A 57,671-nucleotide genomic window follows, 5' to 3' on the forward strand; every position below is an offset into this window, starting at 1 on the left:
CCGGTCAAGGCGACGGAAAGACGGTCCGGATCATCCCGATACGCACCCCCGCATGTGTATGCGGAACGCACAATGCCTGCACGCACTGCGCACGTTTCCCGACCTTCCGGTGACGGCGGGGCTCCGCAGTAGCGCCCCGAAGGGGCGCGGGGCCGTATCGATGTGCGGCTCCGCCGCGTGGGCGCGAGCAACCCCCGACAGCCCGCAGTCGAAGGCACACCGGAGAACTAGCGCATGCGCGTGGCCCACTCCTGGACCTTGGCGATGCGCTGCCGCAGCTGCCCGGCGGTGGCCTCCGCGGACGGCGGCCCCCCGCACACGCGCCGCAGCTCCGTGTGGACCACACCGTGCGGCTTCCCGCTCTGGTGGACGTACGCGCCGACCATCGTGTTCAGCTGCTTGCGGAGTTCGAGGAGCTCCTTGTGGGAGACCACGGGCCGCCGCTCCGCGGGCAGCTCCAGGAGGTCGGCCTCCTCGGCGGGCTTCTTCTTGCTGTGGGCGATCTGGCGGGCCTGCCGCTTCTGGAGCAGGAGCTGCACCTGGTCGGGCTCCAGGAGGCCCGGGATGCCGAGGTAGTCCTGCTCCTCCTCGCTGCCGGGGTGGGCCTGCATGCCGAACTCGGCGCCGTCGTAGAGCACCCGGTCGAAGACGGCCTCGGACTCCAGGGCCTCGAAGGAGAACTGCTCCTGTTCGCCGGTGTCCTCGTCCTGCTGCTTGTTCGCCTCGTCCATCTCCTTCTCGGACTCGGCGTACGGGTCCTCGTCCTCGCCCTGTTTCTTCGGCTTGTCGAGGGCGTGGTCGCGCTCGACCTCCATCTCGTTGGCGAAGCCGAGCAGGTCGGGAACGGTGGGCAGGAAGACGGACGCGGTCTCGCCGCGCCGCCGGGAGCGCACGAAGCGGCCCACGGCCTGGGCGAAGAACAGCGGGGTCGAGATCGTCGTCGCGTACACGCCGACGGCGAGCCGGGGCACGTCGACGCCCTCGGACACCATGCGGACGGCGACCATCCAGCGGTCGTCGCTGCCGCTGAAGTCGTCGATGCGCTGCGAGGCCCCGGTGTCGTCGGAGAGCACGAGGGTGGCCTTCGTCCCGGTGATCTCCCGGATGAGCTTGGCGTACGCGCGCGCCGACTCCTGGTCGGAGGCGATCACCAGGGCGCCCGCGTCGGGGATGGCCTTGCGGACCTCGGTGAGGCGGCGGTCGGCGGCCCGGAGCACGTTCGGCATCCAGTCGCCGCGCGGGTCGAGGGCGGTGCGCCAGGCCTGCGAGACCGCGTCCTTGGTCATCGGCTCGCCGAGCCGGGCGGCGATCTCGTCACCGGCCTTGGTGCGCCAGCGCATGTTGCCGCTGTAGGAGAGGAAGATGACGGGCCGCACGACGCCGTCGCCGAGCGCGCTGCCGTATCCGTACGTGTAGTCGGCGGAGGACCGGCGGATGCCGTCGTTCCCCTCCTCGTACGTGACGAAGGGGATGGGGTTGGTGTCGGAGCGGAAGGGCGTGCCGGTGAGCGCCAGGCGCCGGGTCGCGGGCTCGAAGGCCTCCAGGCAGGCCTCGCCCCAGGACTTGGAGTCACCCGCGTGGTGGATCTCGTCGAGGATGACGAGGGTCTTGCGCTGCTCCGAGCGGTTGCGGTGCAGCATGGGCCGGACGCCGACGCCCGCGTACGTCACGGCGACGCCGTGGTACTCCCTGCTGAGCGGGCCCGCGCTGTACTCCGGGTCCAGCTTGATGCCTATGCGGGCCGCGGCCTCGGCCCACTGCTTCTTCAGGTGCTCGGTGGGGGCGACCACGGTGACCTGCTGCACCACGTGGTGGTGCAGCAGCCAGGACGCGAGCGTCAGCGCGAACGTGGTCTTGCCGGCGCCGGGCGTCGCCACCGCGAGGAAGTCGCGCGGCTGCTCCTGGATGTACTTCTCCATCGCCCCCTGCTGCCAGGCGCGCAGCTTGCTGGCAGTGCCCCAGGGAGCGCGCCCCGGGAAGGCGGGCGAGAGGTGGTGGTTGGAGGCGGCGGTGGTAGTCACGGTCTCCGTTTTTGACGCTGGGGGTACGTACGACAACCGGGCCACCCTACCGGTGGGATGACCGCACTCCGGGGCTGACGCTCGGGTCAGCCCCGGGGTGCGACGCGGTTCACACCGGCCCGCCGGGCGCGTCAGGCCTTCGCTGCGGGCGCCCGCAGCCGGGTGCCGAGCCACGCTCCGGCGAGGGCCACGGCCGCCATCGGCAGGAACACCGCGGTGAAGGCGCCCGGGTGCGAGCCCGCGGCCCCGGTGCCCGAGCCGTGGGCGCCGATCATGCCGCCGCCGAGCGCGGCGAAGGCGGCGCCGCCCGCGGCGAGGAGGAGGGCGTTGGAGAGGCCGTCGGATATCTGGAGCGAGGCGGAGTTCGTCCCCGCGTCCTCCGGGGGCGACAGGCGGAGCAGCAGCACGCTGGTCGAGGCGATGACCATGCCCATGCCGAGGCAGCCGACGCCCCAGGCGATCGCGACGGTCCACACCGGGACGGCGTCGATCAGCACGCTGGGCGCGGTGGCGATGGCCGCGGCGACGAGCACCATGCCGACGACCACCAGCTTCTCCCGGTGGGCCTCCATGCGCGGCCGCGACTGCGCGTACGAGCCGAGGGCCCAGGTCGCGCCGCCCGCCGCGAGCGAGAGGCCCGCGAGCGTGGGCGACAGGCCGCGCTCGCTGACCAGCATCAGCGGCACGAACGACTCGGCGGCGACGAAGGACCCGGCGGCCACGCCCCGCAGCAGCACCACGGAGGGAAGCCCGCGCGCGGCCCGGTAAGTGCCGCGCGGTAGCAGGCCGAGCACGGACGGGACCAGGACGGCCGCGCCGAGCACCGCCGGGAGCAGGGACAGCCAGCGCAGGTCCTGTCCCGCGTACTGGAGCAGGCCCGCGCCGAGCGAGATGCCGAGGGCGAGGCGGACGCGGCGGCGGTCCAGGGGCTCGGCTGGGGCGTCCGGGTCGAGCGGGCCCGAGGCGTCGCGGCGTATCGCGGGCAGCGCGAGCGCGAGGGGCGCGGCGACCAGGACCGGGACGCCGATGAACACCCACCGCCAGCCCAGGTGCTCCGTGACCGTGCCCGACACCAGCGGGCCGACCACGGACGGCACCACCCAGGCCGCCGCGAACGACGCCAGGATCGCCGGGCGCAGCCGCTCCGGGTAGGCCCTGCTCACCACCACGTACAGGGACACGATGACGAGGCCGCCGCCGAGGCCCTGCACGGCGCGGCCCAGGATGAACTGCCACATCGCGCCCGCCGTGCCGGACAGGAGCAGGCCCGCCGCGAACGCGGACATGCCCGCGGTCAGCGGGCCGAGCGGCCCGCGCCGGTCTCCCCACTGCCCGGCGAGGACCATCCCGAACAGGCTGGTCGTGAAGTACGCCGAGAACCCGAACGCGTACAGCGACACCCCGTCGAGCTCGCGGGCCGCCACCGGCATCGCCGTGCCGACGGCGGTCGCCTCGAAGGCGATGAGCAGCACGACGGAGACCATCCCGATGCTCAGCGCCCGATGCGGTTTCGCGAGCACACCGCCCTCGGGCACCTCGTGGGGCGCCGCCTGCGGGGCGGCCGGCGCGGCGGCGACACCGGGGTCGCGGGAGGTCTCGCGGGAGTCGTGGGTGGTCATGCCCGCCAGCGTAGAAGCGACCACTGACACGTGACGCCTGCCTTGAGACGGGCCCCGCCTGGTCCCTTGGTCTTACGCCCCCGGCCTCTTCCACGGAGGTCGCGGGGCTGCTCTCTCGGCCCCCGGAACGAGGCCCGGCGGGTCAGCGAACCCGGCTCACAGCACCTTCGCGCTCTTCAGGACCGCGTCCGCCGCCTCCTGCTCGGCGCCCGTGCCCGGCTTCGCCATGCCCATCAGGAACACCGACCGCGCGGCGTCCGCGCTGATCACCGTCAGGCGCAGCCGGGTCTCGCCGCCCTCGCCGCCCTTCATCACGAGGACGACGGTGTGGGCGGGGTGCCCGCCGACCGTGGTCGCCTCGGACTCGGTCTGCTCCGCCGACCCGTCCGGGTTGAAGAACTCCGCGTTGGACCGGGCGGCGCGCTCCGTCTGCGCCTTCAGGTCCGGCTCCGCGACGGCGCCCCCGCGCCCGGTGACCACCATGCCGAACCGCTCGCCGTCGCCGCCCTCCCGCTGGCCCTCCGCCTCGCTCTCCGTCCGGATCGAGCTGGTGAAGGCGTCGACGAGGTCCCCCTTGTCCCGCTTCCAGCCCTCGGGCAGCCGGTACGAGACCCCGGCCTTCAGGTCCGTCTCCCAGGGCCGCCCCGCCAGCGGCTCTTCGTCCCCGCCCCTGCTCCACCACCAGGCCCCGAGCCCGGCGCCCACCAGCGCCACGACGACCACCGCGACGGTCCCCCGCCGCCGCGACCGCCCCGGCTGCGACGCCTGCGGCGACCGCGGCGCATAGGGAGGCGGAGGGGGAACCGGGGCCTGCGAGGGCGGTGTCGTCATGCGCACCAGTGTCACCAACAGCCCGGAAACGGCCTTGAGTACGGGTACTCAGGGGCTACTCACGCGGCACGGCTTTTCGGACACGTTTTCCTTGTGACGCCGCGCACGGGCCGTGGTGCGACTGTGAAGATCTTTCACGGTATCGTCACTTTCACCGCAGGATCTGCGGTCCGCACCCCGCGCGGGTGAACGCGCCGCAGGATCGGCGTCGTTCAAGAATGCACTATTTGTGCGCAAGTGTCCGTAAGCACGGGCAACCCTTCGCGCCGATTACGGCCGCAGATCTCCCTCCCTGTACGCATGGTCACGGCGGTTCCGGCCCGACCACCGGAACCGCCTTTCCACCACGCACACTTGGGGGTTTTACGCATGTCCGGAATCACCCGTCGCCAGGCCATCGGCGCCGCGAGCGCCGTCGCCGGGGCCGCCGTCGTCGGTGTCGGCGCCGCCCAGGGTCCCGCCGTCGCCGCCGGCCACGGCGCCGAGCCCGGCTCCTTCGACGAGGTCTACCTCGGCCGCCGCATCCAGGGCGGGCCCGCCACAGGCCACGGCGGCCACCACGCCGACCACGGCGGCGGCTACTCCGTCCGCATCGACGGCGACGAGCTCCACATCATGCGCAACGCCGACGGCACCTGGATCAGCGTCATCAACCACTACGACCCGCAGGCCACGCCCCGCGCCCTCGCCCGCGCCGCCGTCGACGACCTCCAGGGCGCCGCCCTGGTCCCGCTCGCCCCCGCCACCCGCTGATCCGGAGCCCCGCCGCCATGACCGTACGCAAGAACCAGGCCCAGCTCACCGCCGACGAGAAGCGCCGCTTCGTGAACGCGCTGCTCGCGTTGAAGCGCGACGGGCGCTACGACTCCTTCGTCTCCACCCACAACGACTTCATCATGAGCGACCGCGACGACAGCGACCGCGTCGGCCACCGCTCCCCGTCGTTCCTGCCCTGGCACCGCCGCTTCCTCATACAGTTCGAGCAGGCCCTCCAGTCCGTCGACGCCTCCGTCGCCCTCCCCTACTGGGACTGGACCACCGACCGCACCCCCGCCGCCTCCCTCTGGGCCCCCGACTTCCTCGGCGGCACCGGGCGCCCCCGCGACGGCCAGGTCACCGACGGCGCCTTCGCCTCCGCCGGCAACGGCTGGCGCATCAACGTCCGCGTCGACGGCCGCGACTTCCTCCGCCGCAGCCTCGGCTCCAGCGGCCTCCAGCTCCCCACGAAGGCCGAGGTCGACTCCGTCCTCGCCATGCCCGTCTACGACGCCCCGCCGTGGAACAGCGCCTCCGACGGCTTCCGCAACCACCTCGAAGGCTGGCGCGGCGTGAACCTCCACAACCGCGTCCACGTCTGGGTCGGCGGCCACATGGCCACCGGGGCCTCACCCAACGACCCCGTCTTCTGGCTCCACCACGCCTACGTCGACAAGCTGTGGACCCAGTGGCAGTCCCGCCACCCCAACGCGCCCTACCTGCCCGCAGCGGGCACCCGCGACGTCGTCGACCTCCACGACACGATGCGCCCGTGGGGCAACGTGACTCCTGCGGAGATGCTGGACCACACGCGGTACTACACCTACGACGTAGCCGCCTGAACGAAGTCCCGCCAGGCCCCTGCCGTGAACGCAAGGCGGGGGCCTTGCTTGTTCTTGGAGTCCCGTATGTGGATGATGCTGGGGGTCGCGGCGACCTCGACGCAGTCGCTGGGGTTACTGCTGTCGCTGTAGCTGCTCTTGGTCCACTCCAGCGCGACCTCGACACAGCTGTCGCCCTCGCTGCCGCTGCTGTAGCTGCTCTTGGTCCACTCCAGCGCGACTTCGACGCAGTCGTTGCCATCGCCACTGCTGCTGTAGCTGCTCTTGAACCACTCCAGATTGGAAGCTTCCCTGACGGAGAGCACGTGGATCATGTTTCTCCCAGCATGTGCTTGATGAAGGCGCGCGACTTGCGTGGCGATAGAGCCTGGGCCCGAATCATGCCGAAGCGCAACTCCAAGACGCGGAGTTGCTTCGGGTCGGAGACCGGTCGGCTGCCGAACGCCCCTTCAGAGCGTCCCAACGCCGTCCCATCAGGGAACTTCAGCACTTCAATCATGCCCCCAGTTCCGGGGTGTTCCTCACTTGCAGTTGGCAGAACTTGGAGCGAGACGTTGCGCAACTTGCCTACCTCCAAGAGGCGTTCCAGTTGCTGGCGCCATACCATTGTGCCTCCGACTGGGCGGCGTAGCGTCACCTCCTCCTGCACGAAGCTGAGGGCCGGTGCGGGCCCCCTCTGAAAGATCGATCGCCGCACCAAGCGGGCAGCCACTGCGCGTTCCAGTTCTTCCTCCGTGTAGGCGGGGAGCCAACCTTCGAACAGCGCCCGCATGTGATCCTCCGTCTGGAGCAGCCCATGAATGTTGTGGTTGCTGTAGAGGCACAGCTCAACCGCCCGCTCCTCCAGCTTCGCCAGTTCTCGAACCTTCTTCGGGTACCTCGCCTTCGCCATCTCCTCCTTCATCGCCGAGATGAAGCCGTTCGCCCCGAGCACCCGGTCCACCGCGTCCAGGTACTCGGGGCGCGGGATCCTCGCCCCGCGTTCCACCTTGCGCACCTGGTCCTCGCCGTAGCCGATCGCCTCGCCCAGTTCCGCCGCGCTCAGGCCCGCGGCCTCGCGCCAGCGCTTCTGCTGGTGGCCGAGGGCCTCCACGACCGACGCGATCTCGTCCTCGGGCTCGACGTCCCAGCCCGCCCCGTCCACACCCTCGCTGTCCGCGCTCATCAACGCCCACCTCCGAAGTGCCGCCCCGCTCCAACGCGCAGCCGTACCCGTACGACACCCCGGACAGCCGGGACAGGACCGGACAGCGACGGGACAGTCACCGTACGTGCGCGTCGCACCACGGTGCAGGCTAGGCGGCCTGCGCCACGCTGAGGCGCATGAACACACAGACCCCACAATCCCTGACCCCCGTACGGCAGTTCACCGCGCTGATGCCGTCGAGCCCGCGAGGGGCGCGCCTGGCCCGGCGTGCCGTCGTACGCCAACTCACCGCGTGGGAGCGGCCGTTCGAGCGGGCGGAGCATGTCGTGGCCGAGCTGGCGAGCAACGCGGTGCGGCACGGGCACGTGCCGGGGCGGAACTTCCGTCTGACGCTGCGGCTCGCGGCGAGCGGGGTGCTGCGGGTGGAGGTGAGCGACACGTGCGCCGAGCGGCTGCCCCGCGCCCCGGGGGCGGCGGGGCCGGACGACGAGTCGGGCCGGGGCCTCGCCCTGGTGGCGGCGTTCGCGGACCGGTGGGGCACGGAGGTGGGGCCGGAGCCGCGCAAGACGGTGTGGGCGGAGCTCGGCCACGGCCGGTAGGGCCGGGGGATTCTCCTGGGCCGCGAGCTGTTGATCGGGCGTTGATCAGCCCCGATTACCTTCCGGCACTATGAGACATCCATATCGCCCACGCGGGGCCCCGGCCCGGCAGGGCTTGGCGGGAGCCGTGGCACTGGCCGTGCTCACGACACTGCTACAGGTCCTCGCAGTCGCCCAAGGGACGCCTGCCGCCGCCGCCATGCACACCTACAAGGCGGCTACGTTCAACATGGCGAACGGAAACCGTTGGGACGAGGGCTCGAAGTTCGACAAGGGGAAGGGAAACCTGGAAACCGACGTCCTGCTCGCCGAGGAACCGGACATCGTGGCCCTTCAGGAGATGGGGAGCAACGCACCGTGCAAACCGAACGAACACGAGACACGTCAGGTAACGAGCGAAAGGCTTGACGACACCGAGGAGCCGACGGACTGGACGGTGACCAAATGCGACTCACCGTTCGACGTGGCGAAATACGACCTGTTCTTCCTCGTCATCGGGAACGGCAACCTGACGAGAAACCTCGGCTTCCTAGTCAAGGAGGACGAGGGCGTGCCGTTCGACGACAAAAACGTCCACGTCATCGGCCGTGCCGATGACGGGAACCGGTACGACAGCCCCAAGCCCATGCTCGGCATCAAGCTCGGCAACACGTGGTTCTACACCATGCACGGGGCGAACAACGACCACAACAGGCCCAGGGACCAGGGCGACACCGTCAACCGCATCCGCGCCGCCAGGGAGGACGCGGGCACCAACAGCTGGACGGTGCTCGGGGACTTCAACAAGAAGGCGGAGGCGTGGACCGATCCCGAACTCGACGGGGCGCGCGTCGTGGACTCCGAAGCGGCCACGTACGCGGCCCCGGTCAAGCAGGGGGACCCGCTTCCCACGCTCGCCACCGGAAAGAACCTGGACTACGCGATCAGCAGCACCAAGCCGCCGGCCAACTACGGCGGCGTGCGCCTGGACGACGTCTACTCCGATCACCACGCGGTGTTGTTCGAGACGTTCTGTCCCGCTGGAAATGTCGTGCCGCGCTCCACCGCACGCGCCACGGACTGCAGGAAGCAGACGGCCACCGTCTCCATGGGCGACAGCTACATCTCCGGCGAAGGCGGCCGCTGGCAGGGCAACGCCAACACCCGGGACAAGGGCTCCTGGGGCACCGACCGTGCCGACGACGGGACCGTGGTCTACGAGAAGGGCACGGACGGCAAGGACGACTGTCACCGCTCCGACGTCGCCGAGATCAAGGGCGCCGAGATCTCCGGCATCCCCAAGGAGCGACGCTTCAACATCGCCTGTTCCGGCGCGGAGACCAAGCACGTCATCGACACGGAGCAGAACGGTGAGAAGCCGCAGGTCCAGCAGCTCGCCGACATCGCGGGGCAGTATGACGTCGACACCGTCGCGCTCTCCATCGGCGGCAACGACCTCGGGTTCTCCGGCATCGTCAAAGGCTGCGCGGCCTCCTTCGAGCTGAACCTGGGCGCCTGCGCCAAGAAGGCGGGTGAGCAGATCCGGCGTGACCTGGAGCGCGTACGCAAGAACGTCGTCAGGTCGGTCGACGCCATCCGCGCCACCATGTCCAAGGCAGGACAGCCGCCGGGCAGCTACCGCCTGGTGCTCCAGTCCTACCCGGCCCCGCTGCCCGCGTCCGCCGACATGAAGTACGGCGAGGAGAACAACGACCGGTACAACAAGGGCGGGTGTCCCTTCTACGACGCCGACGCGGACTGGACCCGCGACTACGCCATCACCGCCATCAGCACCATGCTGCGCGGCGCCGCCGATGAGTCGGGGGTGTCCTTCCTCGATCTGCGTGACGCCCTCGCGGGGCACGAGCTGTGCGCCAAGTCGACGCGGCAGGCGTCGTCCGACCACACCCTCGCCAAGCCCCTTCCGGCCGAGGACGCGGAGTGGGTGCGCTTCGTCCCCGGGTTCACCACGCCGGGCGAAACGCAGGAGGCGATCCACCCCAACGCCTACGGCCAGAAGGCCCTGAGCGCCTGTCTGACCAAGTTCGCGGCGGCGACGGGCGGCGACACAAGCCCGTGGACGTACACCTGCCGGGGCGAGAAGGGCAGCAAGCCCGGTGACATCGGCGTGTCCGGCGACCCGGCGATCGAAGCCGCCGTCCGCACCGCCGACAGCGGCCCCCCGTACCAGTACCTCTTCCGCGGCCACCAGTACGCCCGCTTCGAAGAGGGCACCGACAAACCGCTCGGCGAGGTGAAGGACATCGCGGCGGGGTGGTCCAGCCTGCGCGGCACCTCGTTCGCCAGCGGCTTCGACGCGGCCCTCGAAGCGGAGAAGTACGGCAAGCGCCAGCTGATCCTCTTCCGTGGCGACCAGTACGTCCGCGTCGAGATCCCGATGAACAGCGCCGACGACACCCTCGTCAAGGGGCCGATGTCCATCACCACCGGCTTCAAGATCTTCGAGGGCACGCCCTTCGCCAACGGCGTGGACGCCGCCGTGGAGATCGGCGACGACCGGATCATGCTGTTCAGGGGCGGCCGGATGGCCATCTTCAAGCTGGACATCGACGGCACCGGTGACAAGTGGGTGATGGAGCCCCGGGCCATCTCCGAGGGCCTGCCCGCCCTCAAGGGCACCGGCTTCGAGAGCGGCATCGGCACCGCCATGCAGCGGACCGTGTACGACCCGGAGCCGAACGGCTCCGACGTCTACCTGATCAACGGAGCCCAGGCCCTGCGCCTGTTCCTCGACGAGGACCTGACGAAGAGCAAGATCGAGAAGGGGCCGATGCCCGTCACGGAGATGTGGCCGTCCCTGAAGGGCTCCATCTTCTCCGGCGAGGGCCCGCAGTCTCCCCGCAGCGTGCGCATCTCCTCCTGGACTCGCAACCTTGGGACGGTCAAGCGCGACAGCGTGCTGCAGCGCCACGGACCCAGATCCGAGTGGGTGTCCACAGGCCCGGACAACGCCAGCACAGGACGGTGGTACATCACCGGTGACCTGAAGCAGGACGGGGAGCTGGAGACGACCATCAGGAACCAGACGGGACGGTACCTCCAGGGAGACGGCGGAAAGTCATCGCAGTGGGCGTCCGTCACCGACACACCCCGTGCCTGGAAGATAAAGGGATCGTCCAAGGGCAATCTGTATCGCATCACCACGGATGACGAGAAGTGGTGCTTGGCCGCCGAGAGCTTCTCTGACGACTGGGGTTTTCTGGAGCCGTGCGCGGGCGACACCAGGGCGAACCACTTGTGGTACATCGAGAACGCGGACATCACCATCACTCCCCGCCCCCAGCCCATCCACCGCACCGGCCACCTCAAGTCCGCCAAGGACGACCTCGTCGCGGACGTCGACAACGCGTGGTCGGAGCCGGGCACCCGCGTGAAGGCGCTCGCGTCCAAGGACCACCCCGCGCAGAAGTGGCGGGGGCGGGCCACGCCGGAGGGGTGGCAGATCATCAGCGCCCTGGACGGCGCCCCCGTACTGGCCCATGACACCGGCAAGCACGAGGCGCGGCTCGCCAAGGACGACGACGGGGACAAGGACCAGCTGTGGCAGGCCGAGGACGCGGGTGACGGGTGGACGCGGCTGCGCAACGGCGGCCGGTGTCTGACAGCGGGCGGCGAGGACGAGACGCTGGCCCTCAAGGACTGCGCGTCCGACGACGCGGGGCAGCGGTGGAAGGCCCTCGGAGTCACTCCGGAGCCGGACGACAACGACAAGGGCGGCGACGCCGGTGACCCGTACGACGACGGGGAACCCGTGCGCGACGACAAGCCCGCCGCCTCCGGCGACTGCCGTCCCGACGGGATGGCGAAGACGGCCGGGGTGGACACGCCGTACTGCGACGTGTACGACGAGCAGGGCCGCGAATGGCTCGGCAACGGCCGCTCGCGGCGGGTGGTCGGCTACTTCACGGGCTGGCGGACCGGCGCGAAGGGCGACCCGAAGTACCTGGTCGGCAACATCCCGTGGACCAAGGTCACACACATCAACTACGCGTTCGCGCACGTCAAGGACGACAAGATCTCGGTCGGGGACACCTCGGACCCGAAGAACCCGGCCACCGGCATGACCTGGCCCGGCAACCCGCGTGCCGAGATGGACGACTCGCTGCCGTACAAGGGGCACTTCAACCTGCTGACCAAGTACAAGAAGCGGCACCCGGCGGTGAAGACGCTGATCTCGGTCGGCGGCTGGGCCGAGACCCGCGAGTTCTACTCGATGGCCACGCACGCGGACGGGTCCGTGAACCAGGGCGGCATCGACACCTTCGCCGACTCGGTGGTCGACTTCCTCCAGCGGTACGGGTTCGACGGGGTGGACATCGACTACGAGTACCCCACCGCGCTGCCCAAGACCGGCAACCCCAAGGACTGGGACGTCGCCGACCCGCGCCGCAAGGGCCTGACCAAGGGCTACAACGCGCTGATGAAGACCCTGCGGGAGAAGCTCGACCGGGCCGGGGCCGACCGGGGCCGGTACTTCCAGCTGACCTCCGCGGGCTCCTCCTCCGGCTACCTGGTGCGCGGCCTCGACTCCGGCCAGGCGCTTCAGTACCAGGACTTCGTCAACGTCATGTCGTACGACCTGCACGGCTCCTGGAACAAGTACGTCGGCCCGCAGGCGCCGCTGTACGACGACGGCAAGGACAACGAGCTGGCCGCCGCGGGCATCTACGACGACCAGAAGGCGGACACCAAGGACTTCCAGAAGCACGGCTACTTCAACACGGACTGGGCCTACCACTACTACCGCGGCGCGCTGCCCGCGGGCCGCGTCAACCTCGGCCTGCCGTACTACACGCGCGGCTGGCGCGACGTGCAGGGCGGCCAGGACGGCCTGTGGGGCACCGCGTCCCTGCCCCGGCAGGGCGACTGCCCGCTGGGCACCGGCGGCCGGGGCGGCGACTCGGACTGCGGCGCGGGCGCCGTGGGCATCGACAACGTCTGGCACGACGTCGAGGACGGCAAGGAGGTCGCCGCGGGCTCCAACCCGCTGTGGCACGCCAAGAACCTCCAGCGCGGCACCACCCCCGGCTACTTGAAGTCGTACGGGCTCGACACGGCGAAGCAGGAGAACAGGCTGAGCGGGCGCTACGAGGAGAAGTACAGCTCCGAGCTTGAGGCCCCGTGGCTGTGGAACGCGGACAAGAAGGTGTTCCTGTCCACCGAGAACGAGCGGTCGATCGACGCCAAGGCCCAGTACGTGAAGGACAACGGCATCGGCGGCGTCATGCTGTGGGAACTGGCGGGTGACTACGCCGAGCGCCCCGGCGGCGAGTACGGCATGGGCTACGACCTGACGACCCGCCTGGACAAGGCCCTGCGCGCCGCGGGCCCCTACGGGGCGACCAAAGCGGGCGAGGGCCGCACCCTGCCCCGGCAGGTCATCGACGCCGACGTCGACCTGGTCGACTTCCCCACCTCCGAGAAGGACTTCTACCCCCTCCAGCCCAAGCTGCGCATCACCAACAACAGCGGCGAGACCCTCGGCCGGGGCACCGAGATCTCCTTCGACATCCCCACCTCCGCCCCACCGGTCATCAAGGACGGCGCCTACAAGGAGATGCCGATCGTCAAGCCCGGCCGCAGCGGCCCCAACAAGGGCGGATTGAAGGCCGACTTCCACCGCGTGACCATCGAACTCGGCTACTGCGAGGACATACCGCCGGGCAAGTCCATGGACATCGACGTCAAGTACTACCTGCCGATCACCGGCCCCGCGAACACCACGGTCAAGATCGGCGACGAGGAGTACGGCATCACCGGTGACAAGCGCCGGGGCACCGACACCGTGGAGCCCCCAGCCCCGTCCTCGGGCACCTGCCCCGCCGTCGACTGGAAGCCCGGCAAGACCTACACGCCCGCGGCGGGCCGCCTCTGGGGCGCGTTCGACAAGGGGGACAAGGGCTGGCAGTTCGAGTACCAGCAGATGAACATGGATCACTACCCCGACCAGTCACGGGTCCACCTCGTCTCCCCCTCCACGACCAACCCCAACCAGTTCTGGCAGGTCAAGGACGTGGGCGACGGCTGGTACAGCATCGGCAACGGCGACAAGTGCCTCACCGCCACCGACTCGGGCCAGGACCTCGCCACCCGGGACTGCGGTGACGGCGAGCAGCAGCGCTGGCGGTTCGTCCCCGTCAACGACGACGGCACCGAGGGGCAGCCCGGCGGACCCCGCCACGGCAAGCTCTTCAAGCTCCGCGCCGCCACCGGACAGGAGGCCGAGGCCGCCAACGGCGACAACGACCACGCCACCCACATCCTGACCGGCGACCCCGAGCGCGCCACCGGCGCCTACGTCAAGCACGACGGCTTCTACTGGTACGCCCAGTGGTACACCACCACCGAACCGGGCAGGACCGAAGCCGACGGAAGCAGCCCCTGGAAGCGGCTCGGCCCCACGCCGTAGCTCCTCCCGGGGTTCATGAACGCCGTATGGCAGTCCCGTTGCGGCCGTGGCCGTGGCCTTGAGCAAGGTCACGGCCACGGCCTACGGTCGACGACAAGAGAGCACAGCTTGGCCGTGTGCCCGAGTGGTTTAGGGATTCGCCTGCAAAGCGAAGCACACCGGTTCGATTCCGGTCACGGCCTCCAGGACGGAGCGGGCGGCGCCTACAGGGCGCTGCCCGCCTTCCATTGGTCCCACGGCACGTTCCAGTCGCCGTACCCGTTCCCCGCGGCCACCGTCTCCGTGGAGCCGGTGACACGGACGACGTCCCCGGGGATCACCTCTTCGTAGAAGCGCCGCGCCGTGCCGTCCGTGGCGAGGCCTATGCAGCCGTGCGTCACGTTGCTGTTCCCCGCGAACGTGTTGGCCTTCGGGTTCTGGTGCAGATACGTGCCCGACGTCGTCAGGTGCACCGCGTAGTCGTAGTAGCCCTTGTACGCGTCTCCGTAGCCGACGGTCCGGGAGTCCATGAGGACGCGGCGCTGCTTGTCGGAGACGACCATCGTGCCGTTCCAGGTGTCCATCCCCGGAGCGCCCGCCGTGATCGGCACGCGGCGCGTCGCCCCGGCCTTCACGACGGTCATGGTGTGGCTGCGCACGTCGACGGTGGCCACCAGGGAGCGGCCCACGGTGACCGTCGTGTCGATGGCCCTGCCCGCCCGGACGGTGATCTTCGTACCGGGCTTCCAGTACGACCGGGGGCGGTAGTCGATCCGCTGCCCTTCGTGCAGGTTGCGGTCCTTGACCCAGCTCCAGGAGCCGGTCGTGCCGTTGTCCGTGGTGACCTTCAGACGCTTCTCGACCGCGGCGCGCTCCGACGCCGGGACCGGCCGGGCGAACGTCACCGACACCGGCATGCCGACGCCGACCGTCTGGCCGTCGAAGAGGTTGACCTTGGCGCCCTCGCGCAGCGCCTCCGGCAGCGGCTTCGCGCGCGGGGACGGCTTGGCGGCCGGGGCCGCCGCGGCGGGCTTGTCGCCCTCGGCGCCGCCCGTGCCGCCCGCGCCGCCCTCTCCGCCGCCGCCCCCGCAGCCCGCGAGCAGCAGCGCGCCGAGCGCCGCCGCGGCTCCCCTGCGGCCCCAGATCCGGGCGTTGCCCCTGGTCCCGCGCTGTCCCCTGGTTCCCGTGCTCGCCCCGCTCAACAGAGCCCCCCTGTGTGGTGTGCTTCGATGTACGCGACCTGTACGCACGCCGGGGGCCACCGGGTTGCATGCCGTGCGGGAAAGTTTTCGGGACCTCGGGGGCGGCATGACGGAGGACGAGTTCGACGTGTTCTACGCGTCGGCGTTCCCGCGCGTCGTCGGCCAGGTGTACGCGTTCACCGGGGACCACGGGCAGGCCCAGGACGTCGTCCAGGAGGCCTTCGTCCGCGCCTGGGACCGGCGGCGCGACTTCCTCGCCACCGAGGCCCCGGAGGCGTGGATCCGCACGGTCGCCATGCGCCTCGCCGTCAGCCACTGGCGGCGGGCCCGGCGCTGGCTCGACCTCGTGCGCCGCACCCCGCCGCCCGAGCACGCGCCGGGCCCGGACCCCGAACACCTCGCCCTGGTGGCGGCCCTGCGGCAGCTGCCCGACGCCCAGCGCCTCGCGATCGTGCTGCACCACCTGTGCGACCTCAGCGTGGACCAGGTGGCCGCGGAGACCGGTGCCCCCACGGGGACGGTCAAGGCCCGCCTCGCGCGCGGGCGCGCGGCGCTCGCGAAGCTGCTCACCGTGAGCGAGGCCGACGCCGTCGGCGGGCCCGCCACCGCGCTCGGCGGACCCGGCGCCGCGCTCGGCGGGCCCCGTGCCGCCCTCGGCGGGCCGCCCAGCGAGAAGGAGACCGGCCGTGTCCGATGACCTGTCCCGCGAGCCGTCCTTTTCCGACTCCGCCGTCCCGCAGCCCGCCGCCCCTGGGCAGTCCGCCCCGGAGCAGTCCGCCCCGGAGCAGTCCGCCCCGGACCTTTCCGCCGCCCTCCGCGCGCTCGCCGGGAGCGGTGCGGCGCCCGCGCCCATGGCCGGCGCCCAGGTCCGCCGCCGCGCCGCGGCCCGGCGGCGGCGCCGGCGGGCCGCCCTCGCGGGGGGCGCCGCCGTCGCCGTGGCCGCCCTCGCGCTCGGCCTCACCAGCGCCCTCGGGGACGGCTCCGACGCACGGCCCGCGCCGCCCGCCGCGCCCGCCACGCGCTCCGCCGCCGCGCCCGCCGCGACCGTCGACCTCGGCTCGCGCACGCTGGCCCTGGGCGGGCGGAGCGTGCCCGTCTCCTCCGGCAAGGAGTCCCACCCGACGCGCACGGGCCGGATGACGGTCGTCGCCAAGTACCGCATGAAGCGGCTCACCAGCGAGTCGGTGGGTCTGGGGCAGGAGTACGACGTGTCCTTGCCGTGGGTGGTGGAGCTGCGCGGGCCGGACGGCCGGAGCAACTTCATCCTCGCGATGACGTACGCGGAGAACGCGCCCGGCGTGCGGGACGCCACCCGGGGCTCCATCGGGCTCCGGTCGGCCGACGCTCGGTGGGTGTACGAGCGGCTGGAACCGGGCGCGGTCGTGACGGTGCGGCGCTAGCGCAGGCCCTAGTGGTGGAAGGCCGTGGTCGACTCGACCGGAGCCCGCCCGGTCCGCACCCGGTTCACCGGCGCGGCCTCGTCGGCGTGGCCGAAGGAGACGCCGACGAGCAGCTTCCCTCCGGTGACGCCGAGTTCGGCGCGGACCGTGTCGGCGTAGAAGCTCAGCAGCCCCTGCGGGCAGCTGTCCACGCCGTACGCGGTCATCGCCAGGAGCAGCGTCTGCAGATAGGCGCCGACGTCCGCGGCGAGGCGCGCCTCGCCGTCGCCGTGGACGAAGAGGAACGCCACGTGGGGCGCGCCGTAGAAGGCCAGGCTCTCCGCGTCGTAGGCCGCGCGGCCCGCGTGGTCGTCGGGGCCGATGCCCAGCGCTCCGTACAGCTCGGCGCCGAACGCGGCCCGGCGCGCCCGGTGCACCGGCGCGTACATCTCCTCGGCGTACGGGAAGTCCGCCGAGGTGCGCCCCTCGGCGTGGGCCGTCCGCAAGGCGGCGGCCAGGCGCTGACGTGCCGCGCCGCTCACCACCTCCACCTGCCACGGCTGCGCGTTGGAGTTGGACGGCGCGGCGGCGGCCAGCGCGAAGATCCGGCGCAGCGTGTCCTCGGGCACGGGGTCCGGACGGAACGCGCGGGTCGCGCGGCGGCCGCGTATCACCTTCTCCGCCCAGCCGCTCGGCTCGGTGGCGACGAACGTGCTCATGGGACTCCTTGACGAGAGGGAGCAGATGTAAACGGGACCGTTTACATGCAGGCGCCACCCTAACGCGATCCTCCGGCCGAAGTAAACGCGCGCGTATACTTCCCCCATGAGCGCACCCGGGAGCACGACCGCCGACACGACCGCCACGCCGCCCCCGCGGCGCGGACGCGGCGGGCGCGAGCGCGTCCTGGCCGCCGCCGCCCGGCTGTTCGCGGCGCAGGGCATCAACGCGACCGGCATGGAACAGATCGCGGAGGAGGCGCCGGTGTCCAAGCGGACGCTCTACGCGCACTTCCGCACCAAGAACGATCTGGTCATGGCCCACTTGCAGGGCCTCGTCCTGTCGGGCGCCACCCTGGAGGGCGTGCTGACCCGCGAGGACATCCCTCCGCGCGAGCGGATCCGCAAGCTGTTCGACCCGCCGGTGACGGACGCGGACCCGACGGTGACGGGCCCGGACACGGACACGGATCCGTCGGCGGCGGACGCGGGCGCGGCCCCCGTGCGCGGATGCCCGTTCATCGACGCCGCCGCGGAGTTCCCCGACCCGGCGAGCGCGGTGCACTCCTACGCCCGGGAGCAGAAGCTGCGCATGGTCCACCTGATCACCGCCCTGGTGACGGAGCTGGGCTGCCGCGATCCCCTCGCGCTCGCCGAACAGCTGGCCACCCTCGCGGACGGCGCGGCCAGCCGCGCCATGGTCCTCGACGACGCGGACTACGGCCGGCACGCACGGGCGGCGGCGGACGTCCTCCTCGACCACGCCCTGGCGGGAGCGGGCTGACCACGGGCCCGAGCACGAGTGAGGGCGGCTCCAACCGGAGCCGCCCCTTGCGCGTCTTCAGAGTGCGGGACCGTCAGCCCCAGCCCGTGTCGTTGTCATCCCCCATGACGTATCTCCCCCGTAGCGAGTCGGATCGTGCGTTGAGTGGTTCGGGACTCTTCCGATGGTGCCCTGCAACTCGCCCGAATTAAAAGGGATTTATGCGGTCATGGAGAGCCTGGAACGTCCTCGCTACCGTACGGGCGCCGGTACGAGACATTCCGCGCTCAGGCCACCGCGGCCTCGTCCAGGCGCGCGAGGAGCTCCGTCACCGTCTGATCCGCCGTCAACTCCGAGCTGTCCAGCCACAGTCCGATGCGCGGGGTCTCGGCGCGCAGACCGGCGTCGAGGGCCTCGACGGTCCACTCGCCGTAGCCGGTCTTGCCGCGGGCGGCCTCGCGGGCGGCGACCGCGTCGGGGCGCGGGGCGAGGACGACGACGTACAGGGGGCGGGTCCGCACCAGGTCGACGTAGCGCTGCAGCTCCGCGCCCAGGACGACGTCCTGGACGACCGCGGTGAAGCCCGCCGCGGCGTACGCGTCGGCCGTGGCCGCCGACAGGCCGTAGCGCAGCCGGAGTTGGGCCTCGGCCGCGCCGCCCGCGCCGGGCTCGTACTCCTCGCGGCCGGAGACGATCATGCGGCGGAACACGTCACCCCGTACGTGCGCCGCGCGCGGCAGGCGCTCCGCGAGGGCCTGCGCGACCGTGGACTTGCCCGCTGCCATGATGCCGGTGATGAGGATGACGCCGTCCGTACCCGTGTGTGCGTTCACGCGCGCGAACGTATCGCAGGGCCGGCCGGAGCTCCTCTTCTTTTCCGGTGAGCGGAACGTCTTCCGGTGGACGGAACGCGTTCCCTTCCGGTGGGCGGAACGCGGCTCAGGCCAGCTCCGCCCCCACCGCGGCCTGCGGCCGGATCGGCAGCCGGTTCACGGGGCGGCCCGTCGCCGCCCGCACCGCCGACGCGATCGCGGCCGGGGAGGTGACCACCGGCACCGCGCTGGCCGCCTTCGCGCCGAAGGGGGCGACGACGTCGCGCTCCTCGACGAGCTTGACGATGCGGATGTCCGGCGCGTCCAGGGCGGTCGGCAGGGCGTAGCCCGTCAGGTCGGGGTGGCGGACGATGCCGCGCGGGGTGCGGAGGTTCTCCGTGAGCGCCGCGCCCAGGCCCTGGGTGACGCCCGCCTCGATGCGGACCCGCAGCTGCGCGGGGTTGAGGACCCGGCCGACGTCCTGGGCGACCGCCAGCTCCACGACCCGTACCGAGCCGATCTCGATGTCCACGTCCACGACCGCGCGGATCGCGCAGAAGGCCATGCCCACGAAGGCGTCGCCCTGCCCGTCGGCGTCGAGCGGCTCGGTGGGGTGCGGACGGCACTGGGCCGTGGCCCACAGCTCCTTGCCCTCCATCGCCTCCTCCACGGTCGTGGAGAGGACGCCGTCGTACGAGGTGATCTTGCCGTCGGCGATCTGGAGCAGCTCGGTGGACATGCCGAACTTGTGCGCCAGGGGCTGGAGGAGCTGGGTGCGGACCATCTTCGCGGCCCGCTCCACCGCGCCGCCCGACACCCAGGTGTGGCGGCCGTGGCAGCTCGGGCCCGACGGGGGCTGGTCGGTGTCCACGGGGGCCACGCGCACGTCGTCGATGCCCAGGGTCTCCTGGACGATCTGGCGGGCGAGCGTCGCGAAGCCCTGGCCGGTCTCGACGGCCGCGCAGATGACCGTCGCCACGCCGTCGTGGACCTTCACCGTGGCCGTGGAGACCTCGTCGGCGCCCTCGGCGCCGAGGAGCTGGACCATGCCGAGGCCGTAGCCGACGCCGCGCCGCACGGCGGCCGGTTCGCCCGCGCCCTCGGGGCCGCCGGGCAGCAGCCACTCCTCCTGCGGGGTGTCCTTCGGCAGCTCCGGCAGCGGGAAGTCCCGTACGGCCGTGAGCAGTTCGGCCGTCGGGGCCGGGCAGGTCACGGTCTGTCCCGTGGGCAGGACGTCGCCGGTCGCCATCGCGTTGCGCAGCCGCACCTCGGCCGGGTCGACGCCCAGCTTCTTGGCGAGCTTGTCCATCTGCGCCTCGTACGCCGCGCAGACCTGGAAGGCGCCCTCGCCGCGCACGTGTCCGGAGGGCGGGTTGTTCGTCCGCACCACCCAGCCCTCGATGAAGGCGTTCGGGACGACGTACGGGCCGCAGGCGAAGGAGACGGCGGCGGCGAGCACCTGCGCCGAGGTGTCCGCGTACGCGCCCCCGTCGAGCAGGATCTGCGCCTCCACCTTCACCAACTTGCCCTCCGCGTCCGCGTGGTGGCGGTAGCGCAGCAGCGTGGGGTGGCGGTGGGCGTGGCCGAGGAAGGACTCCTCGCGCGTCGCGGTGAGCTTGACGGGGCAGCCCGTCTTCAGGGCGAGCAGGCCGAGCGGCAGCTGGAAGCCCGGGTCCTCGCGGTCGGCGGTGGCGCCGGGCACGCCCGTGACGACGACCTTCACCAGGTCCGGCGCCAGGCCGTAGACGGCGGCCGCGCGGTCGCGGTCGCCGTGCGGGTCCGTCGAGGCGACGTACAGCTCGACACCGCCGTCCGGGCGCGGCACCGCGAGCCCCGCCTCCGCGCCGATCGGCGCGGGGTCCTGGCGGCCGATGCGGTACAGGCCCTCGACGACGACCTCGCCGGTCGCCTCCGGGTCGCCGTGGCGCAGCGGGATGTGCCGGATCAGATTGCCGTCCGGGTGCAGCGGCGGCGCCTCGAAGGCCTGCTCGGGGTCGGTGACCGGGTCGAGGGCCTCGTACTCGACGATGATCGCGGCGGCGGCCATGCGGGCGGTGTCCGGGTGGTCGGCGGCGACGGCGGCGATGGGCTCGCCGTGGTGGCGCACGACGTCGGCGGCGAAGACCGGGCGGTCGGCGCTCCACCGGCCGTGCAGGGCCGCGCCCGGCACGTCCTCGTGCGTGACGACCGCGCGGACGCCCGGCAGCTCGCGCGCGTGGGTGGTGTCGATGGACACCACGCGCGCGTGGGCGTGCGGGGAGCGCAGGACGGCCGCCCACAGCAGGCCCTCGGCCCACAGGTCGGAGGCGTAGGGGAAGGTGCCCTCCGTCTTGGCCCTGATGTCCGCCGACGGCAGCGAGGAGCCGATGCCGCGCGGCAGTTGCTCGGCCCCTCCGGGGGTGGTGACGGCTTCGTCGGTCACGCCGGTCACGCCTGCTCTCCGTCCTGCCCGTACGGGCCCGCCTGGTGCGGGATGCGCGTCTGCCCGGCGGCCTGCCCGTCCTGCTCCTGCTCGGCGGCGCCCTTGGCCGCGCGCTCGGCGACGACGTCGCGCACCGCGTCGAGCACGCCGCGGTAGCCCGAGCAGCGGCACAGGTTGCCGCACAGGGCGCGGCGGGCCTCCAGGTCGCTGGGCGCGGGGTTGCCCTCCAGGAGGTCGTGCAGCGTCATGGCCATGCCCGGGACGCAGAAGCCGCACTGCACGGCGCCGCAGTTGGCGAGGGCCCGCTGGACGTCGGAGGGCTGCCCGTCGGCGGCGAGGCCCTCGACGGTGCGCACCTCGCTGCTCGCCGTGGTGGCGGCGGGCACCAGGCAGGAGGCCACGAGGCGGCCGTCCACCTGGACGTTGCAGGCCCCGCACTCGCCCTGCGAGCAGCCGTCCTTGGCGCCCGCGAGGCCGAGCCGCTCGCGCAGCACGTACAGGAGCGACTCGCCGATCCAGGCGTCGGTGACGGGCCGGTCGGCGCCGTTGACGCGCAGGACGTAGGAGACGAGGGGGTGTTCGTCGTGGTGGGGCCGCGGCTCGGCCGGGGCTTCCGGCCGCACGGGCGCCGCCTCGGCCGCCGCCTCCTGTACGTCGGCCACCGCGTCGGGCCCGGCCTCGGCCGGTGGGGCCGCGTCCGCCTCGATCGCGGGGGCGGGCTCCGGGGCGGTTTCCGAGGCGGGCTCCGGGTGGGGCACCGGGGCGGGTTCGCCCGCGAGCCCGGCTTCCGGCGCGGGCGCGGGCCCTTGCTCCGGCGCGGGCGCGGACGCCTCCGGCGCGGGCTCCTCCGACACGGGGGCCGGCTCGGGCGCGGGCGCCAGCTCGGGCTCCGGCTCCGGCGCGGCTTCCGGCGCGGGGGCCGGGGCCTCGGCCTCGGGCTCCTCCGGAGCGGCGACCGGCTCCTCCGGAACGGCGGGCTCCACCAGGGCCGGGGCTTCCGGGAGTTCGACCGGGGCCGGGACCTCGGCCGCCACGGGGGCGGGCTCGGGCTCGGGTTCCTGGGCGACCGGCGGCTCCGGCTCGGCGGTGACGGGCTCCGGCGCGCTCACGAGCTGCGGCTCCGGCGCCACGAAGGGCTCCGGCTCCGGCGCGACCAGCGGCTGGGGCTCCGCCGCCTCCTCCGGTACGCCGCCCCTGGGGCCGAGCGAGCCATCGGGACGCCGCTCGACGACGAACAGCTTGGCGGTCCGCTCGAAGGGGGTCTCCTCGACGGCGGGCGGCTCCACGGGGGGCTGCTCGCCCTGAGGCTGCTCGACCGGGGGCGACCCCAGCGGGGGCTGCCCCACCGGTGGCTGCTCCAGCGGTGGCTGCTCCAGCGGTGGCTGCTCCAGCGGTGGCTGCTCCAGCGGTGGCTGCTCGGCGAAGGGCTGCTCGGCGAAGGCCTCCGGCGCTTGCGGAACCATCGGCTCCGGCATCGCCGCGAGCGCCGACGCCCAGGGCGCGGGCGCACCCCCGGGCAGCGTCGCGGGCGGCGTACCACCCCACTGCTGCGCGAGGGACGAGGTGGTGAACTCGCCCGATTCGTCCGGAAGATCACCATCCGCTACGGGGATGGACCACTGCCCGGTCACGTCGTGCGCGGCGGGCGCGGGCGCGTGCGGATGCCCCGGAGCGGGCTGCTCCTGCGGCACCGCGTCCGGGAAGGTCCACTGGCCGGTGGCACGCGGGTCGTAGGCGTCCTGGACGTGCTGCTCGTACGAACCGTGCGGACCGTGCGGCTCATGCGCACCGTGCGGCTCGTGGCCCGGCCCGTCGTACGCCTCGTGGACCGGAAGGCCGGGCTGCCCGGCGGGGTCAGGCCAGTTCGCGACCGGGGCGTCGACGGGCGCGGGCGCGACCCCGGTGATCTCCGGGGGCAGCACCCACACGCCCGTGGCGGCGGGGTCGGTGGCGTCGGCGGCGGTCGGCGCGACCGTTATCTGCGGCGGCACATAGCCGTGCCCGGGGGCGGCGAGCGGCGTGCTCACCGCGTCGACAGCGCCCTCCGGGAGCTGGACGAACGCCGTGGCGTCGGCGTCGTACTCGCCCTGCGGGTGCGGCTGCCAGCCGCCGCCCGCCCCGTTCCTCTGAGCGTCGGTCACGACAGCGCCCTCCCCAGTGCTCGTCGGGCCAGCGCGGCGACGGTGCGCCGCAGATGCAGTACGGCGGGCGGGTGCGGCCGCTCGCTGCCGTCCTCGGCGGGCGGCTGGTCCGGGATGCACGCCGCGGCCACGTAGTCACCGAACGCCGCGAGGGCCTCCGGCACGAGCCCGCGCTCGCCGTCCCAGTCGATGAGCCCGGCCACCCACTGCTCCGCCTCCAGGGGGCGTAGGGGCATGGGCGCGATCGCCCCCACCGCGCATCGCACGCCCCGGCGCGCGGGGTCGAGGACCAGCGCGACGGACGCGATGGCGCGGCCGGGTCCGGTGCGCCCCGTGGCCTTCAGGAAGACCTGGGGGGCGTGCAGGAGCGGTACGCGGACAAATCCGATGAGTTCGCCGGGCTGGAGCATCTCCATGCCCGCGAGCAGGTGCGAGACCGGGACCTCGCGGCGGGAGCCGCCGGGGCCCACGATGATCAACACGGCTTCGAGCGCGGCGAGTACGGGCAGCGAGTCGCCGGTCGGCGCGGCGGAGGCGATGTTGCCGCCGAGGGTGCCCGCGTTGCGGATCGGCGGGGGTCCGGCGGCGCGCGCGGCCGCGGCGAGCGCCGGGATGAGCGCCGCGAAGTCCGGGCGTCCCATGCGCGCGTGCGTGAGCCCGGCGCCGAGCAGGGCGTGCCCGTCCTGGTACTGCCAGCCGCGGATCTCGCTGATGCGGCCGAGGCCGACGAGCGCGGCGGGGCGCAGCAGGCCGGCGTTGACCGACGACATCAGGTCCGTGCCGCCCGCGACGGGCACGGCTGCGGGCACGGCGGCGAGCGCCGCGACGGCCTCGTCGAGCGTGGCGGGCAGCGACACAGACTGCGCCCCCTGCGCCGCCCGCGGTGCGTGCGTGGTCAAAACCGGCTGCCCCTTCCCGATGGCCCGGCCACTTGCGTGCCGCGCTCACCGTTACGCCTGTTCCGCCGTACGGTACGTGCTCACAACCCGGACGTGGCAACTCTGGCACATCTTCACCGGGCCCCGGCGCGGGGGTCCGCTAGGAGACGTTCGTCCGCAGACCTGGGGGATATGCCGTTTTCGCACTCCCTCGCCGGTCGGCGGGAATTGCCACTCTTCGGTGAGCCTTGTACGGCTTTCTCCTGGCGGCCCACAGTCGCAGGGCGGGCCGCCAGGAGCACGTGCGCGGGGCGGACCTCACACGATTGGGGGCGCCCCCTCGATCGGGCGTCCGAACACGCCGGGACGCTGCTGCCAGGGCAGCGGGCCGCCCGGCGGGCGGTAGGACACCCCGAGGGCGTCAAGTCGCGCGTAGTGGGCCGTCATTCGCTCCTCGAAGGCCGCGAAGTCGCGCTCGGCGGGCGCGGGCAGCTCGCTCCAGGCGACCTCGGAGAGCGCCGCGAGCCTGGGGAAGACCTGGTAGTCCACGCGGTCTTCGTTCTCCATGACCTCGGTCCACACGTTGGCCTGGGTGCCGAGCACGTGCCGGGCCTCCTCGGCGGTGAGCTTGTCCGGCACCGGCTCGAAGCGGTAGACGTCCTCCAGGGTGCGCACCCAGCCGATGGGCACCGGCTCGTCCGCGCCGCCGTGCTGACGGTGGTCCAGATACACGTGCTGCTCGGGACACATGACGACGTCGTGGCCCGCCTTGGCCGCCGCGATGCCGCCGCTGTACCCGCGCCAGGAGGACACGGCCGCGCCCTCCGCGAGCCCGCCCTCCAGGATCTCGTCCCAGCCGATGAGCCGACGCCCGCGCGCGGCCAGCCACTTGTCGAAGTGCTGGATGAACCAGCTCTGCAGCTCGTCCTCGTTGCTGACCCCCAGCCGCTCGATCTGCTCCTGCGCGACCTGGGAGTCCTTCCACTGCTCCTTGGGGCACTCGTCGCCGCCGACGTGGATGAACGTCGACGGGAACAGCTCCAGGACCTCCTCGAAGACCCCTTCGTAGAAGCGGAGGGTGTCCTCGGTGGGCGCGAGCACGTTCGGCGTGACGCCCCAGTTGTCCCAGACGGACAGCGCGTTCGTGTCGATGACGTCGGCGTTGCCGAGTTCCGGATAGGCGGCGATGGCGGCCTGCGAGTGGCCCGGAACCTCGATCTCCGGTACGACGGTGATGTGCCGGGCCGTGGCGTACGCGACGATCTCGCGGATGTCCTCCTGGCTGTAGAAGCCGCCGTGCGGGGTCTCGTTCCACAAGTCCGACTGGCGGTGGCCCCACTTGGTGCGCGAGCGCCACGCGCCCACCTCGGTGAGCCGGGGGTAGCGCTTGATCTCCAGGCGCCAGCCCTGGTCGTCGGTGAGGTGGAAGTGGAAGACGTTCAGCTTGTGCGCGGCGAGGAGGTCCAGATAGCGCAGGACCCCTTCCTTGGACATGAAGTGCCGCGACACGTCGAGCATCATGCCGCGCCAGCCGAACCGGGGGGCGTCCTCGACGACGCCCTCGGGGACGGTGAGCGTGCCCTGCGTGGCGACCGGGGCCCGGCGGAACGCCTCCGGGCCGAGCAGTTGGCGCAGCGTCTGGGCGCCCCAGAAGACACCGGCCGAGCCGCCGCCGACGATCTCGACGCGGTCGGAGGTGACGGTGAGGCGGTACGCCTCGGGCGCCCGCGCCCCGCCCTCGTCGTCGACGCGCAGCACGATGGTGCCGGGCGCCGTCTCCGCGCCCGGCGCGAGCGGGAGGTGGAACGTGCCGCCCAGCGTCGCGCGCAGCCAGCGTTCGGTGGTCTCGGTGCCCGGGCCCGCCCAGAGCGCGGTCGACCCGTCGACGGTGAAGCCGGTGCCGCCCGGTGTGCCCTCGGCGCGTGCGGGCGCGGGGATCAGTTGCTCGAAGCTCATGGGGAGGAGGCTGCCACGGCATTGCGCGGGGCAAAAGAGCCTTTGCGGCATATGCAACGGAGTCTGGCCCCTGGGCCTTGAACAGCCATCGGCGCTGCGCGCCTCGTCCTCAAACGCCGGACGGGCTCGAGCGTCTCACCGGACGTGCCGCTGCCCGGATCCGGACATGCGCGGGCCCCCGCCGCGCCGTCGGACGCTGCGGGGGCCCGCGGTGGTCGGCCGGGTCGGCGGGTGGCTACTTCTTGCCGCCGTCCTTGCCGCCCTTGTCCTTGTCGCCGCCGGCGCCCATGGACTCGTAGATCTCCTTGCACATGGGACAGACGGGGTACTTCTTCGGGTCGCGGCCGGGGACCCACACCTTGCCGCAGAGCGCCACGACGGGGGTCCCGTCGAGCGCGCTCGCCATGATCTTGTCCTTCTGGACGTAGTGCGCATAGCGCTCGTGGTCGCCGTCACCGTGCGACACCTGGGGCGTCGGCTCTACGAGGGTCCCCGTACCTGCCCCGCGCTCGGGCTCGGGCTCAAGAGTGCTCATAGGTGCCAAGGGTACTCACGCCCGGCGCGTCCTGGCAGCGGCTGTCGGCTCCGCGGGCGCGACGCCCCGTCACCAGGTGCAGGGCGAGGCCGAGGGCCGCGACCCCGGCCGCCGCCCACGGCAGCGCGCCCGCGTCCAGGCCCGCCGACAGGGCGAGTCCCGCGACGCCGGAGCCCACCGCGCTGCCCAGGTAGAGGGCGGAGTTGTTGAGGGCGAGGGCCACCGTGCCGCGCTCGGCGCTCAGCGCCAACAGGCGGTGCTGCTGCGGCACCTGGAAGGCCCAGCCCGCCGCGCCCCAGACCACGAGGGCGGGGAAGGCCGCCGCCCCGAGGAGCGGAAGCGAGGCTTCCGAGACGACCAGGAGCGCGGTCACGCCCGTCACGAGGGCGAGCACCCGGCCCGTGCGGTCCACGAGCGGCCCCGCGAGCACGCTGCCGAGCACGCCGCCGATCCCCCACGCCCACAGGTACGGGGCCACCTCGCCCTCGCCGACGCCGCCCACCGCGTCCAGGACCGGGGCGAGGTACGTGTACAGGCCGAGGCTCGACACGGCCCCCAGGAAGGACACGCCCACGACGGGAAGGACGGCCCGGTCGGCGAGCGCCCCGAGCCGCGCCCGCACCGGCACGGCGGGCGGCGCGGGGATCTCGGGCAGGCCCAGCGCGAGGCCCGCGAGGGCGACCGCGCCGAGCCCCGTCACCAGCCACATGGTCGAGCGCCACGAGGTGTGGTCGGCGAGCAGCACCCCCAGCGGCACGCCGAGCACGGTGCCCGAGCTCATCCCGCCCATCACCAGGGCGAGCGCCCGGCCCCGCCGCTCCGGTCCGGCGAGCGCGGCGGCGGCCGCCGTGGACAGCGCCGAGTACACCCCGGCGCCCACGCCCGCCACGGCACGGGCGACGAGCAGCACCGCGAGGCCGGGCGCGAGCGCGGTCAGGGCGTTGCCCACCGTGAACACGGCGAGCGCCGCGATGAGCAGCACGCGCGGCCGGGCGCCCGCGAACAGGCCCGCGACGAGCGGCGCGCTCACCGCGTACGCCAGTGTGAAGACGGTGACCATCTGCCCGGCGAGGGACACGGTCGTGTCCAGGTCGTCCGCGACCACGGGCAGGAGGCCCGCCATCACATACGCGTCGAGCCCCAATGTGAAGGCCCCCAGCATCAACAGCCAGATCTTCCGCACGGGTCACCAGCTCCCTTCGTTCCCGCTCACGTCGTCGTCGACGGAAACGTAGGCAGTCTCCGGTTCGGCGGGGAAATGCCCGCCGGGGTGCGTTTATGCTCAGGAAGCATGGATCCCAAGGCGCCCGAGGACCCCCTGGACACCGTGGAGCTGCGGCATCTGCGCGGCTTCCTCGCCGTCGCCGACGAGCTGAGCTTCACGCACGCCGCGGCGGCGCTCGGCATCGGACAGCCCGCGCTCACCCGGACCGTGCGGGCCCTCGAAGAGGCCGTCGGCACCCGGCTGCTCGACCGCACCACCCGGCACGTGGAGCTCACCGAGGCCGGGCGGTGCCTGCGCGACGAGCTCGCGCCGCTGCTCACGCGCCTCGACGGGGCCCTGCGCGCCCCGGGTGCCGCGCGGCCGGCCCTCCGGCTCGGCTTCACCTCGATGCTCCCGGAGGCCTGCGGGCCGCTCACCACCGCGTTCAAGGCGGCGACCGGGGCGGTAGTGCGCCTGGTGCGGCGCGACGAGCCCCTGGCGGGGCTCACCTCGGGCGCCTGCGACGTGGCGGTCGTCCGCGGGGACCTGCCGCCCGGGGCCGAGGTCCGCGGCCGGGTGCTGCTGCGCGAGCCGCGCGTCGCCGCCGTGGCCCGCGGCTCCGGGGCCCTCGCGGGCCGCCGCGTCCTCGACTGGGCGGAGCTCGCCGCGCACCCGCTCGTCGTGAACACCGTCACCGGCACCACGCGCCCCGAGCTGTGGCCCGCGGACCGCCGCCCCCGGCTCGCCTGCACCGCCGACAACTTCGACGAGTGGCTGGAGGCCGTCGCCGCGGGCCACGGCATCGGGGTCGCCCCGGAGCCGGTCGCCCGCCGCCACTCCCACCCGGGCCTGCGCTATCTGCGCCTGAAGAACGCGCCCCCGGTCACCGTCCACCTGGCCGTGCCGGCCCGCGACCCGCATCCGCTCGCCGAGCGGTACCTGCGCACGGCGACCGGCTGACCGCACCCCGGCCCCGCGCCTTCGCGCCTTCGGGGCGTTGCGCCTTCGGGGCGTCGCGCCTTCGGACCGCCGCGTCAGTTCAGCGACGGGTCGTCCGGATACGTCGCCACCATCGCGAGCTCGCTGCGCTGGCGCCGCAGCACGGAGCGCCACAGCCGCTCCGGGTCGGGCGAGGAGACGTCGCCCGGCTCGGACTCGACCACGTACCACGCGCCCTCGACCAGCTCGTCCTCCAGCTGGCCCGGACCCCAGCCCGCGTACCCCGCGAAGATCCGCAGGGAGCCGAGCGCGGCGGCCAGGAGCTCCGGCGGGGCCTCCAGGTCGACCAGGCCGATCGCGCCGTGCACCCGCCGGAAGCCGATGGGGTCGTCGCGGGACGGGCGGCGCCGGGAGCGCACGGCCCCCTCGTCGCCGGGGATCACCGCGACGCCGAGCGCCGAGTCCAGGGAGACCGGGCCGCCCTGGAAGACGACGCCGGGCGCGCCCGCGAGCTCGCCCCAGCCCTCCAGGATGTCGCCGACGCCCACCGGGGTCGGGCGGTTGAGGACCACGCCCAGCGAGCCCTCCTCGTCGTGGTCGAGGAGCAGCACCACCGCACGGTCGAAATTGGGGTCCGACAGGGCCGGCGTGGCCACGAGCAGCCGCCCTGTGAGCGAGGACACCTCGGTCATGCCAGACATGATCCCGCATCCGGGGCTCGTCCGGGGAGGCAATGGCCTGACGGAAGTGCACCCAGTTCAGGGCGTACGCGGGCGGTTCGGACGGCGCGCGGGGAAGGTGACCCTGAGCGTCCGGTTCCGTACGGTTCGTGTTGTAGCCGACTCATGACGTGCCTGGGCCCCCTCGGGCCTACGGACGGGGGGCGGGCGGCCATTACGCTTTCCCTTTGATCCCCCCGTCCACCTCTTCGGAACGCGAGATTCATGACCGTCACCGGCACCCAAGACGTACTGCTTGTCCACGGCGGAACCCCGCTGGAGGGTGAGATCCGTGTCCGCGGCGCGAAGAACCTCGTGCCCAAGGCCATGGTCGCCGCGCTGCTCGGCAGCGCTCCGAGCCGTCTGCGCAACGTTCCCGACATCCGCGACGTCCGTGTCGTACGCGGTCTGCTGCAACTGCACGGCGTGACGGTCCGCCCCGGTGAGGAGCCGGGCGAGCTGGTGCTCGACCCCTCGCATGTGGAAAGTGCGAACGTCGCCGACATCGACGCGCACGCGGGTTCCTCGCGGATTCCGATCCTGTTCTGCGGCCCGCTCCTGCACCGCCTCGGTCACGCGTTCATCCCGGGCCTCGGCGGCTGCGACATCGGCGGCCGCCCCATCGACTTCCACTTCGAGGTGCTCCGCCAGTTCGGCGCGACCATCGAGAAGCGCGAGGGCGGCCAGTACCTGGAAGCGCCGCAGCGCCTGCGCGGCACCAAGATCCGGCTGCCGTACCCCTCCGTGGGCGCCACCGAGCAGGTGCTGCTCACGGCCGTGCTCGCCGAGGGTGTGACGGAGCTCTCCAACGCCGCGGTGGAGCCGGAGATCGAGGACCTGATCTGCGTCCTGCAGAAAATGGGCGCGATCATCGCCATGGACACCGACCGGACCATACGGATCACCGGTGTGGACAGCCTCGGCGGCTACAACCACCACGCCCTCTCGGACCGCCTGGAGGCCGCCTCCTGGGCTTCCGCGGCCCTGGCGACCGAAGGCAACATCTACGTCCGCGGCGCCCAGCAGCGCTCGATGATGACCTTCCTGAACACGTACCGGAAGGTCGGCGGCGCCTTCGAGATCGACGACGAGGGCATCCGCTTCTGGCACCCCGGCGGCCAGCTGAAGTCCATCGCCCTGGAGACGGACGTCCACCCCGGCTTCCAGACCGACTGGCAGCAGCCGCTCGTCGTCGCCCTGACGCAGGCGACGGGCCTGTCCATCGTCCACGAGACGGTGTACGAGTCCCGCCTCGGCTTCACCTCGGCGCTGAACCAGATGGGCGCCCACATCCAGCTCTACCGCGAGTGCCTCGGCGGCTCCGACTGCCGCTTCGGCCAGCGCAACTTCCTGCACTCCGCGGTCGTCAGCGGCCCCACCAAGCTGCAGGGCGCCGACCTGGTCATTCCCGACCTGCGCGGCGGCTTCTCGTATCTGATCGCGGCCCTTGCCGCCCAGGGCACGTCCCGGGTGCACGGCATCGACCTGATCAACCGCGGCTACGAGAACTTCATGGACAAGCTCGTGTCGCTCGGCGCGAAGGTCGAGCTGCCCGGCGAGCCCGCGCTGGGCTAGCGAGGCGCACAGCACCACGCCGAAGGGGCGGCCACCTGAACCAGGTGGCCGCCCCTTCTGCGTACCGAATGAGCCTCAGGGCTGCAGACGGACTTACTTGCCCTTGGCGGCTTCCTTGAGCTTGCTGCCCGCGGAGACCTTGACGCTGTAACCGGCCGGGATGTTGATCGGCTCGCCGGTCTGCGGGTTGCGGGCGGTGCGAGCGGCACGGTGGGTGCGCTCGAAGGTCAGGAAGCCGGGGATGGTGACCTTCTCGTCGCCCTTGGCAACGATCTCGCCGACGGTCTCGGCGAACGCGGCCAGCACGGCGTCGGCGTCCTTGCGGGTCACCTCGGCGCGGTCGGCCAGCGCGGCCACCAGCTCACTGCGGTTCATGTTTGTACTCCCGTGTTCTTCTTGCCGTTGAGGCGTGCCACGCGGCGGAGCCGCATGTGAGGCAACAGCGAAGCCGATGCTGCCAGGGTCTCGGTCAGTCCCAGGACCCGGGTCCGTGGTCAGACCCTCGCGCCCAGAGACGCATCCTGCCCCCACCTGCGGCGGGAAAGCCAATCCGGCACCCCTGGGAGTCACACGAAAAGCGCCCATTTCGTCTAGGTGCCTCGAAATGGTGACGCTCCGTCCGCTCCCGGTGCCGTGCCGCAGGCCGTGCGGGCCTGGTCAGGGCGGCGCGGACCCGCAGGACCGCGCCCAGCCACCCTAGAGGCCCGCTGAGGGCGGTGTTCCACGACGCGCCGTGCCGACGCGCCGTGGCACCTGTCACAGGCCGCGGGAGCGGCTCAGCCCGCCGCGCTCGCGCCCGCGGCCTTGGCCGCGGTGCGCACCGCCCCGGCGACGGCTCCGGCGACCTTGTCGTTGAAGACGCTCGGGATGATGTAGTTCGGGTTGAGCTCGTCCTCGGTCACCACGTCCGCGAGGGCGGTGGCCGCGGCCAGCATCATCTCGGTGTTGACCGTGCGCGACTGGGCGTCGAGCAGGCCGCGGAAGACGCCGGGGAAGACCAGGACGTTGTTGATCTGGTTCGGGAAGTCCGAGCGGCCCGTGGCCACGACCGCGGCCGTCTGGCGGGCGATGGCCGGGTCGACCTCCGGGTCCGGGTTCGCGAGCGCGAACACGATGGCGCCGTCGGCCATGGCCGCGACGTCCTCGCCGCCGAGCACGTTCGGCGCCGAGACGCCGATGAAGACGTCGGCGCCGCGCACAGCCTCCTTGAGGCTGCCGGTGACGCCCTCGGGGTTGGTGTTGTCGGCGATCCAGCGCAGCGGCGAGTCGGCCGCGGCGTCCACCAGGTCCGCGCGGTCGGCGTGCACGACGCCGTGGATGTCGGCGACGACGGCGTGCTTGACGCCCGCGGCGAGCAGCAGCTTCAGGATGGCCGTACCGGCCGCGCCGGCGCCGGACATGACGACGCGTACGTCACCGATGCTCTTGCCGACCACGCGCAGGGCGTTGGTCAGCGCGGCGAGCACGACGATCGCGGTGCCGTGCTGGTCGTCGTGGAAGACGGGGATGTCGAGGGCCTCGCGGAGCCGGGCCTCGATCTCGAAGCAGCGGGGCGCGGAGATGTCCTCCAGGTTGATGCCCGCGAAGCCCGGGGCGATGGCCTTGACGATCTCGACGATCGCGTCGGAGTCCTGGGTGTCCAGGCAGATCGGCCAGGCGTCGATGCCCGCGAAGCGCTTGAAGAGGGCGGCCTTGCCCTCCATGACGGGCAGTGCGGCCTTGGGGCCGATGTTGCCGAGGCCGAGGACGGCCGAGCCGTCCGTGACGACCGCGACGGAGTTGCGCTTGATGGTGAGGCGGCGGGCGTCCTCGGGGTTCTCGGCGATCGCCATGCACACGCGGGCCACGCCCGGGGTGTAGACCATGGAGAGGTCGTCGCGGTTGCGGATGGGGTGCTTGGACGCCATCTCGATCTTGCCGCCGAGGTGCATCAGGAACGTACGGTCGGAGACCTTCCCGAGCGTGACGCCCTCGATGCCGCGCAGCTTCTCGACGATCTCGTCGGCGTGCGCGGTGGACGTCGCGGCGATCGTGACGTCGATGCGCAGCTTCTCGTGGCCGGACGCCGTGACGTCGAGGCCGGTGACGGAGCCGCCGGAGGACTCCACGGCCGTGGTGAGCTGGGAGACCGCGGTTCCGCTCGCGGGCACCTCCAGCCTGACCGTCATCGAGTAGGAGACGCTGGGCGCCGTTGCCATGGCGGACTTCCTCTGCTTTCACCTTGTAGCTGTTGCCGTCCGATGGTCGCACCTACCCCTGAGTACGTGGTAGCCGCCCCGGATTGAGAACGTTTTGTTCACATGTATTTTGGAAAACAGTTTCCACCATACGAGAAGTGCGGGGAAACGAAAAGAGGTCCACGTCACCGGGTGACGTGGACCTCTCCTACGCGAAGTGACACCGACCCGCCATGCTCGCCTCGCGGCAAGTGGTCGCTCGTAGCGACGAAGGTTGGGCCCGGGGGCTTGGATCGAGCCGGTGTCACATCAACGGTAACAAACGAATCCCGTAAGGCAATTCCCGTAGCAGGGGGTCATTCCCTGAGCAGGTCCGGCACGCCGTCCGCGTCCGGCTCGTCGCGCTCGCCCGACAGGACCGTGAGCTGCTGGGTGGCACGGGTCAGCGCGACGTACAGGACGCGCAGGCCCGCCGGGGACTCGTCGGCGATCTCCGCGGGCGACACGACGACCGTCGCGTCGTACTCCAGGCCCTTGGCCTCCAGGCTGCCCAGCGCCACGACGCGCTCGCCGAGCCCGGCCAGCCAGCGGGCCGCCTGGTCGCGGCGGTGCATGGCGACGACGACGCCCACGGTCCCCTCGACCTCGTCGAGCAGCCGGGCCGCCTCCTCGCGCACGGACCGGCCGAGGTCCTTGCCCCGTACGACGGCGAAGCGCGGCTCGACACCCGTGGAGCGGACGGCGGACGGGGACTCGGAGCCGGGCATGGCCAGGGCCAGGACCTTGGCGGCGAGATCGGCGATCTCGGCGGGGTTGCGGTAGTTGACGGTCAGCGTGAAGCGGCGGCGCGGGCGGGTGCCGAGCGCCTCGTCGCGCGCCGCCGCCGCCTCGTCCGGGTCGGACCAGGAGGACTGCGCCGGGTCGCCCACGACCGTCCAGGTCGCGTGGCGCCCGCGGCGGCCCACCATGCGCCACTGCATGGGGGTGAGGTCCTGGGCCTCGTCGACGATGACGTGCGCGTACTCGGTGCGCTCGGCGGCGAGCCGCTCGGCCCGCTCGCGCTGGGACTCCTCGCGCACCGGCATCAGCTCGTCGAGGCCGGTGAGCTGGTCCAGCGGGTCGAGGTCGCGCTTCTTCTTCGGCCGCGCGGGGGTGCCGAGGATCGCCTGGAGCTCGTCCAGGAGCGCGATGTCGTGCACCGAGCAGGTCTCGCGACGCAGGGAGCGGGCCAGCTTGCGGACCTCGCCCGGGTTGAGCACCCGGCGCGCCCAGCGCCCGAGGCGCTTCTCGTCGGCCATCGCGCGCAGCACGCCGCGCGGGGTGAGGACGGGCCACCACGCGTCCAGGAACGCGATGAAGGCGTCCTCGGTGGTGATGTCCTCGTCGAACGACGAGCGGAGCTCGGCGGCGAGTTCGGGGTCGCTGTGCCGGCCGGCCGCGCCGGACTTGTCCCAGAGGGCGTCCAGGAGGAGCTTGCGGGCCCGGGGGCGCAGCAGGTTGACGGGGGCGGTGCCGCCGAGCGCGATGCGTCTGACGCGGGCGAGTTCCCCGGCGTCGAGCTCCAGGCGCCTGTTGAACGCCACGACGCGCAGTCGGGTGGGGGTGCCGGGCGCGGCCGGGGCGGCGGAGCCGGGGGCGGCCGGGGCGGGGAACAGGGCGTCCTCGTCGTCGGCGGGGGCCTCCGGCGGGGCGGGCGGGGTCTCCAGGGCGCCCCTGGCCGCCTTGCGGAGGACCTTCAGCATCCGGGACGAGCCCTTGACGCGGGCCACCGCCGGGCTGTCGTAGACCGTGGCGTCGACGCCGTCGACGAGGGAGCCGACCGCGCGGATGGCGACCTGGCCCTCCTCGCCCAGGGACGGCAGGACGCCCTCCGTGTAGGCGACGAGGAGGGGCGTCGGGGAGACGATGAGGATGCCGCCCGAGTAGCGGCGGCGGTCCTGGTAGAGCAGGTACGCGGCACGGTGCAGCGCGACCGCCGTCTTGCCGGTGCCCGGGCCGCCCTCCACGTACGTCACGGACGCGGCGGGCGCGCGGATGACCTGGTCCTGCTCGGCCTGGATGGACGCCACGATGTCGCGCATGGTGTGGCTGCGGGCCTGCCCGAGCGCGGCCATGAGCGCGCCGTCGCCGACGACGGCCAGCGCCTCGCCGTCCAGGTACGCCGTCAGCTCGGGGCGCATCAGGTCGTCCTCGACGCCGAGCACCTTGCGGCCCTTGGAGCGGATGACGCGGCGGCGCACGACCCGCCCCGGGTCCACCGGGGTGGAGCGGTAGAAGGGGGCGGCGGCGGGCGCGCGCCAGTCGATGACCAGCGGCGAGTAGTCCGCGTCGAGGACGCCGATGCGGCCGATGTGCAGGGTCTCGGCGATGTCGGCGCACGGCCCCGACGCGTCCTGGCGGACCACGCCCTCGGCGGGTTCGACCGCCGTGTAGGCGCCGTCCGGGCCCTTCTTGCCGTCCTTGCCGAGGAGCAGGTCGATGCGGCCGAAGAGGAAGTCCTCGAACTCGTTGTTGAGGCGGTTGAGATGGATGCCCGCGCGGAAGACCTGCGCGTCACGCTCGGCGAGCGCGCCCGGCGTACCGACCTGGGAACGCTGGGCGGCGTCGTTCATCAGGAACTCGGCCTCGTGGATCTTCTCCTCCAGGCGGCGGTAGACCTGGTCGAGGTGTTCCTGTTCGACGCTGATCTCGCGGTCGCGTACGTCGGCCACCGGGGCCCCTTTCAAGACGTGCTGCTGCTCGTGTTGAGCAGCCGTCCACCGTACGCGAAAGGGGCCCCGCTTGTGCAGTCTCGTGCGCCGTCCGACGCCGGGCCGTGACCCGGGGCGTCGCTGGTCAGGGCGGTGGCGGGGGCCTTCGGGGCCTCAGACGTCCACCGCCACGAGGCGTTCGCCGCCGAACGTGGTGACCTCGAAGCGGTCGATGTCGTCGCGGTCGAAGGCCGCGCCGCCGTGCACGTACAGCGGGTTGCGGGCCCACTTGTTCGAGCTGTCCTTGATGCCGTAGCCCCACTTGGGGACCGACCAGGACGAGACGGTCTCGCGCTCGCCGTCCTTGCCGACGGCGACGAGGGAGCACTTGAGCGGGCCCTTGACGTTCTTCAGCTCCAGGACCGTGTGGGTGCCCCAGGCCTTCTTCTCGGTGCCGACCGTGGCGGTGACCTTGGTCTTCGGATCGGTGGCGGACTTCTTCTCCTCCATGTGGTGGAAGAAGGCGTCCTCGGCGGGCGAGGTCGGGTGCGGGTCGATCGCCACCTTCCCCTTCGAGCCGTCGTCGCCGTCCACCGCGACGACCGCGAGCGGCCCGCCGATGATCAGCGCGGCCGCCGCCGCGGCCAGGAACAGACCGCGCCTGCGCCGCCGCGCGCGCCGCTCCGCGACCTCGTCCACGAGGCGTTCGGCCAGGCGCGGGCCCGGCCGGGCGGCGAGCTGCTCGCCGACGGCGGGCCGTGCGCGCGGGCGGGGCACGGCCGCGTCCGGGCCTTCGGGCGCGCCGAGCGGCCCGTGGGCCCCGTGCGTCCCGTCCGCGCCGGGCGCGCCGGGCGTCCCGGGGAGGTCCGCCGACCCGTGCGCTCCGGGGAGGTCCGCCAGGGCGGCCAGCATCGGCTCCATGCCGGCGAACTCCTCCAGCTGCCGGGCGCAGATCTCGCAGCCCGCCAGGTGCGCCTCGAACTCGGTGGCCTCCGCGTCGTCCAGGATGCCGAGGGCGTAGGCGCCGACGGTCTCGTGCACCGCCTCGGGACCCTGCGGGCCGTGGCCCCCTCGGTCAGGGCCGTGTGCGTCGTACGGCGTACTCATGCCGTCACCCCCCGCTCCTCCAGAGCCAGCTTCATCGAGCGCAGCGCGTAGAAGACCCGCGAGCGCACCGTCCCACTGGGTATGCCCAGCGTCTCGGCCGCCTCATTGACCGTACGCCCTTTGAAGTAGGTCTCGACAAGTACCTCCCGGTGCGCGGGAGTCAGGTCCTCCAGCGCGTCCGACAGCGTCATCAGCCACAGCGCCTTATCGATCTCGTCCTCCGCGGGGATGACCTCCAGCGGCGACGGGTCGACCTCCTGCGGCCGGGCCTGCCGGCTGCGGTGGCCGTCGATGACGATGCGGCGTGCGACCGTCACCAGCCAGGGGCGTACCGAACCGGTCGCACGGTTGAGCTGACCGGCGTTCTTCCAGGCACGGATGAGCGTCTCCTGCACGACATCCTCGGCGCGCTGCCGGTCTCCCGCCACCAGCCGGAGCACATAGGCGAGAAGCGGACCGGCGTGCTCGCGGTACAGCGCGCGCATCAACTCCTCGTCCGGCTCCGGCGCGGGCGCCGCACGATGTCGGTGCGGGCGTTCATCGGCCACGGCGGAATCCTTGCGCACGTCTGCCTCCGCTGTCCGCTGTTCGTCCCGGCTGCCCGGCTCGGCTTCGCTGGCTGGTCACCATGGACGTACGGACGGGACGGAGGGTGCGTTCAGACGGTGGCGGGGATTTCTCCCGCGGCCTTCGCCCGCGCGGCCCTCTCGGCCGCGCCGCGCCGCTCACGCGCGCGAGAGGCCCGCCGCCCGCCTGCGGTGCCGGGCCACCCGCTCCCGGTTGCCGCACACCTCGCTGGAGCACCAGCGGCGGCGGTGCCCCCGTGACGTGTCGAGGTAGACCAGCGGGCAGCTGTCGCCCTCGCACCGGCGCAGCAGCGAGCGCGCCACCGGGTCGGTGAGCAGTTCGACGGCGTCCCGGGCGACGGCCGCGAGCAGCGCGGCGCGCCCCGGGGTGCCGTGCAGGGCGCGGACGAGGCTGCCGTCGGCGTGCCGCACGGCGCACGGCGCGGGCGGGGCCACGGCGGTCAGCGCGTTCACCCGGGCGAGGGCGGTGTCGGCGGGCCGTCCCGCCAGCTCGCCGCCGACCAACCGGCCGATGTGGCCGCGCAGTTCGCGGAACCCGGCGAGCCAGGCCCGGTCGGCGTCCGGCAGCGGCGTGCCCGGCGGGAGCAGGCCCGCCCCGGCCAGCCAGGCGCACAGCCGGTCCACGTCGTCGAGCCGCTCCACGGGGTGGTTCGTCGCGAGGAGGTCGAGGCAGATCCGTCCGGAGTCGAACCGCAGCTCGCCGTACGCGACCTTGTGCGGGGGTTTGTGCGGGGGTTTGTACGGAGCCTGGTACGTCGCCTTGTCCGGAGGCTGGTACGGAGCCTTGTCCGGGGGCTTGTGCGGGGCCTCCTGGGGGGCCGCACTCAACGCCATGCGGGTGTCACCGCCTCGCGGTCGCCGGTGAGTTCGGGGGCCGTTCCGGTACGCGCCGACGTGCGCGCGCGTGCCGTCCGTACGCCCGTACTCCTACAGTGCCCGTCCCGGGGCGGCTCTGGAACCCCTGCCACCGCGAGCGGACACCCTCGTGGCAAGACGGGCGCACCGGCGGCGCGAGACGCGCGCTTATGCCGGTGCGCTCGTCGGCCATGGCCCCGACGGCGGCGCACGGCTTGACTCGACGGCATGACGAACAACGGCACACCCCGTACCGACCGGCCCACCAGCGGCGTCGCCCTGGGCGCGGCAGCCCTCACCACGGGCCTGATGGCCGGATCCTTCTACGTCTTCGCGTGCGCGGTGATGCCCGGCCTCGCGCGCAGCTCGGACCGCGCGTACATCGAAGTCATGCAGCACATCAACGACGTCATCCAGAACCCGGTGTTCTTCTTCGGCTTCTTCGGGGCGCTGCTGAGCACCGGGCTCGCCGCGTGGCGGCTGCGGCGCACGCCGCTGCGGTGGTGGGTGTTCGGCGCCCTGGCCGCGTACGCGCTCGCCTTCGTGCTCACCGCCGTGGTGAACGTGCCCCTGAACGACGACCTCGCGGCGGCGGGCGACCCGGCGCGGATCGCCGACCCGGCCGCCGTGCGCGCGGACTTCGAGGACCCGTGGGTGGCGTGGAACATCGTCCGGGCGGCCCTGTGCACGCTCGCGTTCGGCCTGCTCGGCCGGGCGCTCGTGCTGCGCGGCAGGCTCCTGGGCGCGCGGGGCCGGGTCCCTCAGGGCCCGTACTTGGACCCGGCGGCCGGGTCGAGCGCGAGCCGGTAGCCCCGCTTGACGACGGTCTGGATGAGCTGGGGCACGCCGAGCGCCGTGCGCAGCCGGGCCATCGCGGTCTCGACGGCGTGCTCGTCGCGGCCCGCGCCGGGCAGCGCCCGCAGCAGTTCGGCGCGTGCGACCACCCACCCGGGCCGCCGCGCGAGCGAGCGCAGCAGCGCCATCCCCGCGGGCGGCACGGCCCGCAGCTCGCCGTCCACGAGGACCGCGTGCCCGCGGATCTCCACGCGGTGCCCGGCGACCGGCACCGCCCTGGCCCGCGCGGGCAGTTCCTGGCACAGCAGCTGGACGAGCGGGCCGATCCTGAACCGTTCCGGCTGCACGGTGTCCACGCCCAGGCCCTGGAGCGGCAGCGCGGTCACCGGGCCCACGCAGGCCGCGAGCACGTCGTGCGCCAGGGCGGCGCGCAGCTCCCCCGCCATCCCCCGGTCCTCGGCCCGCGCGAGCAGCGAGGCGGCGGCGGGCGCGCTGGTGAACGTGAGCGCGTCGACGCCGTGCGCCACGGCCGCGTCGAGCAGCCGGTCCACGGGCGCGAGGTCGGTCGGCGGCAGCCACCGGTACACCGGTACGAGGACGACGTCCGCTCCCCCGGCCCGCAGCGCCTCCACGAACCCGGGCAGCGGCTCGCCGTGCAGCTGGAGCGCGACGCGCCGCCCCGCGACGCCCTCGGCGAGCAGCCGGTCGAGGACCTCCGCCATCGACTCCGACGACGGCGACCAGTGCTCGACGAGCCCCGCCGCCCGCACGGCGCCCTTCACCTTCGGCCCGCGCGCGAGGAGTTCGACCCCGCGCAGCCGCGCGAGGAGCGCCTCGCCGTGGCCCCAGCCGTCGGCGGCCTCCACCCACCCGCGGAAGCCGATGGCGGTGGTGGCGACGACGACGTCCGGCGCGTGGTCGATCAGCTCCTTGGTGGCGGCGAGCAGCCGTCCGTCGTCGGACAGCGGCAGGATGCGGAGCGCGGGCGCGTGCAGCACGGTGGCGCCGCGGCGCTGGAGCAGCGCGCCGAGCTCGTCGGCGCGGCGGGCGGCGGTGACGCCGACGGTGAACCCGGCGAGGGGGCCGTGGTCGTGGATCACGTTCATGTCTGGCGTCCCGCTCGTCGTAGTGGCCGGTAGTGCCCGGTAGTGGCCCGTAGCGACCCGGTAGTGGCCCGTCTTCCCGCCGCCCTGCCGTGGCCGTCTGCGCGGGTCCACGGGCCGTCGAGCCTGCCAACGCCCGGTGACGGGCCCGGATCACCCCGATGTCCGCCGTGTTACGTCACACCTCGGCGTACGACGGCCTCGGCTCGGCGCCCGCACCGGCCACGGACCGCGTACGGGCCGCGGACCCGCGCAGGTACACGGCCCAGGTGACCCCGAAACACAGGGCGTAGAAGGCGAGGAAGGAGACGTAGGCCCCGGTCCCCGAGCCGACGCTCAGGAACGACTGCCGGAAGGCGAGGTTGATCCCGAGCCCGCCGAGCGCGCCGACGGCCCCGATGAGCCCCATGGCGGCGCCCGAGAGCCGCCGCCCGTACCGGTCCGCTTCGTCCCCGGTGAGCCCCTCGCGCAGGGCCCTGGCCTGGAAGATGCCCGGGATCATCTTGTACGTGGAGCCGTTGCCGAGGCCGCTGAGCACGAAGAGCACCACGAACGCGCCGGTGAAGAGCCCGAGCGAGCCCCGCTCGGAGGCCAGGACGACGACGCCGGTGGCCGCCGCCATGGCGACGAAGGTCCCCAGCGTGATCCGCGCCCCGCCGTAGCGGTCGGCGAGCCGCCCGCCCACGGGCCGGACGAGCGAGCCGAGCAGCGGCCCGACGAAGGTGAGCTGCGCGGCCTCCAGCGGGGTGCGCCCGAACTGGGTCTGGAGCACGAGGCCGAAGGCGAAGCCGTAGCCGATGAACGACCCGAAGGTCCCCACGTACAGGAACGCCATGATCCAGGTGTGCGGGTCGCGCGCGGCCTCCCGCGCGGCCCCCGTGTCGTTGCGCACGGAGGCGATGTTGTCCATGAACAGCGCGGCGCAGACGGCGGAGACGACGACCAGCGGGATGTAGACGCCGAGCAGCAGCCGCGGCCCGCCACCGGCTCCGATGACGGCGAGCGCGGCCAGCTGCACCACGGGCACGCCGATGTTGCCGCCGCCCGCGTTGAGCCCGAGGGCCCAGCCCTTCTCGCGCAGCGGGAAGAAGGAGTTGATGTTCGTCATGGAGGAGGCGAAGTTCCCGCCGCCGATGCCGGTGAGCAGCGCGCACGCCATGAACGTGCCGTACGAGGTGCCGGGCTCCATGACGACGAACGCGGCCACGGTGGGCACCAGCAGCAGGCCCGCCGCGACGACCGTCCAGTTCCGTCCCCCGAACCGGGCCACGGCGAAGGTGTACGGCACCCGCACGACGGCGCCCACCAGCGTCGCCATCGACACGAGGGCGAACTTCCCCGCCGGGTCGATGCCGTACTCCGGCCCCATGAACAGCACGAGCACCGACCACAGGGTCCACACCGAGAACCCCACGTGCTCCGACAGCACCGAGAACGCCAGGTTCCGCCGGGCGACCCGCTCCCCCTCCCGCGCCCAGAACCCCACGTCCTCCGGTTCCCACCGCGCGATCCACCTACTCCTCATGCCCAGCCTCCCCGGCCGACGACGGTGCCCCCGAAGGTAGGGACAACGCGTTTCAGCCCTGTGCCGACGCATGACCACGGGGGAACGTTGGGCTCACTACGGGGGGTGGGGGGTGGTGAGGGCGTCTGCGCGGCCGCTGCCCCTCACCGGAGCCGAGGCCGCCCGCGCTTCCGTCGGCCTCCGGCTCCCGCCCGTCAGCGGTTCACGGACTGGATCTCCTTGACCACGACGTCCTGATCCGCACCGAACTCGCCGTCCGGCAGGTCGTCGCCCTTCTCCGTGGTGCTCGTCCAGCTGATCTTCCAGGTGACCGTGGCCTTCAGGCCGTACGTACCGTCTCCCGAGGACCGCAGGTACTTCACGCCGCACGGCGGCGTCTCCTCGCTCCCGCCCCTCGCCCAGGGCTCACCGATCCGCCCCTTCACCACGGGGCACTCCCCCGAGACGGGGTAGGTCTCGGCGTCCTTCGTCCCGGGCTCGATCCGCAACGAGACCGGCTTCGCCGTCGTCGTAGCCGAAAGCCCCGTCCCCGGCAGACTCGCCGTGACGGAGACCTCCTTGAACCTCGCCCTGTCCAACCAGACCCAGGTCGGCAGATTCACTTTGGTCTCGCCCTTGGGCGCCATGGTGACCTCGGTTCCGGGGATGGGGAGTTCGTCGTAGGCGTACTCCGCGAGAATCCTCGGGGTGACGGCGAGAGGCTCGTCGGGGGTCTCCTTCTCGTCCACCCAGAAGGGCGGCTTGTTGCAGGAGTTCACCTTCGGATCGTCGAGGCGGTTCTCGTTCTTCACCGCCGCCCAGAACATCCCCTTGCCCTGCTTGTCCAGGTTGTAGTCCTTGTACTCGCCGTCCTTGTAGCGCTTGTCCAGAGCGTCTCCGAGAACGCCCCCGATGCCTCCGATGAACGGCAGGGAGTCCAGGCTGCGCAGCGCCTTCACGGTGGACTCCAACTGCTTCGGCGAGAAGGCGGGCTCGTACCAGCAGGCGGGCGGCGTCCAGTTGCTGTCGGCAGGAGTGAGCGTGCCGCTCTTCGGCGAACGCGAACTGCCGTTGGTCGTCGTCTGGATCTTCGTCCGAGCAAAGATGGTGCCGCCGTTCTTGCCACCCTTGCCACTGCCCTCGATCGGCTTGCCGCCGCCCTTGCCACCGCTCGCGTAAGCGCTGCCGGGCACCACCACGGCCAGCGCGAGCACCGGCACGAGCGCGCACCGAATCACCAGCCGGTTCACAGGCATTGCTTCGCCGCCTCGATGGACGTGACCGAAGTCGTCTGCCAGACCCCTTCGGCGTTCCTCTCCAACCTCGTGTTGAAGAACGCGTAATCCTTGCCCGAGGCCGGGATCGACTTGTCCACCTTCTTGGACTTGCGATCCAGGGGATACGTCTTGCTCGAGTCCATGCAATAGGTCACCGCGGCGGTTCCCTTCTTGAGGATGGTGACGTTTCGCTGGTAATAGCGCGTCGTGCCGACGAACGACCTGCCCTCGTCATAGAAGCTCTTGATGTACGTGGCCGCCGACACCAGGGCATCCCCCGCCGAGTAGAACTTCAGCGCCGGGTGCTCCTTGGCGTTGACCGTGATCGCCTCATCGAGGGAGTCGATGCGCCGCTCGCTGTCCGCGAGGATCGCGTCCTTCTTTGCGTCGCCCGTCCGTCCGCCCTCGAAGACGTTCTCGACGTCCTTGGGCAGCTCGATCCGCGGTCGCTCTATCGCGTCGGCCGATGCCTTCGGGGACGGTGTGGCGGTCGGGCTGCTGCTGTTGCCGGCGCCCTCGATCTTGTCGTCGTTCTTGGAGCCGCCGTCTCCGCCGCCGCAGGCGGAGAGTGACAGGACTGCGGCAGCGGTCAGAGACGCGGCAGCGAGCAGTGTGGGTCGGCGGTTCACAGTAGCTCCCATGGGACGTGGGTTCACTTGAGTGAACCCACGCTATCCACGGGCAAAGCGGCGCGCGACGGTGAGGTTTGCCGAGGACGGGGGCAGATGGGGGCATACCCCCGCCGTGCGGCGGGGGTTGTTGCGGAACGGTCGCAGAACGCGGGGGCCCGCGTCACGCCCCCTCGGCGTCACGCCCCCTCGGCGTCACGCCCCCTCGGCGTCACGCCCCCGCGACGCCGCTTCGCGGCGCCGTCCGGCCACACCCGTGGGCTACGCCGCGCGGCCAGGTCCTCCACCCAGCCCACGGCCAGCACCATCACTCCGATCAGCGGCCACACCAGCATGAACATCCACATCGTGTACGTCGAGTCGAGCGCCGCCATCGTCCGCTCGGTCATGAACGGGACGTCGTACGCCATATCGATCAGTGGGACCGTCGCCATGATCAAGAGGTTGTGCCAGAGGTAGATCGTGACGGCACGGTTGTTGGAGAGGGTGATGAGTTTGTCCGCGTGGGCGAGGCGGCCGGGGAGCTGGTGCCAGGACGGGGAGTGGACGAGGAGCACGACGACGAAGCCGAGGGACCAGGTGGCCTGGGCGAGGGGGATGTCGTTGAGGTCCCAGCCGTCGGGGCCGAGGTGGCCGGAGGCCCACCACAGGCCGAACGCCATGGTGAGGGCGGCGAGGGAGACGGCCAGATAGCGCGGGACCCGCGCGAGGACGCCCTCCTGGTGGGCGAAGCCGAGGATCCAGCAGCCTCCGTAGACCGCGAAGTCACCGATGGCGTTGCCCGTTTCGCCGGGGATGCGGACGAGGCCGGTGGACAGCAGGGCGGTGAGGGCCAGGGGGGCGAGGAGCGTCGGCCAGGGGGCGCGGCGGAAGGCCCGCAGCAGCAGGGGGGACGCGAGAACGAACCACAGGTACGCGCGGAGGTACCAGAGCGGGCCGACCGCCTGCACGGCCCAGGTGTCCTCCAGGAGGCCCGCCTTGTCGCCCAGTTGCCAGGGGAAGGGCGGCGCGCCGAGCGGCAGCACGTAGTCGGCGAGGCTCAGCAGGCCCCAGGTGCCGCCGTGGTCCGGGTCGTCGGCCGGTTTCCAGCCCGCCGCGAAGAGCAGGAACAGGGCGGCCGCGCCGAACACCCACAGGGGCGGCAGGAGGCGCCGCAGGCGGGACGTGAGGACCTGCCGCGCCGGTCGCTCCAGGGAGCGCGCCGTCAGGGAGCCCGCGAGCGCGAACATCACGCCCATCGAGGGGAACAGGATCGTCAGCCAGGCCCAGCCGAAGAGGTGGTAGACGACGACGCGGACCAGGGCGAGGGTGCGCAGCAGGTCGAGGTAGCGGTCCCGGGGGGCCCGGGCCGAGGGGGCTTCCCGCGCGGGAGGCTCCCCCACGCGCGTGGGGTGGGTCATGCCACCGACCCCCCTTCCGCGCCGCCGCCCCACCGCCGCGGCGCCGCGCCCGGCGCCTCCACCACGCCCGTGCGGCGGAGCTTCTGCCAGCGCAGCCGCCCGCCGGTGAGGGCGGTGATCCAGGACTGGAGCAGGACGACGTACATCAGCTGCCGGTAGAGGACCTGCTGGAGCGGCAGCGAGATGAGGTGGGTCATGGGCTCGCGGTCGAGGCGGAAGGCGTACGCCGCGCACACCGCCTGGACGGCGAGGACGCCGAGCCAGGCCGCGACCGTCTTCTGGGTGGGGCCGAAGACCAGGCCGTAGAGGAGGAAGACGTCGATGAGGGGGGCCAGGAGCGGGGCCAGGACCATGAACAGGGAGACCAGGGGCAGGCCGACGCGGCCGAAGCGGCCCGAGGGGCCGGTGTCGACGAGCGCGCGCCGGTGCTTCCAGATCGCCTGCATCGTGCCGTACGACCAGCGGTAGCGCTGGGACCACAGCTGGCGCACGGTCTCGGGGGCCTCGGTCCACGCGCGGGCCCGCTCCGCGTACACCACGCGCCAGCCGTCGCGGTGCAGGGCCATCGTGATGTCGGTGTCCTCGGCGAGCGTGTCGTCGCTCATGCCGCCGACCCGCTCCAGGGCGGAGCGGCGGAAGGCGCCGACGGCACCGGGGATGGTGGGCATGCAGCGCAGCACGTCGTACATGCGGCGGTCGAGGTTGAAGCCCATCACGTACTCGATGTGCTGCCAGGCGCCGATGAGCGAGTCCCTGTTGCCGACCTTGGCGTTGCCCGCCACGGCGCCCACGCGCGGGTCGCCGAAGGGCCGCACCAGCTCCCGTACGGTCGACGCCTCGAAGACGGTGTCGCCGTCCATCATCACGACGAGGTCGTGGCGCGCGTTGGCCAGGCCCCTGTTGAGCGCCGCGGGCTTGCCCGCGTTGAGCTGGCGCACGACGCGTACGTTCGGCAGGCCGAGGCCCTCGACGATGCGGGCGGTGCCGTCCGACGAGCCGTCGTCGACGACGACGACCTCGATGGGGTGGTCGCTCGCCATGAGGGAGCGGACGGTGTTCTCGATGCACTTCGCCTCGTTGTACGCGGGCACGAGCACCGAGACCGGCTCCGTCACGGGCGCGCCCCACCGGAAGCCGTGTTTGCGGACGCGACGGGTGTGGATCGCGGAGAGCGCCAGCATCAGGGCGAACCGGCCGAGGACCAGGAAGCCGATCACGGCGAGGCCCACGACCAGGATGTCCGTGACGTACTCGGACGCGGTGACCAGGGCGATCCAGATCCGGCCCTGCCAGAGCGCGAAGCCGCTCACGCGCGCGTGGGCGCTGGGGGCGTGCAGGGCCTCGGTGAGGTTGGTGAACCGGTAGCCCTGCTCCTCGAGCGTCGGCAGGAAGCGGCCGAGGGCCGCCACCGTCTGGGAGCGGTCGCCGCCGGAGTCGTGCATGAGGACGATGGCGCCCTTGCCGTCCGCGGGGGTGGCACGGCGGATGATCTCGTCGACGCCGGGGCGCTTCCAGTCCTCGCTGTCGGTGTCGTTGACGACGGTCAGATAGCCGCGGCTCCCGATGTGCCGCGCGACCGGCCACGACGCGTTGTCCATGGCGTCGGCGAAGGAGGAGTACGGCGGGCGGAAGAGCGAGGTGCGGATGCCCGCGGCGCCCGCGAGCGCCAGCTGGTTCTGGGACAGCTCCCGGTCGATGCGGCCCTTCGACTGGTACGACAGGTCGGGGTGGTTGAAGGTGTGCAGGCCGACCTCGTGGCCCTCGCGGACCATCCGCGCGACCAGACCGGGGTGGCGCGAGGCCATCGTGCCGGTGACGAAGAAGACGCCGTGCGCGTCGTGTTCGGCCAGGACGTCGAGGACCTTCGGGGTCCACCGGGGGTCCGGGCCGTCGTCGAAGGTCAGCACGACGTGGTGGTCGGGCACGCGCAGGGTCTTCTGCCGGTCTCCGCGCGTGTCGATGACCGGACCGCCCCGCAGGATCTCCCGGGGGACGCGATCGGTGGCGACGGGCGGGCGTACGCGGTGGTCGGCGAGGATCTCGCTGTGCACGTACCCGCGGAGCAGCAGCATCGCGCACAGGGCCACGAGCAGGAGGCTGGGCAGGAGATAGCGCATGGGGAGGCGGCGGCCCGCGCGGACGGGGGAGCGTACGGCGCGGTGGGCCGCCCCGCGGCCGCCGGAGCGGGAGGGCACGGCTGGGCCTCCTGGGGTGGGGAGGCGCCCGCGTCGGTCACGGGCTCTGTCCCGGAGGAGGCCTCGCCGCCCACCTGTGAGCCGTCGCCGCCGCTCCCGCTCCCGGCCTCGGCCTCGGGTGACGGGGCGGGCGGGGCGACAGGGGGCTCGGGGTCCCGCGACGGCTCGGGGGCCGGAGGTTCGGGGTCGCTCGTGGGGGCCGGGGCGGGGGCTGCGCCGCCGTCCGTCGGGCGGGGCGCGGGCCGCTCGCCGCGGCGGGTCGGGGCCGGTGCCGGCGCCGGGGCAGCGGGGGCGCCCGGCCCGCCGTCGTCACGGGCCTTGGAGGGCGCGGCCGGGCCGGGGCCGCCGGACGGGACGACGACACGGTCCGGGGCGGTGCCGCTCGTCGTCCGCGAGGGACCGGGCGAGGGCGTCCTGCCGGGCGTGGGGGCCTTATCGGGCGAACTCGTCGACTCCGCGGGCACGTTCGGCGTGTCGACCTTGCTCGCGGGCTGCTCGTCCGCGGGGTCGGGCACGGGCAGCCAGGGCGCGCTGGAGTTGCCGGAGGCGAGGGTCGCGACGATGACGACCGCGTACCCGGCGCAGGCCAGGCCGACGAAGGTGCCGATGCGGCGGTATCTGCGGCCGCGGCGTCCCGTCTCGTCGACGAACACCGGCCTGTCGGCCATGTCTGTGGTGTCTGAAACCGTTCCCATGACGCGGGTGTCCCCGGCACCACCAGGAGACTCCCCCGCCAAGTGCCGCCCCACACCGTCGATCTGGACCGTGACCTCGTGCGGATCGTGCGCGTACCCCGCCGGCGCGAGGGTGGGGCCCAGCGGTTCCGCCCCCGGGCGACCGCGCGGGTCCGCCGGGGAATCACCTGGTAGATCGCCTGTCAGCACGCTCGCCGGGTCGTTCGACAGCGTGTTCTCCCGCCACTTCTCGCCGCGCACGCGCAACCCCCCAATGGACCGGTGCGGGTGCGCGTACGACGCCCCGGGCCCTCGTCGTCCGGGCCGGTCCCCCACCCGGCCCGAGCGCCCCTTTTATCACACCGCACCCGGGCCCCGAATGTAGCGCACGCCGGTGACAACAGCGTTTTCTCGTCAGTCTCAACTCACCATGATGAGTGCATCGGTGTCCGGAATCCATGCGTTCACCGGTTTGAGCAGCCATCCTTCCGCCGCGGCGAGTTCGGCCGCCGCGCGCCGCAGCGCGTCGAGACCGGGGTGGTCGAGACCGCGCCGCCACACCAGGGACACCGGAGACAGCGGCACCGGGTCGACGAGCGGCCGCAGCACGCAGCCGGGCAGCTCGGGGAAGCCGACCACGGCGAGCACGGGGTTGCGGTGCTTGGCCATGATCCGCGCGAACTCCTCGGGCCCGACGGCCAGCGGGGCGGGCGGCGCGACCTCGATGCCCCGGCCCGCGAAGAGGCGTTCGGCCAGGTCGGTCCACTCCAGGGTGCGGTCGTTGCCCGCGCCCGCGTACACGCGCTCACCCGCGAGCCGGGCCAGCGGCACCTCCGCGAGGGCCGTCAGCGGATGCCCGGCCGGGAGCAGCACCGCCATCGGCTCGTACCGTACGGGCTGCTGCGCGAGCCCGGCGCGCAGGGCGGCGGACAGCCCCGCGTACCGGCCGAACGAGGCGTCGATCCGGCCCGCGGCGATCTCGGCCGCCGCGCCCGTCAGACCGCTCTCGAAGCGGGCCATCAGCTCGCAGTGCGGGGCCAGTTCGCGGGCCCGCTCCAGGATCCGCCCGAAGACCAGGCCGGGGCTGTTGAGGTCGACCAGGAGGGGGCGGGCGGCGGTGGTGTTGCCGCGCGTGAAGGCGGCCGTCAGCTCGTCCTGTGCCGCCAGGACCCGCCGGGCGTACGGCAGCAGCCGCTCGCCGTCGGCCGTCAGCGCGACCTGTCGCGTCGACCGCGCGAACAGGTCCGTCCCCAACTCGCGCTCCAGACGCCGCACATCACGGCTCAGCGCCTGCTGGGCGACGTAGAGGCGGGCGGCCGCCCGCGTGAAGTGCAGTTCCTCGGCGACGACGACGAACGCGCGGAGCAGCCGCGGCTCCACATCACGGGGCGCCCCGGGCGGTGAGGTGAGCATCCGGGGAACTTACAACGCGGGCGCGTCAATCGCCCTCCAGTAGGTGTTGGACCACTCCTGGGGGCAGCGATCAGCCTGGAGCCATGCCGCAAGCCCCTTCCGACTCCCCCGACATATCCCCCACCGCCGCCGCCCCCACCGCCGCCGCCCCCTCCGCCGTCCCCTCCTCCGCCGCCGCCGACGCGCCCGCGTCCCCCTCCCCCGAGGCACTCGCGTCCCCTTCCCCCGGCACCTCCGGGGACAGGGGCGCCCGCCGCAATCCCTACGCCCGTCTCTTCGCCGTCCCCGGAGCCACCGCCTTCACCGTCGGCAACCTCATCGCCCGGCTGCCCATGGGGATGTTCAGCGTGAGCGCGGTGACGATGATCGCCGGATCCCGCGGCTCGTACGCGCTCGCGGGCGCCGTCACGGCCACCGGGCTCGCGGCCACCGCCGTCGTGGCGCCCTGGACGGCGCGGCTCGTCGACCGCTACGGCCAGGCGCGCGTGGCCGTGCCCGCCACCGCGTTCGCCGTGCTCGGCTCGCTCTGCCTGCTGCTGTGCGTGCGCTACGGGGCCCCCGACTGGACCCTGTTCGCCTCGTACGCCGCCACGGCCACCGTCCCGAACACCGGCGGCATGTCGCGCGCCCGCTGGGCCCACCTCCTGAAGGGCGACGCGCGCGCCCTGCACACCGCCAACTCCTTCGAACAGGCGGCGGACGAGCTGTGCTTCATGCTCGGCCCGGTGCTCGCGGCCTTCCTGTGCGGGACGTTCTTCCCGCAGGCGGGCACCCTCGTGGCCGCCGCGCTGCTCCTGACCGGCGTGCTGCTCTTCACCGCCCAGCGCGCGACGGAACCGCCGCCCCACGGGCGCCCGGACGCCGCCGCGCGGACGGGCTCGCCCCTGCGCGCACGGGGGATGCCCGCGCTGCTCGTCGTGTTCCTGGCCACCGGCGCGGTCTTCGGCGCCATGGAGGTCGTCACCATCGCCTACGCCGACGAGCGCGGCCACAAGGCGGCCGCGGGCGCCGTCCTGGCCCTCCAGGCGGCGGGCTCGTGCGCCGCGGGGCTCGTCTTCGGCGCCCTGCGGCCGCGCGGCCCGCTGCACCGCCGCAGGCTGCTGTGCGCGGCGGCGATGGCGGCCCTGATGGGGCTGCCGCTGCTCGCGGCCACCGCCACCGGCTCGCTCGTCGTCCTCGCCGGGGCGCTGCTGTGCGCCGGGATGGCCACCGCGCCGACGATGGTGACCAGCATGACGCTGGTCCAGCGGCTCACCCCCGAGGGGCGGACGAACGAGGGCATGACCCTCGCCGTGACCGGCCTCCTCGGGGGCATCGCCTGCGGCGCGGCGGCGAGCGGCTGGACCGTGGAACACCTGGGCGCCACCACGGGCTACGTCGTACCGGTGGCCGCCGCGGGCTGCGCGCTGCTGCTCACGCTGCTCGGCGGGGACCCCACCAGGGGCACCGGCGGCGCCGTCAGCACCGGGCGGGCTTGACCCACGAGCACTCGAGGTCGCCGCCGCCCCGCTCCCCGGAACCGGCCCGCGGCGAGCGCGGCTCCACCAGGACCGCCTTGTCCGCGGTGGACTTGGCGAGGGTGACGACGATCGCGTCCTCCAGGGGCTTCACCGAGGAGGCCAGGTGGTTGTTGAGGACGATGCTGAAGACCAGTTCGCGCCCGCCCGCGTCGGTCACGTACCCGGAGAGGGCCGACGCGCCGGTCAGCGTCCCGGTCTTCGCGCGCGCGTTGCGGGCGGCGGGCGTCCCGCACATGCGGGTGCGCAGCGTGCCGCCGACGAACTTGTCCGGCTCGCAGGCCACCGGCAGGGACCGGTACCAGTCGGCGAACCAGGGCTCGCCCTTGGCCGAGCGCAGCAGCGTGATGAGCTGGCCCGCGGGGACGTTGTCCTTGCGCGAGAGGCCGGAGCCGTCGACCTGGCGCAGCTTGCCCGGGTCGACTCCCGCCGTCTTCAGATAGCCGCCGATCGCCGCGATCCCGTCGCCCCAGTTGCCGGGCCGCCCGGTCGCCTCGTACCCCATGGCCTTCGTCAGGGACTCGGCGTGCATGTTGTTGGACAGCTTCATGAACGGGACGAGCAGGTCCTTGAGCGGCATGGAGGCGTGCGAGGCGAGCTCGTGCGCGCCCTTCGGGGTCGCGCGCCCCGCCCTGGTCGGCCCGCTGACCTTCACCCCGTGGGCGGCGAGCGCGTCCCGGAAGACGGCGGCCGCGTACCGGGTGGGCTCCCAGACGGTCACCCATTCCTTGACGGCCGCGGCGCCGGCCGGGACGGAGCCCGTGACGGTGATGGTGTTCTCGCCGTGCCGCCGCTCGACGGCGAGGCTGTTCGCGCTGCCCGCGGCGCCCGTGGTGGCGCGCAGGTCGATGTCCACGTAGTCGGTCTTCGGGGTGAGGGACACCCGCGGCTCGTCCCCGGGACCGGCGCCCGGCGTCACCGCGACGATGACGGTCCCGGTGTCGTAGTCCGTGTCGGGGGCGAGGCTGAGCGCCGAGATCTGGGCCGCGTAGTACGACGACTCGTCGTCGCCGCCCCAGGTGTCGCCGACGCGCCGGTCGTCGAACCGGGTGTCGTCGGCGACGAGCCGCCCCGAGACCCGTCGGACCCCGGCCGCGGCGACCTTCGCCGCCAGCGCGTCGTAGTCCTTGGCGAGGGTCGTCGGGTCGCCGGTGCCGCGCAGATAGAGGTCTCCCTTGAGCACGGGCCCGTGCCGCTCGCCGTCGGCGAGGACGTCGGTGGTGAACCGGTGGTCGGGGCCGAGGAGCTCCAGGGCGGCGGCCGAGGTGAGCATCTTGGTGTTGGAGGCGGGCATGAGCCGCCCGGTCGGCCGGTGCTGGTAGAGGACGTCGCCGCTCTTGGCGTCGGCGACCACGACGCTGGCGACGCCGCCCTCCATACGGGGGTCGCCGAGGATGGTGTCGATGGCTTCGGGGAGCCCGCTGCGCTCGGCGTCGGCCCCGGCGGGGGCGCTGAGGGACAGCGAGGCGGCGGCGACGCCGAGGACGGCGGGCCAGATCCAGTGGCGCATACGGGTGTTGACGCGACTCACGGGTCTACTCATGAACCTGGAGGATCCCCGATGACGGCCCGAAGCAAAAGAGCACACGACGAAGGCCCGGCGGTCGGGTGACCACCGGGCCTTCGTCTCACATGGGAATTGTGGAGATGGCGGGAATCGAACCCGCGTCCAACGGTGCAGAATCAGGGCTTCTCCGTGTGCAGTCCACTGCGATTTTCTCAGCCCCGGAGATCACGTGGACAAGTCTCCGACGGGCTCAGTCACTGTTTGATTTCCTCCTAGGCCCCGTGACCGGGTCTAGAAGTTTAGTCCCCTAGCTGATGCCAGGATCCGGGTCGGGAACAGCCCCGGGCTGACACTTCGCAAAGTCGCTACTTAGGCAGCGAGGGCGAAGGAATCGCGCTTGGTGTTGGCGATTATTGGTTGCGACATATGGTTAACGAGATCATTGCCGCTTCCTCGACACGCTTCCCCTGCTTCGACATCCGCTGTCGAAACCGATCATCCCCATGTTGATTTTTCAAACCCCCTTTTCAAGCCCCCCGAAGAGGGCCCTCCGAGGAGGGGCTGCCCCGTCACCAGCGGAGCATGAACCATCGTACGTGACCAACGCCGTCGGGTGCCAGCGTATTCCCCGCCACGGAGGACCTAGGCGATGCCCTGGCGCCGCCGGACGGCGGAGATCGCGCGGTTCGTCTCGCGCAGGTCCTGCTTCTCCCGCAGCGTCTGCCGCTTGTCGTACTCCTTCTTGCCCTTGGCCAGGGCGATCTCGACCTTGACGCGGCTGTCCTTGAAGTACAGGGCGAGCGGCACGAGCGTGTGCCCCGTCTCCTGGGACTTCGCCTCCAGCTTGTCGATCTCCGCGCGGTGCAGCAGCAGCTTGCGCTTGCGCTTGGCGGAGTGGTTGGTCCACGTGCCCTGGACGTACTCCGGGATGTGGATGTTGTGCAGCCAGGCCTCGTGACCGTCGATCTGCACGAAGCCGTCCACCAGGGAGGCCCGGCCGAGCCTGAGGGACTTGACCTCGGTGCCCATCAGGACCACGCCGCACTCGTACGTGTCCAGGATGTGGTAGTCGTGCCGCGCCTTCTTGTTCTGCGCGATCATCTTGGGACGGGCGGCCTTGCTCTCGGCCTTAGCCGCCTTGCGCTTTACCTTTTCCTTCGCCATAGTGCGGCCATTTTCGCACTAGGAGGGGGGTCCGAGGCCAGTCAATACTGTCTCGGCCCGCTCCTGGGCACCTCCGCCGACCTCCAGGTCCGGGGTGATGCCCCGACGGTCGACGCCCCGCCCCGAAGGGGTGCGGTAGTGCCCCACGGTCAGCTCGGCGACGGAGCCGTCGGGCAGGCGGCTCGGCATCTGCACCGAGCCCTTGCCGAACGTCCTCGAGCCCACGACGACCGCGCGCCCGCGGTCCTGGAGGGCTCCGGTGAGCAGCTCGGCCGCGCTCATCGTGCCGCCGTCGACGAGCGCGACCACGGGTCTCGCCGCGTCGCCGCCGGGCCGCGCGTGCAGCGCGCGCTGCCGGCCGCGGACGTCGTACGTCGCCACCAGGCCGCCGTCCAGGAGCGCCGAGGCGGCGGTGACGGCCTCGGTGACCAGGCCGCCCGCGTTGCCCCGCAGGTCGAGCAGGACCCCGGCGCCGCGCGGGGCCCGGCGCACCGCGTCGCGCACGGCCGCGCCGGATCCCTTCGTGAACGCGTCCACCTTGATCTTCACGGCGCCGCCGGTCAGCCGGGTCACGCTCACCGAGTCCGTCGACAGGCGCTCGCGGTGCAGCGTCGTCCGCCACGCGCGCGTGCCGCGCTCCAGGCCGAGCTCGACCGGGGTGCCCTCGCGGGCGCCGCGCAGCAGGGACACGACCTCGGTCACCGGGTGGCCCTTGACCTTGTGGCCGTCGACGGTGACGAGCCGGTCGCCCTGGCGGATGCCCGCGCGGGCGGCGGGGCCGTCGCCGCGCACCTTCGAGACCTCGATGCGGCCGTCGGCCGCGCGCCGGGCCCACAGGCCGACGCCGGTGTAGGCGCCGCCCAGGGCCTGCTCGAACTCCTCGTACTCCCCCTGGGAGTACACCGACGCCCAGCGGTCGCCGCTGCGGCTGACCGCGTCCTCGGCGGCCTCCGTGCCGGACTTGCCGTCGGCCATGGCCTCGGCGGCGGCGTCCGCCGCGTCCTCGGCGGGGCCCCTCTCGCGCTCCGGGTCCCGGTCGCGGTCACGGTCGCGCGCGGAGGCGACGGAACGGGTGGGAGGCGCCGCAGAGTTCCGGCCTTCCGGGGAGTCCTCGCTCCAGGAGCCGGTGGCCGCGCCGGTGGCGAGGACGCTCGCGAACACCAATGTCAGGGCCGCCCCGCGGCGGACGCGGCGGGGCGAGGAGAGCCATTCGGGGCCTGACATGTCGGTGAGTCTAGGACAACGAGGGGCGCCGCACGGTCGGTTGACCGCACGGCGCCCGAGGCACTCCTCACATCAGCGGCACCCCGCGCCGCCCGCCGCCTCACACCTTCAGGTACTTGCGCAGGGCGAGGAAGGCGGCAAGGGCGGGCATGAGCAGTCCGATGACGAGGACCAGCGGAAGGACCGCGAAGACGGAGTCCCAGCCGATGAAGTTGATCAGCGTCAGCTTCTCGGAGAGCTCCAGGCCGTGGTCGATGATGAAGTACCGGCCGAGCAGCAGGAACCCGCAGGCCAGCCCGCCTCCGATGAGCCCGGAGACGGCGGCCTCCAGGATGAACGGCATCTGGATGTAGAGGCTGGACGCGCCCACCAGACGCATGATCCCGGTTTCACGGCGACGGCTGAACGCCGAGACCCGCACCGTGTTGACGATCAGCATCAGGGCGACGACCAGCATCAGGGCCATCACCGCGAGGGCCGCCTTGTTCATGCCGTTGAGCAGCTCGAAGAGGTTGTCCAGGACGCCCTTCTGGTCCTCCACCGACTGCACGCCGTCACGCCCGGAGAAGGCGGTCGCCACCACCTGGTACTTCTCCGGGTCCTTCAGCTTGATGCGGTACGACTCCTGCATCTGGTCCGGGGTCAGGGAGCTGGACAGCGGGGAGTCGCCGAACTGCTCCTTGTAGTGCTTGTACGCCTCGTCCGCCGACTCGTGCTGGACGGTGTCCACGACCGACATCTTCTTGAGGTCGGTGAGGATCCGGTCCTTCTGCTCGTTCGTGACGGCGCCCTTGGCGCACTTGGGGTCCTGCTCGGCGTCCGCCTTGTTGCACAGGAAGATCGAGACGTTGACCTTGTCGTACCAGTAGCCCTTCATCGTGCTCACCTGGTCGCGCATGAGCAGCGAGCCGCCGAACAGGGCGAGCGAGAGGGCGACGGACACGACGACGGCGAACGTCATCGTGAGATTGCGGCGGAGACCGACGCCGATCTCCGACAGGACGAACTGGGCGCGCATGGCGGCCTTTCGGTGGATCAGGTGGAACAGATGGTTCCGGCAGGCGGGAGCGTCAGGGCCGGGAGGAGGGGCCGGCGGCCGACGGGGGCAGACGAATCAGTGCTGGTAGCCGTAGACGCCGCGGGACTGGTCGCGGACGAGACGGCCCTTCTCCAGCTCGATGACGCGCTTGCGCATCTGGTCCACGATCTGCTGGTCGTGGGTGGCCATCACGACGGTGGTGCCGGTCCGGTTGATGCGGTCGAGCAGCTTCATGATGCCGACGGAGGTCTGCGGGTCGAGGTTGCCCGTCGGTTCGTCGGCGATCAGGAGCTTCGGCCGGTTGACGAAGGCGCGGGCGATCGCCACGCGCTGCTGCTCACCACCGGAGAGCTCGCCGGGCATCCGGTCCTCCTTGCCGCCGAGCCCGACGAGGTCGAGCACCTGGGGCACGGACTTGCGGATCTCGCCGCGCGACTTGCCGATGACCTCCTGGGCGAAGGCCACGTTCTCGGCGACGGTCTTGTTCGGCAGGAGCCGGAAGTCCTGGAAGACGGTGCCCAGCTGGCGGCGCATGTGCGGCACCTTCCAGTGGGAGAGCCGGGCCAGGTCCTTGCCCAGGACGTGCACCTGGCCGTGGCTGGTGCGCTCCTCGCGGAGGATCAGCCGCAGGAAGGTGGACTTTCCGGAGCCGGATGACCCCACCAGGAAGACGAACTCGCCCTTTTCGATCTCCAGCGACACATCGCGGAGCGCCGGGCGGTTCTGCTTCGGATAGGCCTTGGAGACGTTGTCGAATCGGATCACGGGTGCACCACGGTTAGCCGGGGGTAGGTGAGCGTGACCCTACGCGAATGCGGTACGCCAGCGCAGTCGGCGTCCTGAGTTGCGCGATTTGTCGCGCCGGGGGCGGGAACGGAACGGCCGGAAACCGGCGGAGCAGGGCGGGCCGCGCCGAAATCCGCGGAAGCTGGCACAGTGGTAGGGGGAACGGTTGAGGTTCCCAGAGCGTTGGGCAGGCTGAGACTGTGCGGGAGGAGAAGCGCATGACCTTTGACAGGTTGGTGTGCGCGAACTGCGCGGCGCCTGTGAGCGAGGGCCGCTGCCCCGTGTGCCGGGCCAACCGGGACCGTATGCAGCAGGAAGGCCCCTTCGGCGGCCTCAGCCCCGCGACCCTGATAGGGCTGCTCGTCGTGCTGATCGCGGCGGTGGCGCTGCTCGCGCACCAGACCGCGTAGCCGCGCAGCCGGGTGACCGGGTAGCCGCGTGACCGGTGGGCGCGGGGACGGATCGCCCGCCCGCGGATGGCTGTGACCGGCTGTTACTCGACGTCACGGACTGGTGCCCGTCGTCACGGACTGGCCGGTCGGCCGGTCGGCGGTGGCCGTCCGTGGTCGCTGGTGATCGTC

Annotated in this window: 45 protein-coding genes, 1 tRNA gene and 1 other RNA gene; 13 read left to right on the top strand and 34 right to left on the bottom strand. The window is 72.5% G+C overall.

The genetic code is table 11. From position 1 onward, the window contains the following. Positions 1–227: 227 nt before the first annotated feature. From C9F11_RS16265 to C9F11_RS16275, 3 genes are all read right to left on the bottom strand, one after another. Positions 228–2,021, bottom strand: a complete 1,794-nt coding sequence (locus C9F11_RS16265) for a DEAD/DEAH box helicase (protein ID WP_138959974.1) — start codon at positions 2,019–2,021, stop codon at positions 228–230. Positions 2,022–2,152: 131 nt separating this feature from the next. Then, complete coding sequence (locus tag C9F11_RS16270; RefSeq protein ID WP_138959975.1) at positions 2,153–3,640, bottom strand: MFS transporter; 1,488 nt, start codon at positions 3,638–3,640, stop codon at positions 2,153–2,155. 156 nt (positions 3,641–3,796) lie between these two features. After that, positions 3,797–4,471, bottom strand: a complete 675-nt coding sequence (locus C9F11_RS16275) for a hypothetical protein (protein ID WP_138959976.1) — start codon at positions 4,469–4,471, stop codon at positions 3,797–3,799. A 369-nt stretch (positions 4,472–4,840) separates the two neighbouring features. On the opposite strand from C9F11_RS16275, the gene C9F11_RS16280 reads away from it, so the two are divergent. Beyond that, positions 4,841–5,224, top strand: coding sequence for a tyrosinase cofactor (locus tag C9F11_RS16280; protein ID WP_138959977.1), 384 nt, complete (start codon positions 4,841–4,843; stop codon positions 5,222–5,224). A gap of 17 nt (positions 5,225–5,241) precedes the next feature. Next, the gene (locus tag C9F11_RS16285) at positions 5,242–6,069 is read left to right on the top strand and encodes a tyrosinase family protein (RefSeq protein ID WP_138959978.1); all 828 of its coding nucleotides are present in this window, start codon (positions 5,242–5,244) and stop codon (positions 6,067–6,069) included. Here the strand turns inward: C9F11_RS16285 and C9F11_RS16290 are convergent. After that, positions 6,051–6,383: a DUF397 domain-containing protein gene (locus C9F11_RS16290; protein WP_138959979.1), complete on the bottom strand. Its 333-nt coding sequence runs from the start codon at positions 6,381–6,383 to the stop codon at positions 6,051–6,053. The two genes, C9F11_RS16285 and C9F11_RS16290, sit on opposite strands and share 19 nt — an antisense overlap. After that, positions 6,380–7,234, bottom strand: coding sequence for a helix-turn-helix transcriptional regulator (locus C9F11_RS16295; protein WP_138959980.1), 855 nt, complete (start codon positions 7,232–7,234; stop codon positions 6,380–6,382). The genes C9F11_RS16290 and C9F11_RS16295 overlap by 4 nt, the downstream gene beginning before the upstream one ends. A gap of 158 nt (positions 7,235–7,392) precedes the next feature. Between C9F11_RS16295 and C9F11_RS16300 the strand changes: the two genes are divergently transcribed. The 3 genes from C9F11_RS16300 to C9F11_RS16310 all read left to right on the top strand — a co-directional run bounded on the left by C9F11_RS16300 (position 7,393) and on the right by C9F11_RS16310 (position 14,409). Continuing rightward, positions 7,393–7,815 carry an ATP-binding protein gene (locus C9F11_RS16300; protein ID WP_138959981.1) on the top strand — a complete coding sequence of 141 codons (423 nt, stop codon included), beginning with the start codon at positions 7,393–7,395 and terminating at the stop codon, positions 7,813–7,815. 127 nt (positions 7,816–7,942) lie between these two features. Further along, the gene (locus C9F11_RS16305; RefSeq protein ID WP_171075748.1) at positions 7,943–14,224 is read left to right on the top strand and encodes a glycosyl hydrolase family 18 protein; all 6,282 of its coding nucleotides are present in this window, start codon (positions 7,943–7,945) and stop codon (positions 14,222–14,224) included. Between the two features lie 110 nt (positions 14,225–14,334). Next, positions 14,335–14,409, top strand: a tRNA-Cys gene (locus C9F11_RS16310). 18 nt (positions 14,410–14,427) lie between these two features. Here C9F11_RS16310 and C9F11_RS47395 read toward each other — a convergent pair. After that, positions 14,428–15,405: a L,D-transpeptidase gene (locus tag C9F11_RS47395; protein ID WP_249401758.1), complete on the bottom strand. Its 978-nt coding sequence runs from the start codon at positions 15,403–15,405 to the stop codon at positions 14,428–14,430. A 106-nt stretch (positions 15,406–15,511) separates the two neighbouring features. Between C9F11_RS47395 and C9F11_RS16320 the strand changes: the two genes are divergently transcribed. Continuing rightward, a complete protein-coding gene (locus C9F11_RS16320; RefSeq protein ID WP_138959983.1) occupies positions 15,512–16,102 on the top strand; it encodes a SigE family RNA polymerase sigma factor in 591 nt (196 codons plus the stop codon). After that, entirely contained in the window at positions 16,092–16,805 is a 714-nt protein-coding gene (locus tag C9F11_RS16325) for a L,D-transpeptidase (RefSeq protein ID WP_138959984.1), read from the top strand. The genes C9F11_RS16320 and C9F11_RS16325 overlap by 11 nt, the downstream gene beginning before the upstream one ends. Positions 16,806–16,813: 8 nt before the next feature. On the opposite strand, the gene C9F11_RS16330 is transcribed toward C9F11_RS16325, so the two are convergent. Then, entirely contained in the window at positions 16,814–17,503 is a 690-nt protein-coding gene (locus C9F11_RS16330) for a nitroreductase (protein WP_138959985.1), read from the bottom strand. A 106-nt stretch (positions 17,504–17,609) separates the two neighbouring features. Here C9F11_RS16330 and C9F11_RS16335 point away from each other — a divergent pair, with 106 nt between their 5' ends. Further along, entirely contained in the window at positions 17,610–18,287 is a 678-nt protein-coding gene (locus tag C9F11_RS16335; RefSeq protein ID WP_138959986.1) for a TetR family transcriptional regulator, read from the top strand. Between the two features lie 266 nt (positions 18,288–18,553). Here C9F11_RS16335 and C9F11_RS16340 read toward each other — a convergent pair whose 3' ends face one another. The 7 genes from C9F11_RS16340 to C9F11_RS16370 form a co-directional block, all read right to left on the bottom strand. Further along, the gene (locus tag C9F11_RS16340) at positions 18,554–19,099 is read right to left on the bottom strand and encodes an AAA family ATPase (protein ID WP_138959987.1); all 546 of its coding nucleotides are present in this window, start codon (positions 19,097–19,099) and stop codon (positions 18,554–18,556) included. Between the two features lie 106 nt (positions 19,100–19,205). Next, complete coding sequence (locus C9F11_RS16345) at positions 19,206–21,509, bottom strand: molybdopterin cofactor-binding domain-containing protein (RefSeq protein ID WP_249401759.1); 2,304 nt, start codon at positions 21,507–21,509, stop codon at positions 19,206–19,208. After that, positions 21,506–23,641, bottom strand: a complete 2,136-nt coding sequence (locus tag C9F11_RS16350; RefSeq protein WP_249401760.1) for a 2Fe-2S iron-sulfur cluster-binding protein — start codon at positions 23,639–23,641, stop codon at positions 21,506–21,508. Before C9F11_RS16350 ends, C9F11_RS16345 begins: the two co-directional genes overlap by 4 nt. Next, complete coding sequence (locus C9F11_RS16355; protein ID WP_138959988.1) at positions 23,638–24,540, bottom strand: FAD binding domain-containing protein; 903 nt, start codon at positions 24,538–24,540, stop codon at positions 23,638–23,640. Before C9F11_RS16355 ends, C9F11_RS16350 begins: the two co-directional genes overlap by 4 nt. A gap of 297 nt (positions 24,541–24,837) precedes the next feature. Next, on the bottom strand, positions 24,838–26,475 hold the full coding sequence (locus C9F11_RS16360; RefSeq protein WP_138959989.1) for a beta-N-acetylhexosaminidase: 1,638 nt from the start codon (positions 26,473–26,475) through the stop codon (positions 24,838–24,840). A gap of 235 nt (positions 26,476–26,710) precedes the next feature. Further along, entirely contained in the window at positions 26,711–27,010 is a 300-nt protein-coding gene (locus C9F11_RS16365; RefSeq protein ID WP_037825937.1) for a DUF3039 domain-containing protein, read from the bottom strand. Further along, entirely contained in the window at positions 26,997–28,193 is a 1,197-nt protein-coding gene (locus C9F11_RS16370; RefSeq protein WP_138959990.1) for an MFS transporter, read from the bottom strand. Before C9F11_RS16370 ends, C9F11_RS16365 begins: the two co-directional genes overlap by 14 nt. Positions 28,194–28,301: 108 nt before the next feature. Between C9F11_RS16370 and C9F11_RS16375 the strand changes: the two genes are divergently transcribed. Beyond that, positions 28,302–29,174 (top strand): LysR family transcriptional regulator, encoded by an 873-nt coding sequence (locus C9F11_RS16375; protein ID WP_138959991.1) that lies wholly within the window; start codon positions 28,302–28,304, stop codon positions 29,172–29,174. Positions 29,175–29,248: 74 nt separating this feature from the next. On the opposite strand, the gene C9F11_RS16380 is transcribed toward C9F11_RS16375, so the two are convergent. Then, positions 29,249–29,845 (bottom strand): YqgE/AlgH family protein, encoded by a 597-nt coding sequence (locus tag C9F11_RS16380; RefSeq protein WP_172384443.1) that lies wholly within the window; start codon positions 29,843–29,845, stop codon positions 29,249–29,251. Positions 29,846–30,097: 252 nt separating this feature from the next. Here C9F11_RS16380 and murA point away from each other — a divergent pair, with 252 nt between their 5' ends. Next, complete coding sequence (gene murA / locus C9F11_RS16385; protein WP_138959993.1) at positions 30,098–31,447, top strand: UDP-N-acetylglucosamine 1-carboxyvinyltransferase; 1,350 nt, start codon at positions 30,098–30,100, stop codon at positions 31,445–31,447. Positions 31,448–31,540: 93 nt separating this feature from the next. Here the strand turns inward: murA and C9F11_RS16390 are convergent, their stop codons facing one another. The 6 genes from C9F11_RS16390 to C9F11_RS16415 form a co-directional block, all read right to left on the bottom strand. Beyond that, positions 31,541–31,822 carry an HU family DNA-binding protein gene (locus tag C9F11_RS16390; protein ID WP_016645140.1) on the bottom strand — a complete coding sequence of 94 codons (282 nt, stop codon included), beginning with the start codon at positions 31,820–31,822 and terminating at the stop codon, positions 31,541–31,543. 401 nt (positions 31,823–32,223) lie between these two features. Then, positions 32,224–33,645, bottom strand: coding sequence for an NAD-dependent malic enzyme (locus C9F11_RS16395; RefSeq protein WP_138959994.1), 1,422 nt, complete (start codon positions 33,643–33,645; stop codon positions 32,224–32,226). 335 nt (positions 33,646–33,980) lie between these two features. Further along, complete coding sequence (locus C9F11_RS16400; protein WP_171075750.1) at positions 33,981–36,335, bottom strand: UvrD-helicase domain-containing protein; 2,355 nt, start codon at positions 36,333–36,335, stop codon at positions 33,981–33,983. Positions 36,336–36,488: 153 nt separating this feature from the next. After that, complete coding sequence (locus C9F11_RS16405; protein WP_138959996.1) at positions 36,489–37,421, bottom strand: zf-HC2 domain-containing protein; 933 nt, start codon at positions 37,419–37,421, stop codon at positions 36,489–36,491. After that, entirely contained in the window at positions 37,418–37,987 is a 570-nt protein-coding gene (locus tag C9F11_RS16410) for a sigma-70 family RNA polymerase sigma factor (RefSeq protein ID WP_138959997.1), read from the bottom strand. The genes C9F11_RS16405 and C9F11_RS16410 overlap by 4 nt, the downstream gene beginning before the upstream one ends. A gap of 159 nt (positions 37,988–38,146) precedes the next feature. Beyond that, positions 38,147–38,842, bottom strand: a complete 696-nt coding sequence (locus tag C9F11_RS16415; RefSeq protein WP_138959998.1) for a CGNR zinc finger domain-containing protein — start codon at positions 38,840–38,842, stop codon at positions 38,147–38,149. A gap of 249 nt (positions 38,843–39,091) precedes the next feature. Between C9F11_RS16415 and C9F11_RS16420 the strand changes: the two genes are divergently transcribed. Continuing rightward, positions 39,092–39,673, top strand: a complete 582-nt coding sequence (locus C9F11_RS16420; RefSeq protein ID WP_138959999.1) for an anthrone oxygenase family protein — start codon at positions 39,092–39,094, stop codon at positions 39,671–39,673. Here the strand turns inward: C9F11_RS16420 and C9F11_RS16425 are convergent. The 7 genes from C9F11_RS16425 to C9F11_RS16455 form a co-directional block, all read right to left on the bottom strand. Beyond that, positions 39,625–40,764, bottom strand: a complete 1,140-nt coding sequence (locus tag C9F11_RS16425; protein ID WP_138960000.1) for a uroporphyrinogen-III synthase — start codon at positions 40,762–40,764, stop codon at positions 39,625–39,627. The two genes, C9F11_RS16420 and C9F11_RS16425, sit on opposite strands and share 49 nt — an antisense overlap. A gap of 175 nt (positions 40,765–40,939) precedes the next feature. Beyond that, positions 40,940–42,286 (bottom strand): nitrate/nitrite transporter, encoded by a 1,347-nt coding sequence (locus C9F11_RS16430; RefSeq protein ID WP_138960001.1) that lies wholly within the window; start codon positions 42,284–42,286, stop codon positions 40,940–40,942. 194 nt (positions 42,287–42,480) lie between these two features. Beyond that, positions 42,481–43,521 carry a hypothetical protein gene (locus C9F11_RS16435; RefSeq protein WP_171075751.1) on the bottom strand — a complete coding sequence of 347 codons (1,041 nt, stop codon included), beginning with the start codon at positions 43,519–43,521 and terminating at the stop codon, positions 42,481–42,483. Beyond that, on the bottom strand, positions 43,512–44,171 hold the full coding sequence (locus C9F11_RS16440) for a hypothetical protein (protein ID WP_249401761.1): 660 nt from the start codon (positions 44,169–44,171) through the stop codon (positions 43,512–43,514). The genes C9F11_RS16435 and C9F11_RS16440 overlap by 10 nt, the downstream gene beginning before the upstream one ends. 179 nt (positions 44,172–44,350) lie before the next feature. Continuing rightward, positions 44,351–45,571: an acyltransferase gene (locus C9F11_RS16445; protein ID WP_138960003.1), complete on the bottom strand. Its 1,221-nt coding sequence runs from the start codon at positions 45,569–45,571 to the stop codon at positions 44,351–44,353. Further along, positions 45,568–47,688 (bottom strand): bifunctional polysaccharide deacetylase/glycosyltransferase family 2 protein, encoded by a 2,121-nt coding sequence (locus tag C9F11_RS16450; RefSeq protein WP_138966570.1) that lies wholly within the window; start codon positions 47,686–47,688, stop codon positions 45,568–45,570. The genes C9F11_RS16445 and C9F11_RS16450 overlap by 4 nt, the downstream gene beginning before the upstream one ends. Before the next feature lie 1,172 nt (positions 47,689–48,860). Then, on the bottom strand, positions 48,861–49,853 hold the full coding sequence (locus C9F11_RS16455; protein WP_138960004.1) for a LysR family transcriptional regulator: 993 nt from the start codon (positions 49,851–49,853) through the stop codon (positions 48,861–48,863). Between the two features lie 83 nt (positions 49,854–49,936). Between C9F11_RS16455 and C9F11_RS16460 the strand changes: the two genes are divergently transcribed. Further along, a complete protein-coding gene (locus C9F11_RS16460) occupies positions 49,937–51,331 on the top strand; it encodes an MFS transporter (RefSeq protein WP_138960005.1) in 1,395 nt (464 codons plus the stop codon). Here C9F11_RS16460 and dacB read toward each other — a convergent pair. From dacB to ftsE, 6 genes are all read right to left on the bottom strand, one after another. After that, complete coding sequence (dacB, locus tag C9F11_RS16465) at positions 51,312–52,913, bottom strand: D-alanyl-D-alanine carboxypeptidase/D-alanyl-D-alanine-endopeptidase (protein ID WP_171075752.1); 1,602 nt, start codon at positions 52,911–52,913, stop codon at positions 51,312–51,314. The genes C9F11_RS16460 and dacB overlap by 20 nt on opposite strands. A 96-nt stretch (positions 52,914–53,009) precedes the next feature. Next, positions 53,010–53,380: a transfer-messenger RNA gene (gene ssrA / locus C9F11_RS16470) on the bottom strand. Positions 53,381–53,519: 139 nt separating this feature from the next. Then, positions 53,520–54,041, bottom strand: coding sequence for an SsrA-binding protein SmpB (gene smpB, locus C9F11_RS16475; protein ID WP_138960006.1), 522 nt, complete (start codon positions 54,039–54,041; stop codon positions 53,520–53,522). 18 nt (positions 54,042–54,059) lie between these two features. Further along, positions 54,060–55,265, bottom strand: a complete 1,206-nt coding sequence (locus C9F11_RS16480; RefSeq protein WP_138960007.1) for a S41 family peptidase — start codon at positions 55,263–55,265, stop codon at positions 54,060–54,062. 100 nt (positions 55,266–55,365) lie between these two features. Next, positions 55,366–56,283 (bottom strand): permease-like cell division protein FtsX, encoded by a 918-nt coding sequence (gene ftsX, locus C9F11_RS16485; RefSeq protein WP_138960008.1) that lies wholly within the window; start codon positions 56,281–56,283, stop codon positions 55,366–55,368. A 96-nt stretch (positions 56,284–56,379) separates the two neighbouring features. Beyond that, positions 56,380–57,069: a cell division ATP-binding protein FtsE gene (gene ftsE, locus C9F11_RS16490; protein ID WP_138960009.1), complete on the bottom strand. Its 690-nt coding sequence runs from the start codon at positions 57,067–57,069 to the stop codon at positions 56,380–56,382. 239 nt (positions 57,070–57,308) lie between these two features. On the opposite strand from ftsE, the gene C9F11_RS16495 reads away from it, so the two are divergent. After that, the gene (locus C9F11_RS16495; protein WP_138960010.1) at positions 57,309–57,500 is read left to right on the top strand and encodes a hypothetical protein; all 192 of its coding nucleotides are present in this window, start codon (positions 57,309–57,311) and stop codon (positions 57,498–57,500) included. Positions 57,501–57,671: the final 171 nt, after the last annotated feature.

It is taken from the genome of Streptomyces sp. YIM 121038 (assembly GCF_006088715.1).
Lineage (GTDB): Bacteria > Actinomycetota > Actinomycetes > Streptomycetales > Streptomycetaceae > Streptomyces.

Coding starts and splice junctions, on each gene's coding strand:
- C9F11_RS16270 (WP_138959975.1), bottom strand. CDS start 3,640: ATGACCACCCACGACTCCCGCGAGACCTCCCGCGACCCCGGTGTCGCC.
- C9F11_RS16275 (WP_138959976.1), bottom strand. CDS start 4,471: ATGACGACACCGCCCTCGCAGGCCCCGGTTCCCCCTCCGCCTCCCTAT.
- C9F11_RS16280 (WP_138959977.1), top strand. CDS start 4,841: ATGTCCGGAATCACCCGTCGCCAGGCCATCGGCGCCGCGAGCGCCGTC.
- C9F11_RS16285 (WP_138959978.1), top strand. CDS start 5,242: ATGACCGTACGCAAGAACCAGGCCCAGCTCACCGCCGACGAGAAGCGC.
- C9F11_RS16290 (WP_138959979.1), bottom strand. CDS start 6,383: ATGATCCACGTGCTCTCCGTCAGGGAAGCTTCCAATCTGGAGTGGTTC.
- C9F11_RS16295 (WP_138959980.1), bottom strand. CDS start 7,234: ATGAGCGCGGACAGCGAGGGTGTGGACGGGGCGGGCTGGGACGTCGAG.
- C9F11_RS16300 (WP_138959981.1), top strand. CDS start 7,393: ATGAACACACAGACCCCACAATCCCTGACCCCCGTACGGCAGTTCACC.
- C9F11_RS16320 (WP_138959983.1), top strand. CDS start 15,512: ATGACGGAGGACGAGTTCGACGTGTTCTACGCGTCGGCGTTCCCGCGC.
- C9F11_RS16330 (WP_138959985.1), bottom strand. CDS start 17,503: ATGAGCACGTTCGTCGCCACCGAGCCGAGCGGCTGGGCGGAGAAGGTG.
- C9F11_RS16335 (WP_138959986.1), top strand. CDS start 17,610: ATGAGCGCACCCGGGAGCACGACCGCCGACACGACCGCCACGCCGCCC.
- C9F11_RS16360 (WP_138959989.1), bottom strand. CDS start 26,475: ATGAGCTTCGAGCAACTGATCCCCGCGCCCGCACGCGCCGAGGGCACA.
- C9F11_RS16365 (WP_037825937.1), bottom strand. CDS start 27,010: ATGAGCACTCTTGAGCCCGAGCCCGAGCGCGGGGCAGGTACGGGGACC.
- C9F11_RS16375 (WP_138959991.1), top strand. CDS start 28,302: ATGGATCCCAAGGCGCCCGAGGACCCCCTGGACACCGTGGAGCTGCGG.
- C9F11_RS16380 (WP_172384443.1), bottom strand. CDS start 29,845: ATGACCGAGGTGTCCTCGCTCACAGGGCGGCTGCTCGTGGCCACGCCG.
- murA (WP_138959993.1), top strand. CDS start 30,098: ATGACCGTCACCGGCACCCAAGACGTACTGCTTGTCCACGGCGGAACC.
- C9F11_RS16390 (WP_016645140.1), bottom strand. CDS start 31,822: ATGAACCGCAGTGAGCTGGTGGCCGCGCTGGCCGACCGCGCCGAGGTG.
- C9F11_RS16395 (WP_138959994.1), bottom strand. CDS start 33,645: ATGGCAACGGCGCCCAGCGTCTCCTACTCGATGACGGTCAGGCTGGAG.
- C9F11_RS16405 (WP_138959996.1), bottom strand. CDS start 37,421: ATGAGTACGCCGTACGACGCACACGGCCCTGACCGAGGGGGCCACGGC.
- C9F11_RS16415 (WP_138959998.1), bottom strand. CDS start 38,842: ATGGCGTTGAGTGCGGCCCCCCAGGAGGCCCCGCACAAGCCCCCGGAC.
- C9F11_RS16420 (WP_138959999.1), top strand. CDS start 39,092: ATGACGAACAACGGCACACCCCGTACCGACCGGCCCACCAGCGGCGTC.
- C9F11_RS16425 (WP_138960000.1), bottom strand. CDS start 40,764: ATGAACGTGATCCACGACCACGGCCCCCTCGCCGGGTTCACCGTCGGC.
- C9F11_RS16430 (WP_138960001.1), bottom strand. CDS start 42,286: ATGAGGAGTAGGTGGATCGCGCGGTGGGAACCGGAGGACGTGGGGTTC.
- C9F11_RS16435 (WP_171075751.1), bottom strand. CDS start 43,521: ATGCCTGTGAACCGGCTGGTGATTCGGTGCGCGCTCGTGCCGGTGCTC.
- C9F11_RS16445 (WP_138960003.1), bottom strand. CDS start 45,571: ATGACCCACCCCACGCGCGTGGGGGAGCCTCCCGCGCGGGAAGCCCCC.
- C9F11_RS16450 (WP_138966570.1), bottom strand. CDS start 47,688: ATGCGCTATCTCCTGCCCAGCCTCCTGCTCGTGGCCCTGTGCGCGATG.
- C9F11_RS16455 (WP_138960004.1), bottom strand. CDS start 49,853: ATGCTCACCTCACCGCCCGGGGCGCCCCGTGATGTGGAGCCGCGGCTG.
- C9F11_RS16460 (WP_138960005.1), top strand. CDS start 49,937: ATGCCGCAAGCCCCTTCCGACTCCCCCGACATATCCCCCACCGCCGCC.
- dacB (WP_171075752.1), bottom strand. CDS start 52,913: ATGAGTAGACCCGTGAGTCGCGTCAACACCCGTATGCGCCACTGGATC.
- smpB (WP_138960006.1), bottom strand. CDS start 54,041: ATGGCGAAGGAAAAGGTAAAGCGCAAGGCGGCTAAGGCCGAGAGCAAG.
- C9F11_RS16480 (WP_138960007.1), bottom strand. CDS start 55,265: ATGTCAGGCCCCGAATGGCTCTCCTCGCCCCGCCGCGTCCGCCGCGGG.
- ftsX (WP_138960008.1), bottom strand. CDS start 56,283: ATGCGCGCCCAGTTCGTCCTGTCGGAGATCGGCGTCGGTCTCCGCCGC.
- C9F11_RS16495 (WP_138960010.1), top strand. CDS start 57,309: ATGACCTTTGACAGGTTGGTGTGCGCGAACTGCGCGGCGCCTGTGAGC.